The sequence below is a fragment of the Mycolicibacterium vinylchloridicum genome (assembly GCF_013404075.1).
Lineage (GTDB): Bacteria > Actinomycetota > Actinomycetes > Mycobacteriales > Mycobacteriaceae > Mycobacterium > Mycobacterium vinylchloridicum.
Map to the genome: position 1 here is coordinate 1 of NZ_JACBJQ010000033.1, position 57,671 is coordinate 57,671.

The following is a 57,671-nucleotide window of genomic DNA, read 5'->3' on the forward strand; positions in this document are numbered from 1 at the left end:
CTTCGTCTCCGGCTTCCTTCCCACCCCACCTCACAGTGACGCAGTTGCCATCGACTCGGAGTTAAACCACCTTCACCTCCAGAGGACTCACACCTCCAAGCGAATGCCCATGCTGGGCGTACAACGAAAAGCGGCGCCCACCGCAAAGGTGAGCGCCGCTTCCGCGGTACTAGTTCAGATCACTTGATGATCTTGGTAACCCGGCCGGCGCCGACGGTACGGCCGCCTTCGCGGATCGCGAAGCGCAGGCCCTCGTCCATGGCGACGGGCTGGATCAGCTTGACGGAGATGTCGGTGTTGTCACCGGGCATCACCATCTCGGTGCCCTCGGGGAGGGTCACGACGCCGGTCACGTCCGTGGTACGGAAGTAGAACTGCGGACGGTAGTTGTTGAAGAACGGCGTGTGGCGACCGCCCTCGTCCTTGGACAGGATGTAGACGCTGCCCTCGAACTCGGTGTGCGGGGTGGTGGTGCCGGGCTTCACGACGACCTGGCCGCGCTCGACATCCTCACGCTTGACGCCACGAACCAGCAGACCGACGTTGTCACCGGCCTGGCCCTGATCGAGCAGCTTGCGGAACATCTCCACACCGGTGACCGTGGTCTTGGTGGTGGTGGGGCGGATGCCGACGATCTCGACTTCCTCGTTCACGTTGATGATGCCGCGCTCGACACGACCGGTCACCACGGTGCCGCGGCCGGTGATCGTGAAGACGTCCTCGACGGGCATCAGGAACGGCTTGTCGGTCTCGCGGACCGGATCCGGGATCGACTCGTCGACGGCGTCCATCAGGTCCTCGACGGACTTGACCCAGGTCGGGTCACCCTCGAGTGCCTTCAGCGCGGACACCTTGATGACCGGGGCTTCCTCGTCGAACTCCTGGGCGGCCAGCAGTTCGCGGACCTCCATCTCGACGAGCTCGAGGAGCTCCTCGTCGTCGACCATGTCGGCCTTGTTCAGCGCCACCAAGATGTAGGGGACGCCGACCTGGCGGGCCAGCAGCACGTGCTCGCGGGTCTGCGGCATCGGACCGTCCGTGGCGGCGACCACCAGGATCGCGCCGTCCATCTGGGCGGCACCGGTGATCATGTTCTTGATGTAGTCAGCGTGGCCGGGGGCGTCGACGTGTGCGTAGTGACGCTTCTCGGTCTGGTACTCCACGTGGGAGATGTTGATGGTGATACCGCGCTGACGCTCCTCGGGCGCATTGTCGATCTGGTCGAATGCGCGCGATTCGTTCAGCGTCGGGTACTTGTCGTGCAGAACCTTGGTGATTGCTGCAGTCAGCGTGGTCTTGCCGTGGTCAACGTGACCGATGGTCCCGATGTTGACGTGCGGCTTCGTCCGCTCGAACTTCGCCTTCGCCACTTCTGTGTCCTCCTGGACTTGTTGGTGCTTGCTAAGCAGTGTTGATGTGTTCAGTTGTGTTGCGAGAGCGACGGATTACTGGCCCGTCGCCTTCGCGATGATCTCCTTCGACACGTTCGCCGGAACTTCGGCGTACGAGTCGAACACCATGGAGTAGTTAGCCCGGCCCTGCGTCTTCGACCGAAGGTCGCCGACATAGCCGAACATCTCCGACAGCGGAACCTGCGCCTTGACGACGCGCGCACCGCTGCGCTCCTCCATGGCCTGGATCTGACCACGGCGGGAGTTCAGGTCGCCGATCACGTCACCCATGTAGTCCTCGGGTGTGGTGACCTCGACGGCCATGATCGGTTCCAGGATGACGGGCTGCGCCATCGCGGCAGCCTTCTTCAGCACCTGGGAGCCGGCGATCTTGAAGGCCATTTCCGACGAGTCGACGTCGTGGTAGGCGCCGTCGAGGAGGACGACCTTCACGTTCACCAGCGGGTAGCCGGCCAGCACGCCGTACTGCATGGCGTCTTGGGCACCGGCGTCCACCGACGGGATGTACTCGCGCGGGATGCGGCCACCGGTGACCTTGTTCTCGAACTCGTAGGTCGCACCGTCCTCGCCGACGAACGGCTCGAGGTTGATGAGGACCTTCGCGAACTGGCCCGAACCGCCGGTCTGCTTCTTGTGCGTGAACTCGACGTTGGTGGCGGCCCGCTTGATGGTCTCCTTGTAGGCGACCTGCGGCTTACCGACGTTGGCCTCGACCTTGAACTCGCGGCGCATGCGGTCCACCAGGATGTCCAGATGCAGCTCGCCCATACCGCCGATGACGGTCTGGCCGGTCTCCTGGTCCAAGTGCACCTTGAAGGTGGGATCCTCTTCGGCGAGCTTCTGGATCGAGAGGCTCAGCTTCTCCTGGTCACTCTTGGTCTTGGGCTCGATGGCGACCTCGATAACCGGATCGGGGAACGTCATCGACTCGAGAACGATCTGGTGGTTCGGATCGCTCAAGGTGTCGCCGGTGGTGGTGTCCTTGAGGCCGATCACCGCGTAGATGTGGCCTGCGGACGCCGACTCGACCGGGTTCTCCTTGTTGGAGTGCATCTGGAACAGCTTGCCCAGCCGCTCCTTCTTGCCCTTGGTCGAGTTGATGACCTGCGCACCGGAGTCGACCTTGCCCGAGTACACCCGGACGTAGGTCAGCTTGCCGAAGAACGGGTGCGTGGCGACCTTGAAGGCCAGTCCCGCGAACGGCTCGTCGGCCGACGGCTTGCGCGAGATGATCTCGTCTTCCTTGCCCGGGACGTGACCTTCGGCGGCCGCGACGTCCAGCGGGGTGGGGAGGTAGTCGATGACCGCGTCGAGCATGGGCTGCACGCCCTTGTTCTTGAACGCCGAACCGCACAACACCGGGTAGCCGGCGCTGGTGACGGTCAACTTGCGCAGGCCGGCCTTGATCTCCTCGACGGTGAGCTCTTCGCCGCCCAGGTACTTCTCCATGAGGTCGTCATCGGCTTCGGCGACGGCCTCGATCATCGCGGTGCGATACTCCTCGGCCTTCTCCTGCAGCTCGGCCGGGATGTCAACGACGTCGTACTTCTCGCCGAGCTTCGTCTCGCCGCGCCACACCTTGGCCTTCATCTCGACCAGGTCGACGACGCCCTCGAAGTCACCTTCGGAGCCGATCGGCAACTGGATCGGGACCACGTTCGCACCGAGGCGGTCCTTCATGGTCTGCACCGAGAAGTAGAAGTCGGCACCCAGCTTGTCCATCTTGTTGACGAAGCAGATGCGCGGTACGTCGTACTTGTCGGCCTGACGCCAGACCTGCTCGGACTGCGGCTCGACACCTTCCTTGCCGTCGAAGACGGCTACGGCACCGTCGAGCACGCGCAGCGAACGCTCCACCTCGACGGTGAAGTCGACGTGGCCCGGGGTGTCGATGATGTTGATCTGGTTGTCGTTCCAGAAGCAGGTGGTAGCGGCCGAGGTGATGGTGATACCCCGCTCCTGCTCCTGCTCCATCCAGTCCATCGTGGCGGCACCGTCGTGCACCTCACCGATCTTGTACGAGATACCGGTGTAGAAGAGGATGCGCTCGGTCGTCGTCGTCTTGCCGGCATCGATGTGCGCCATGATGCCGATGTTGCGGACCTTGTTCAGGTCGGTCAGCACGTCCTGTGCCACGGCTAAATTCCCACTCTTTCGGTTCTCAGTTCGGTGTATTCGGTGCGCCGAGCATCCGCAACACTGCGGACGCCGGCGGCGTGATCACCAGCGGTAGTGCGCGAAGGCCCGGTTCGCCTCGGCCATCTTGTGGGTGTCTTCACGTCGCTTGACGGCGGCACCCAGGCCATTGCTGGCGTCGAGGATCTCGTTGGCCAGGCGCTCGATCATGGTCTTCTCGCGGCGCGCCTTGGAGAAGCTGACCAGCCAGCGCAGGGCCAGCGTGGTCGAGCGATCGGGGCGCACCTCGACGGGCACCTGATAGGTGGCGCCACCGACACGACGGCTGCGCACCTCCAGGGCGGGCTTGACGTTGTCGAGAGCGCGCTTCAGGGTGACGACCGGATCAGTGCCGGTCTTGTCGCGAGCCTGTTCGAGCGCACCGTAAACAATGCGTTCCGCCAGCGATTTCTTCCCGTCCAGCAGCACTTTGTTGACCAGTTGGGTGACCAGCTGCGACCCGTAGACCGGGTCGTTGACGAGAGGACGCTTGGGAGCGGGACCCTTGCGCGGCATCAGCTCTTCTCCTTCTTCGCGCCGTAACGGCTGCGGGCCTGCTTGCGGTTCTTGACGCCCTGGGTGTCCAGCGAGCCACGGATGATCTTGTAGCGCACACCCGGGAGGTCCTTCACACGACCACCGCGCACCAGCACCATCGAGTGCTCCTGCAGGTTGTGACCCTCACCGGGGATGTAGGCGGTGACTTCCACGCCGGATGTCAGCTTCACGCGCGCGACCTTGCGAAGTGCCGAGTTCGGCTTCTTCGGGGTGGTCGTGTACACGCGGGTGCACACGCCTCGGCGCTGCGGGCTCCCCTTGAGGGCCGCGGTCTTCACCTTCGCGACCTTGTCGGTGCGACCCTTGCGGACCAGCTGCTGAATGGTTGGCATTACCGGCTTTCTTCTCTCGTTCGTCTTTCGGCGGTTCTCAAGTCTCTGTACTGCTGTTTTAGCCCCGCCGCGTACCCCGCTGCCGGGCGTGTCGCACACACTGCGCACCGGCAAAATCCGATGCATACTGGACATGCGAATTGGCCCGGCGTGCGCGCATGCGTTCCTGCTTGCGCCCCTATTGGCCAGGCACGAGCTTCTACGATACCAGGCGCGGCACGCCCCTCCAAACTCGGTGTCCGGCGCCTTACTGCAGGTCAACGCGTGAATGTCGGCGTCGGTTCCGCGCAGCCCGGTTCTTAGGTGCTCGGCAGCAGGCTCAGCCGCGTGGATCGCTGCGTCGCGCCATACCGGCGGCCAGCCGCAGCACCATGTCGGAGAACACAGCGTCGGTGTCGACCATATCCATGACGCCGGTCATCTCCAGAAGCACGAACCCGTGTATCGCCGCCCAGAACTCCAGCGAGGCATAGAACGCGTCGTCACCGTCCAGGCCGTAAGAGGCCAGCACCTCGATGACCGGCGCCGCAGCGGCGTGCGAGGCGGCGGTGAACTCGGGATCGTCACCACCCAAGGGCATCCGGGTGAAGGCCGAATAGCGGCCGGGATGGTGATGGGCGTAGCTGCGGTACGCGCTGGCCATCGCCGTCACCGCGTCGTCGCGGGTGCGGCCCTGCCCGGCGGCGGACAGCATCCGCAGGATGTCATCGATGACGTGCATGCGGACGGTCCTGCGCAGGTCTTCCAAGCTGTGCACGTGGTTGTAGAGCGACGGCCCCTTGGTGCCCAGCTGGGTGGCCAGGGCATTGATCGTCAGTCCGTCCCACCCCTCCCGGTCCAGGAAGGTCAGCGCCGCATTGACGATGACCTCACGGCTGAGTTTCGCGGACCTCGCCGACGACCGGTTGCCGGAGCGCGGCCGACCGCCCGCGGAGTCCGATTCCGGCGAAGATGTCATGACAAGGCCCTTCAATGGTGGATCGACGAGGAACTCTAGTTGACCGACCGGCACGGACGTAGGCTCCAGCTCGGGTTGGGGTGGAATAGAGCGCCCGTCGGTGAGCTGGGACCACCTAAGGGTCGTCGAACACGGTGATCGCGGATAACGTCGTCAACGAACCGGATCGATCGCGTTCCGGTGCAGGACCTCGAAGGATGTATCTGATGCACTCCCCCACCCTGATCGCCGGCATCGGCGTGCTCGCCGTCATCGCCCTGGCTGGCTGCGGATCCACCAGTAAGGACACCGAGTCCCCGACGGCCACGGCCGGAAAATCGGGTGCTCAGGTGGAAGTGGGCAACACCATCAACTACGGCTCATTCGGCACCACCGCCGAGATCGACTGCGCCGACGGCAAGTCACTCAACGTCGGCGGCTCGAACAACACCTTGACGGTGAAGGGCTCCTGCGCGTCGGTGAACATCGGCGGTGCGGACAACAAGATCACCTTCGACAAGATCGACAAGGAACTCTCCGTCGTCGGCCTCAACAACACCGTCACCTACAAGGGCGAGCCCAAGGTCAACAACCTCGGCTCGGGGAACACCCTCAACAAGGCCTAAGCCTTCTCCCCGTGCCTGCCGGCACCCTGCGCGAATCGCTGTGCCCCGGCCAGTGATTCGGCGGCCACCCGGGACAAGCTGCCGAACTCGAAGCCCATGGCCTCGGCTTCGGACTGCCCCCATTGGTTGAGCGCGGACATTCGATCCGAACGCAGACAGAGTTGCGGCAGTAGAGCCAGTTCGGCAGCGAGTTCCTCGGCGGCCTGACGCGCCTGCCCCTTGGGTACGACCCGGTTGGCCAGGCCGATGGCCAACGCCTCCGGTGCGTCGACGGCCCGGCCGGTCAGGATCAGATCCATCGCGCGGCTGTGCCCGATCAGCCGGGGCAGTCGCACCGTGCCGCCGTCGATCAGGGGAACGCCCCAGCGCCGGCAGAACACCCCGAACACGGCGTCCTCTTCGGCGACCCGCAGATCGCACCACAGCGCCAGCTCGATGCCGCCGGCGACGGCGTACCCGCTGACCGCGGCGATCACCGGCTTGGACAACACCATGCGGCTGGACCCCATCGGCCCGGGGCCATCCCTGTGCAACGGGTTCGTGTCGGGCGTGCCGATCGCCTTGAGATCAGCTCCGGCACAGAAGGTTCCGTTGTCGCCCCAGAGCACGGCCACCGAGGCCGACTCGTCGTTGTCGAACTCCTCGAAGGCGTTGAACAAGGCCATCGCCGTCGGGCCGTCGACAGCGTTGCGCGCGTGTGGGCGGTCGAGGATCACCGTCGTGACAGGCCCGTTCTTCTCGACGCGCACTGATTCCCTCTCCCGGGTCGCTCCGCTCCTGCCCTCCGGATCGCTCATTTCGCCTCCACCAGTCGTCCCTCGTCTCGCCGCGCACCCAGTTCGGCGGCGAAGTCTGTATAGGTCGTGCGAAGTTCGACACCCGGCCAGTGCGCGGGCAGCATCTCCTTCGGCAGGACCGGGTCGGTGAGCAGATGCCGCACAATGCCTGCGGCCGCACGGAATCGGCCCGGCACGTCACGTGCGGCGGCCATGTCAGCCAGCAGCCGATGGCCGACGTCCGCCCAGCCGGGCAGGTCCCACAACCGCCGGGTCAACTCGACCGGGTCGTCGTCGCGGGAGTGCAGCACTCGGACCCGCTCGACGATTTCGGCGGGCAGTTCATCGTCGAAATTGTCCGGGCGCAGCCAGACGCCTTCCCTGAGTTCACCGAAACGCTTGGACTGCAGGGTATTTCGTAGCGCCGCCCGCGCGCGCGCATCCATGCCGACCGCGGTGATGACCAAGGTGATCCAATTGCGGTCCCAGTCGCGGGTTCGCGGGTAGAGCGCATCGTCCTGGCGGCGCTGGCGGTGCAGCAGCCGGTCGGACAATCGGTAGCCGTCGTCGGAGCGCACCAGGTCACCGGCCGCGACCATCCTGGTCAGCGCCACTCGCAGGGTCTGCTCGCGGATACCGAAATCCGATGTCAGCCGCAATAATTCCGCCGATGTGGCCCACGCCGGATGGGCACCGAGCAGGACGCTGAGCACCACCGACCGGGCGGTCATCTTCGACAGTGATTGCGGCACGTTCACACTCCCGACGCGCGACGCCCGTGGTCACCGAACGGTTCGTCGCGGTGGCGCACCGCCTCCCGGAACCCGTGCGCGCGAGCGTCGGCCACGAACGCGTGCCCCTCCGGGGTGTGCCGGGCGATACCGTCGAACACCGTGCTGATCATCCGGCTGGTCGCAACGCCCTGCTGGTACAGCGCGGCGTTCATCGCCAGCTTGACCATGATCAATTGATTCACCGGCACGGCCGCGATGCGCTCGACGAGCCGCTCCGTGCGCTCGTCGAGGTCGGCCGCATCCGGCGCCTCGATCGCCAGGCCCCACTCGGCGGCCTGCGCCCCGGTGATGCAATCCCCGGTCAGCAGAAGGCGTTTGGCGCGCTGATCGCCGAGGCGATGGGCCCACAGCCCGGCGGCGGGCACTCCCCACACCCGCGTCGGCGGATAGCCGATCTTGGCGTCGGCCGCGGCTATCACCTGGTCGGCGTGCAGTGCGATGTCGGTGCCGCCGGCCACGCAGTAGCCGTGGATCTTGACCACGGTCGGCTTGTCGGCGTGCATCAAGCTGGCGAAGCCACGCACGAACCGGCTCATCATCTGGTAATCGATCATCGGATCCCACGGCTGATCCGGTCGATGGTTGACCGCCTGCGTCTTGCCGTCCAGAACGGTTCCCTGGCGGTTGCCGCCGCCGGCGGAGGACGAGCCGTCGGCGTAGGCACCGAGGTCGAAACCGGCGCAGAAGCCCTCGCCTCGACCCGACACCAAGATCACATGGACGTTGGGATCCAGGTCGGCCCGCTCGACCAGCGCCGCCAACTCCAGCGGCGTGTCGGCGACGATGGCGTTGCCCTTCTCGGGGCGGTTGAAGGTGATGCGGGCGACTCGATCGGTGACCTCGTAGGTCATCGTCTTGAGTTCGGTCATCCCTTCACCAGGCAGCGCTCGAGGATCGGCGCCAAGTCGAGTCCGTCGGGCAGCGTGCCGAACGCGCCGCCCCAGTTGCCGCCCATCCGGGTGGCCAGGAACGCCTCGGCGACCGCGGGATGGCCGTAGCGGACCAGCAGCGAGCCCTGCAGCGCCAGCGCGATGTCTTCGGTGATCTTGCGCGCCCGGTATTCGATCGCGTCGAAATTGCCCAACTCGGCCCGCAATTCGGCGACGTGGGTATCCAGCCGGACGTCCTGGCCCGCGCTGGTGGCGAGTTCGTCGAACAATACGTCGACGCATTCGGGACGGGTTGCCATGGCGCGCAACGTGTCCAGCGCGCTGACGTTGCCCGACCCTTCCCAGATTCCCATCAGCGGCGCCTCGCGGTAGAGCCGTGGCATGCCGGATTCCTCGGCATAGCCGTTGCCACCCAGGCATTCCATCGCCTCGCCGGCGTGCGGAGTGGCCCGCTTGCACACCCAGTACTTAGCGGCAGCCAGGCCGATCCGGCGCAGCAGTGTCTCTCGTTCGTCACCGCGGACGGCGGCGTCGGTGGCACCGGCCATCCGCATCGCGATGATGGTGGCGGCTTCGGCTTCGACGGCGAGATCGGCCAGCACGTTGCGCATCAGCGGCTGGTCGATCAGATAGGCGCCGAACGCCTTTCGGTGCTGGGCGTGGTGCACGGCGCGGGTCAGCCCGCTGCGCATACTGGTGGCGCTGCCCAGCGTGCAGTCCAGCCGGGTGAGGTTGACCATCTCGATGATGGTCGGCACCCCGCGGCCTTCCTCGCCGACCAGCCACGCGACCGCACCGTCGTACTCGACCTCGGACGAGGCATTGGCGTGATTGCCCAGCTTGTCCTTCAAGCGCTGCAAGAACATTCGGTTGCGGGTGCCGTCGGGCAGTACACGCGGCAGCATGAAACAGCTCAGGCCGCCGGGCGCCTGTGCCAGCACCAGAAAGATGTCGCTCATCGCCGCGGAGGTGAACCACTTGTGCCCGGTGAGGGTGTAGCTGCCGTCACCGTTGGGCACGGCCTGGGTGGTACCGGCCCGCACGTCGGAGCCGCCCTGCTTCTCGGTCATCGACATGCCCGCGGTGATGCCGACCTTGGTGGCGGGCACCTTCAGTTCGGGGTCGTATTCGCGGCTGGTCAGCAGCGGCTCGTACACCGCTGCGAGGTCGGGGTTGTGGCGCAGTGCGGGCACGACGGCGTACGTCATCGAGATCGGACAGATGTGACCCGGCTCGGGAGTCCACACCCCCATCTTGGCCGCGCGCACCACGTGCGCACCCGGGCGGTCGTCGGCCCACGGTGCGGCATGCATGCCGTGGGCAATGGCCGTGCGCATCAGCTCGTGGTAGGCGGGGTCGTACTCGATCTCGTCGACGCGATGGCCGTACCGGTCGTGGGTGTGCAGGATCGGCTGGTTGCGGTCGGCCAGCTCTCCCCAGCGCTGGGCCTGTGCGCTGCCGGAGAGCGCACCGAGCTCGGTGACCTCTTCGACACCCCATCGGCCGCCCTCCCGGATCAGGGCCTCGATCAGGACCGGTGAGTCCGCCGGGTTGTGATCCAGCAGCGGGGGAACCTGGTTGGTGACGACATGCGTATCCGACATCCCACCACTGTTACATTTTTCCGACGGTCGCACAAGATGCGTAATATGGCACGCTGGAGTGGTGAAGCCGAACTCTGTCGTCCACGCCGCAACCCAGTGGCTCGAACACGAAGCGGTGCCTGCCGACCAGTCCCTTGGCGGCGAGCCCCACACCGGGACAGCCGAACTCGGACAGTTCGGCGGGCTCGAAATCGGGGTGTGGGAGATGACGCCCGGCGTGATGCGCGACGTCGAGGCCGAGGAAGTATTCGTGGTGCTCTCCGGCGCGGCCACCGTCGGCTTCGAGGACGGGGGTCCGCCGCTCACACTCAGCGCCGGCGACGTGGTGCGCCTGACGAAGGGCACCAGGACGGTGTGGACGGTGACCGAGACGCTGCGGAAGGTCTATCTGACCTAAACCGGCGGGCAGGGGCGAAGCGGCCCGGGGAAGCTAACCGGGGTGGGCGGCGAAGAAGTCCCACATCCTCTGCGTGGCGAACGACGGCCAGTCGTGCCCGCCGCCGGCCACGGTGATCAACTCGACGCTGCGCCCGCTCGGACAGTTCGCCACGGAGGTCGTCAGATCCCCGTCGACCGTGGTCGCCGGCGGCTGGCATTGATCGACGTTGCGCCAAAACGCGTTGACCTCAGGCGGAGTAGGCGTCTTGACATGGACGGCGGTCCCCGGCTCGCCGTCGTAGCGAATCAGCCGGTCGTCGGTGCCGTGGATGTGCAGCACCGACGTCGGCCGCGGCGACGTACATGCCTCCAGTTGGGTCGCCGCATCCGGCCCGATAGCGGCGAAAACCGCACTGTTGCAAGCTAATTTATAGGCCATCATGCCGCCGTTGCTGATTCCGGCGGCGTAGATGCGGGCGGGGTCGATGCCCACGTTGTCGGCGATGTCGCGGACCGCGGCGGTGATGAAGCCGACGTCGTCGACACCCTCGTCACCCGCGCGACCGCAGCAGCCACCGGAATTCCACGACTCGCCCACTCCATCGGGGTAGGCGACCACAAACTTGGCGGAGTCGGCGAGATCGTTCCAGCCGTACTGTCGTTCGGCCTGCGCGGCACTACCGGTCCAGCCGTGCAGCATCACGACCAGCGATGCCGCCGGCGACAAGCCCTTGGGGAGGTAGAGCCGATACACACGGTCGATGCCCCCGACCGTGATCGCATGCACACTGGCGCCGGCGGTGAACTGGGACGTCACCGCAGCCGACGGCGCGCAGGCCGACACCAACAGCAGTGCCATCAGCAGCGCGACACGGCGGACCCACATGACTAGCTCACGTGTTCGCGGAGGAAGGCGATGTCGTCCTTGCGGCCTTCGTCGGCGGTCTCGCAGATCACCGGCGCATCAGCGGCCTCCACGACCGCGACCAGAAGCTGCGGATCGATCTGTCCGGTACCGAAATTCGCGTGCCGGTCGGCGCCGGAACCCTTGGCGTCCCGCGAGTCGTTGCAGTGCACCAGGTCGATGCGTCCGGTGATCCCCTTGATCCGCTCGACCGCGTCGATCAGCTCTTCGCCGGCCGCCCACGCGTGGCAGGTGTCCAGGCAGAACCCGATGCCGGTGTCGGCGATACGCTCCCAGAGCCGGGCGATGGTGTCGAAATGACGCGCCATGGCGTGGTCACCGCCCGCGGTGTTCTCCAGATAGACCGGCATATCCGTCTCGAGCGCCGCCAGGGCCTTCACCCAGCGTTCGAAACCGGCCTCCATATCGTTGTCGTCGGCGTGACCCCCATGCACGATCACCGCGGTGGCGTCGATCTCGGCGGCGGCGTCGCAGGTGTCCTGCAGGATCTTGCGCGACGGGATGCGCACGCGGTTGTTGGCCGAGGCCACGTTGATCAGGTACGGCGCGTGTACATACAGCGGGATGGCCGACGCCTTCAGGCTCGCGGCGTCCTCGCGGGGCTTGGGCTTCTTCCAGCTCTGCGGGTTACCGAGGAAGAACTGCGCCACCTCGGCGCCGTCGGCAGCCGCGGCTGCCAGCGGGTCGTCGCCATGCACATGGGAACCGATCAGCACGGATCGAGTCTATGCGCGGCCACCGACCACGCGCACGGCCGTCATCGCCGCCAGAACAGATGGTGAGTGACGCCGCTCGGACTGGGCACCACCTCGTGATGGAACCGGTCGTCGAGTTCGTCGGGTGACTCCCACAGCCGCGAACCCGCACCGATCTCCACGTCGGCGACCGCCACATGCAAAGTGTCGACGAGGCCCGCGTCGAGGAACTCCCGGACGGTACTCGCACCGCCGCCGAGCCGGACATCCTTGCCGTCCGCGGCCGCCTTCGCCTGGTTCAGGACATCCGCCGGCTCACCGGACACGAAGTGAAACGTCGTGTCCGACAGCGTCAGCGACGGGCGCTCATGGTGCGTCATGACGAACACCGGAGTGTGGAAAGGCGGCTGCTCACCCCACCAGCCCTGCCACTCGGGATGGTCCTGCCAGGGGCCGCGGTACGGGCTGAACTTGTTGCGGCCCATGATTTCCGCGCCGATGTTGTTGGTGAAGTCCCGGGTGAAATAGTCGTCAAGGCCGCGCGTTCCGCCCGGCTCCCTGCGGCCCACCCAACTCGCCGTCGCGCCGACCCAGGCGAACAGCGCCGGTTGGTCGGCGTCGCCGAACGGCCGCTCGAAGCACTGGTTGAGCCCCGCGCCGAATCCGTCCCGCGACAGCATGAAGTTGTGGACTCTGAGCAGTTGTGCCATGTCAGTTAGACCCCGATGGCCCACGAAACTCATCGCTCCTTCCGCGAGCAGACGTGAAACCCCCCATATTCCGAACGAAATGGGGGGTTTCACGTCTGCTCGGCCAGTGAGAAGAGTCGATCCGCCCGCCGATCCGGTCGACCAGGTCTGCGGGGTACCGGCGCACATCGTCGACCACGAAGCGCACCAGATCCCATCCGCACTCGTGCAGCCGGCTGGACTTGATGCGGTCGCGCTTCCACGCTGTCGGATTGGCATGCCACTCCATGCTGTCGTACTCGGCCGCAACCCGCGCCTCCGGCCAAGCGAAGTCGACCCGCCACACATCGGCGCAACGGTCGACGATCTCATGCTGCAGCACGAGCGGCGCGAGTCCTCCGTCGATGAACACCAGCCGCGCTTCGCTCTCCATCGGCGACTCGGCCCGTCCGTCAGCGAGTGCCATGAGTTCCCGGACCGTGACGATTCCGCGTCGACCCTTTTGCTCGATGATCGCGGCCTGTAGGTCGGCCGCCGTGCACGCTCCGGTATGGAGTGCGGCGTCGAGTACTGCGAGCGCACGGGGTCGGCGCAGCGTCCTGGCGATCTCGATGGCGGTCCAGGCCGGCGCGGTGAACAAGCGGCCGGCTACGACCGTCAACGGGGCACCGAGCCGTTGGTGCACCATGACGTTCCCCGACGGCCGGATACGTATGCCGGGATCAAGAACGTGTAGTCGCTCATCGGGCTCGATGTCGAACCCGTACACCTGGGCAGCGGTGTTCATGCAAGCTACGATGCGCGTGCCGGAGGTCGCGTCCAGCGCGGCGAGCTGACTGGCAACATCGGGCAGACCCGCCGCGTACACACCCCGACGGATGCGAACCAGCCTGCCGCGTTGCACAGCAACTTCGAGAGCTTTCGCAGACATGACCTCGAGGAGCTGCGGCGTGGTCGCGACTCCGCCGTTGGCGGCTACGAGCGCCTGGAAGTCGGCCGAGGACATGCGCCGTATGCTCGCCGCGATTGGCGTACGGCGGTAGTCACGCCGGGGCTTGCTGTGGGCAGCCCCGGCGAAGAGACGCGAAACCCCCCAAAACCTGGCGGTTTTGGGGGGTTTCGCGTCTGCTCGCGCAGAGAAGGTTACCGGTAGTCGCTGTAGCCGTAATCGTCCAGCGGCACCGCGGCACCGGTGGCCTGGCCGAAGTCCGGGCTGTAGTACTGATCCTCGTAGGACGGGATCGTGTACGCCGCGGCCCGAGCCTCTTCGGTCGGCTGCACCTGGATGTTGCGGTAGCGGTTGATACCGGTACCGGCCGGGATCAGCTTGCCGATGATCACGTTCTCCTTGAGACCCTGCAGCTTGTCGCTGCGGCAGTTGATCGCCGCATCGGTCAGCACGCGAGTGGTCTCCTGGAACGACGCCGCCGACAGCCACGAATCGGTGGCCAGCGACGCCTTGGTGATACCCATCAGCACCGGACGGCCGGCCGCGGGCTCGCCACCCTCGGCAACGACCCGACGGTTCTCGTTCTCGAACTCCGCACGCTCGGTCAGCGAGCCGGGCAGGAACTCCGTCGAGCCCGAGTCGATGATCGTGACGCGACGCAGCATCTGCCGAACGATGACCTCGATGTGCTTGTCGTGGATCGACACACCCTGCGCGCGGTACACCTCCTGCACCTCTTTGACGAGGTGGATCTGCACCTTGCGCGGGCCCTCGACACGGAGCACCTCGTGCGGGTCGGCCGAGCCCTCCATGAGCTGCTGGCCCACTTCGACGTGGTCACCGTTGACAAGCAACCGCTCGCTGCCGTCGTCGTGCTTGAACACCTTCAAGCGCTGACGCTTGGAGAGCTTGTCGTACACGACCTCCTCGCTCCCGTCGTCGGGAACGATGGTGATCTTGTAGAACTTCTCGGTCTCCTCCAACTGCACCCGTCCGGCGACATCGGCGATCGGGGCCCGGTTCCGCGGAACGCGCGCCTCGAACAGCTCCTGAACCCGGGGCAGACCACCGACGATGTCGGCGCCACCGGTAACACCACCCTGGTGGAAGGTACGCATGGTCAGCTGCGTGCCGGGCTCACCGATGGACTGCGCGGCCACGATGCCGACGGCCTCACCGATGTCCACCAGCTTGCCGGTGGCCATCGAGCGGCCGTAGCACATCGCGCACACGCCCGAGACGCTGGTGCAGGTGAGCACCGAGCGGACCTTGACCGAGGTGATGCCGGCCTCGAGCAGAGCGTCGATCGCCGGATCGCCGAGGTCGTGTCCGGCCACGACGATCACATTGCCCTTCTCGTCGACCGCATCGGCGGCCAGCGTGCGGGCATACGCCGAGGTTTCGACGTGCGGATCGCGGATCAGCGCGTCGCCCTGCATCTCGGCGAGATCCACCAGGATGCCGCGCTCGGTGCCGCAGTCGTGCTCGCGGACGATGACGTCCTGGCTGACGTCGACCAGACGGCGGGTCAGGTAACCCGAGTCAGCGGTACGAAGTGCCGTGTCCGCCAGGCCCTTTCGGGCACCGTGGGTGTTGATGAAGTACTCCAGCACCGTCAGGCCCTCACGGAACGAGGACTTGATGGGGCGCGGGATGAACTCACCCTTCGGGTTGGTCACCAGACCCTTCATGCCGGCCAGCGTTCGGGTCTGGGTGAAGTTACCCGTCGCACCGGAGTCCACGATCGTGATGATCGGGTTGTCCTCCGGGTAGTGCGCCCGCAGCGCCTTACCGACCTCTTCGGTGGCTTCCTTCCAGAGCTCGACGAGGGCGTCGTTGCGCTCCTGCTTGTTCAACGCACCGCGCTGGTACTTCTTCTCGACCCCGTCGGCTTCGGCCTCGTAACGCTCGAGGATCTCCTGCTTCTCGGGCGGCACGATGACGTCGGCCATCGAGACGGTCACACCCGAGCGGGTGGCCCAGTGGAAACCAGCGTCCTTGAGCTTGTCGACGGTCTGCGCGACGACGATCATCGGGTAGCGCTCGGCCAGATCGTTGATGATCCGGGCCTGGACCTTCTTGTGCATCTGCTCATTGACGAACGGATACCCCTGCGGCAGAAGCTCGTTGAAGAGCACCCGGCCCAGCGTGGTCTCGGCGGTCCAGGCATTGCCCGGGCGCCAGCCGTTCTCGCCGAACAGTTCGTTCTCGACCTCGTGCGGCGGACGCAGCTGCGTCAGGCGCACCTTGATCTGAGCCCGAACGCTCAGCGCACCGCGATCCATCGCCATGATGGCCTCGGCCGGCGAGCTGTACACACCGGTCTCGGCGACATCCTTGGCCGCAGCGGTGTGCTCACCCTTCTCGCCGGGAACCAGCGTGGTCAGGAAGAACAGACCGGTGACCATGTCCAGACGCGGCATGGCCAGCGGCTTGCCCGACGCCGGCGACAGGATGTTGTTGCTCGACAGCATGAGGATGCGGGCCTCGGCCTGCGCCTCGGCGCTCAGCGGCAGATGGACCGCCATCTGGTCACCGTCGAAGTCGGCGTTGAACGCCTCACAGACCAGCGGGTGCAGCTGGATGGCCTTGCCCTCCACCAGCTGCGGCTCGAAGGCCTGGATGCCGAGGCGGTGCAGCGTAGGTGCACGGTTCAGCAGCACCGGGTGCTCGGCGATGACCTCTTCGAGGACATCCCACACCTGGGGACGCTGACGCTCCACCATTCGCTTGGCGCTCTTGATGTTCTGCGCGTGGTTCAGGTCGACCAGACGCTTCATCACGAACGGCTTGAACAGCTCGAGTGCCATCAGCTTCGGCAGACCGCACTGGTGCAGCTTGAGCTGCGGACCGACGACGATGACCGAACGGCCCGAGTAGTCGACGCGCTTGCCGAGCAGGTTCTGACGGAACCGGCCCTGCTTGCCCTTGAGTAGATCGGACAGCGACTTGAGCGGACGGTTGCCCGGCCCGGTGACCGGACGGCCGCGACGGCCGTTGTCGAACAGCGCGTCCACCGACTCCTGAAGCATGCGCTTCTCGTTGTTGACGATGATCTCGGGGGCACCGAGGTCGATCAGTCGCTTCAACCGGTTGTTGCGGTTGATCACGCGGCGGTAGAGGTCGTTCAGGTCGGAGGTCGCGAAGCGGCCACCGTCGAGCTGCACCATCGGACGCAGTTCCGGCGGGATCACCGGCACCGCGTCGAGCACCATGCCCATCGGCGAGTTGCCCGACTGCTGGAACGCGGCGACGACCTTCAGACGCTTGAGTGCGCGAAGCTTCTTCTGCCCCTTGCCGTTCCGGATGGTGTCGCGCAGGCTCTCGGCCTCGGCGTCGATGTCGAAGGTCTCGATGAGCTTCTGGATCGACTCCGCGCCCATCGAACCCTGGAAGTACTCGCCGTAGCGGTCGACCAGTTCGCGGTAGAGGTTCTCGTCGACGATCAGCTGCTTGACGGCCAGCTTGGTGAACGTCGTCCAGATCTCGTCGAGCCGGTCCAGCTCACGCTGGGCCCGGTCGCGCAGCTGACGCATCTCGCGCTCGCCACCGTCGCGCACCTTGCGGCGCACGTCGGACTTGGCACCCTCGGCTTCGAGCTCGGCCAGGTCGGCCTCGAGCTTCTGCGCGCGGGCCTCCAGGTCGGCGTCACGCTGATCGGCGACGGCCTTCTTCTCGACCTCCATCTCGGCTTCGAGAGTGGAGAGCTCGTTGTGGCGCATCTCGTCGTCGACCGCGGTGATGACGTAGGCGGCGAAGTAGATGATCTTCTCGAGATCCTTCGGCGCCAGGTCAAGCAGGTAGCCCAAGCGCGACGGGACGCCCTTGAAGTACCAGATGTGCGTGACGGGCGCGGCCAGCTCGATATGGCCCATCCGCTCGCGGCGCACCTTGGCGCGAGTGACCTCGACGCCGCAGCGCTCGCAGATGATGCCCTTGAAGCGGACGCGCTTGTACTTGCCGCAGTAGCACTCCCAGTCGCGAGTCGGTCCGAAGATCTTCTCGCAGAACAGGCCGTCCTTCTCCGGCTTCAATGTGCGGTAGTTGATGGTCTCCGGCTTCTTGACCTCGCCGTAGGACCACTGACGAATATCCTCAGCGGTGGCAAGGCCGATTCGGAGTTCATCGAAGAAGTTGACGTCTAGCACGTAACTCCCTTTCCCCTTTCGGGACTAGAAAAATTCAATCGGAGCGATCTACGCAAGGTCTTCAACAGAGGCAGATTCGTTGCGCGACAAGTTGATTCCCAGGTTCGCGGCAGCGCGCTCCAGGTCCTCGTCGTCACCATCACGCATCTCGATTGCCGCGCCGTCCGAAGACAGCACCTCAACGTTCAAGCACAGCGACTGCAGCTCCTTGAGCAGCACCTTGAACGACTCCGGAATGCCCGGCTCGGGGATGTTCTCGCCCTTGACGATCGCCTCGTAGACCTTGACCCGGCCGACGGTGTCGTCGGACTTGATGGTCAAGAGCTCCTGCAGCGTGTACGCCGCGCCGTAGGCCTGCATGGCCCAGCACTCCATCTCACCGAATCGCTGACCACCGAACTGCGCCTTACCACCGAGCGGCTGCTGGGTGATCATCGAGTACGGACCGGTCGAGCGGGCGTGGATCTTGTCGTCCACCAGGTGGTGCAGCTTCAGGATGTACATGTAGCCGACCGTCACCGGGTACGGGAACGGTTCGCCGCTGCGGCCGTCGTACAGCACGGCCTTGCCGTCACCGTTGACAAGAACTTCTCCGTCCCGGTTGGGCAGCGTCGAGCTCAGCAGACCCTGCAGCTCCTCCTCGCGGGCACCGTCGAACACCGGCGTGGAGACGATGGAGTTCGATGGTGACTCCAGCATGTCCTGCGGCAGATTGGCCGCCCACTCCGGAGTTCCGTCGACCTTCCAGCCGGTCTTGGCCACCCACCCGAGGTGGGTTTCCAGGATCTGGCCGATGTTCATCCGTCGCGGCACACCGTGGGTGTTCAGGATGATGTCCACCGGGGTGCCGTCCGGAAGGAACGGCATGTCCTCGACGGGCAGGATCTTGCCGATGACGCCCTTGTTGCCGTGGCGTCCGGCGAGCTTGTCGCCGTCGGAGATCTTGCGCTTCTGGGCCACGTAGACGCGGACCAGTTCGTTGACACCGGCGGGCAGCTCGTCGTCGTCCTCGCGCGAGAACACGCGAATGCCGATGACCTTGCCGGACTCACCGTGCGGCACCTTGAGCGACGTGTCGCGAACCTCGCGAGCCTTCTCACCGAAGATGGCGCGCAGCAGGCGCTCCTCGGGGGTCAGCTCGGTCTCGCCCTTCGGGGTGACCTTGCCGACCAGGATGTCGCCGTCACGGACCTCGGCGCCGATGCGGATGATGCCGCGCTCGTCGAGATCGGCCAGCACCTCATCGGAGACGTTCGGGATGTCCCGGGTGATCTCCTCGGCGCCCAGCTTGGTGTCGCGGGCATCGATCTCGTGCTCTTCGATGTGGATCGAGGTGAGCACGTCCTCCTCAACCAGACGGTTGGAGAGGATGATCGCGTCCTCGTAGTTGTGGCCTTCCCACGGCATGACGGCCACGAGCAGGTTCTTGCCCAGCGCCATCTCACCGTTTTCGGTGCACGGCCCGTCGGCGAGTACCTGACCTGACTCGACCCGCTGCCCGGCATCCACGATCGGACGCTGGTTGGCGCACGTGCCGTGGTTGGAGCGGGCGAACTTGCGCATCCGGTAGGTGTGCCGGGTGCCGTCGTCGGCCATCACGGTGATGTAGTCGGCCGAGACCTCCTCGACGACGCCCGCCTTGTCCGTGACGATGACGTCACCGGCGTCGATCGCGGCACGCAGCTCCATGCCCGTGCCCACCAGCGGTGCCTCGCTGCGCACCAGCGGAACCGCCTGGCGCTGCATGTTGGCACCCATCAGGGCGCGGTTGGCGTCGTCGTGCTCGAGGAACGGGATCATCGCCGTCGCGACCGACACCATCTGGCGCGGCGAGACGTCCATGTAGTCCACCTCGGTCGCCGAGACGAACTCGACCTCGCCACCCTTACGGCGAACCAGGACGCGCTCTTCGCTGAAGCGGCCATTGTCGTCGGTCGGCGAGTTGGCCTGCGCCACGACGTGGCGGTCCTCCTCGTCGGCGGTCAGGTAGTGGATGTCGTCGGTGACAACACCGCCCTCGACCTTCCGGTAGGGCGTCTCGATGAAGCCGAACGGGTTGACCCGTGCGTACACCGAGAGCGAACCGATCAGGCCGATGTTCGGACCTTCCGGGGTCTCGATCGGGCACATCCGGCCGTAGTGGCTGGAGTGCACGTCGCGGACCTCGAGGCCGGCGCGCTCGCGGGACAGACCGCCGGGGCCCAGCGCCGACAGGCGGCGCTTGTGGGTCAGACCCGACAGCGGGTTGTTCTGGTCCATGAACTGCGACAGCTGGCTGGTGCCGAAGAACTCCTTGATCGCCGCCACGACGGGACGGATGTTGATCAGGGTCTGCGGCGTGATCGCCTCGACGTCCTGGGTGGTCATCCGCTCGCGGACGACGCGCTCCATCCGGGACAGACCGACCCGGATCTGGTTCTGGATCAGCTCGCCGACGGTACGCAGACGACGGTTGCCGAAGTGATCGATATCGTCGACCTCGACCGGAACCTCGACGCCACCCGGGGCGGTCATCGTGGTCTGGCCCTCGTGCAGGCGCACCAGGTACTCGATGGTCGCGACGATGTCCTCTTCGGTCAGCGTCGAGCTGGTGATCGGCTGGCCGGCGTTGAGGCCCAGCTTCTTGTTGACCTTGTAGCGGCCCACCCGGGCCAGGTCGTAGCGCTTGTCCTTGAAGAACAGGTTCTCCAGCAGGGTCTGCGCGGACTCCTTGGTCGGCGGCTCGCCCGGACGCAGCTTGCGGTAGATGTCCAGCAACGCCTCGTCGGTGCCGGCGGTGTTGTCCTTCTCCAGCGTCGACATCATGATCTCGGAGAAGCCGAAGCGTTCCCGGATCTGCTCGTTGGTCCAGCCGAGCGCCTTCAGCAGCACGGTGACCGGCTGGCGGCGCTTGCGGTCGATGCGCACACCGACGGTGTCGCGCTTGTCGACGTCGAACTCCAGCCACGCACCGCGGCCGGGGATCACCTTGACGCTGTGCAGCGTCTTCTCGGTGGACTTGTCGATGCTCTCGTCGAAATACACACCCGGCGAGCGGACCAGCTGGCTCACCACGACACGCTCGGTGCCGTTGATGATGAAGGTGCCCTTCTCGGTCATCATCGGGAAGTCACCCATGAAGACCGTCTGGCTCTTGATCTCGCCGGTGTTGTTGTTGATGAACTCGGCCGTGACGAACAGCGGGGCCGCGTACGTCATGTCCTTGTCTTTGCACTCGTCGACCGGAGCCTTGACCTCGTCGAAACGCGGGTCGGAGAAGCTCAGCGACATCGAGCCCGAGAAATCCTCGATCGGCGACAGTTCGGTGAGGACCTCTTCGAGGCCACCCACCGGGTTGACGTCGCCACGCGCCTCAGCGATCGCGCGCCAGCGCGGCGACCCGATCAGCCACTCGAACGACTCCGTTTGGACGTCGAGCAGGCCGGGTACCTCTAGCGGCTCGCGCAGCTTGGCGAAGGAAATTCGTTTTGGTGCTCCGGGGACGGAGTTAGAAGTAGTAGTCGTTTTGCTCTGGCTAGAGACTGCCAAGATGCATCCTTCCAGCACCTAATGCGACGGCCGGAGGTGATCCGAGAAGTCGCGATATCTGCGTCGGTTCGGCTGGCCTACTCGAGGCCGCCTCGTCCAGACGCACACAACAGCAAACAGGTCTCTGAGCTGGAATGTCTGAGGTCAGACTTAGGGACCGGCGGTGTCAGGTGCAGGTTGAGGTGGGCAGGATGCAGCCAGCGCAACGTCCAACAATAGCGGAAGACGGCGCATTCCTCAACAAGCTGATGCCGGGCGGGCTGACGCTGGCTGGCGATCTGACTACCCATGCACACATGCTGGAGAACAGACTGACCCGTTTGCGCCTTTCCGTCAAGGGATAACGCGGCGTTTGGTGTGGAAAATTGCCGGTTGGACCACCTCAGACGGTCACCGTCGACGGGTACTGCCGGGTCCTGGTGATCGGCCCCCACACCCCGAGTTGGCGGGCCCGGGTCACCAGCGCGCTGTACTCGTCACCGGGGATCGACTGGTCCCGGGTGAGGATGTAGCCGGAGAACCCGGTCGGATCGCTGACGATCACCCATTGATAGGCGGGGTCGTAGTCGAGGATCCAGTAGTTACCCGGCTCGGCGGCGTTCGGCGTCTGGTTGAAGAACGCGACGTCCAGGCGCGTGTTGACGCCGGCGTTGACCGATACGGCGGTTCCGGTGATCTGACTCGCCGGGCCATTGGGCCCGATGTAGTTGCCGGAGTTCTGGACGCGGACCGAGCCGTCGGTGTTCAGGGTGTACACCGCTTTGGTGTTGACCAGCCCCCACGCGAACGGCAGCTTCACACTGCCCTGCTCGTACCAGGGCTGGCCGTCGGCGTACTGGGCGACGTCGACCGGCGGCGGCGCCGGCAGCGTTGCGGCCCCGGCCTGACCCATGACGATCGGCTGGTTCGGGACGTACGTGCCGTCGTTGGGGCTGCCGTAGATGCCGTAGACCGGATCGGTGGGCCCCTTGCCCGCGTAGATGTCGTTGATCCAGCCCGAGGCGAACGTCCGCACCGCCGTCTTGCCCCCGGGCGGCGACGGCTTGACGATGATCGTGCTGAGCAGCTCCCCCAGCAGACCGAAGGGGTTGTCGCCGGCGATGACGTCGGTGTGCGAGCCGTTGTCGATCTGCACGCCGTAGAACTGGTTGCCGTAGAAGGCCTGCATCAGCTCGGTCGCCACCCCGTAGGCATTCCAGCGCTGCGGCGGCGCGGCGATCTGGTAGTCCGGGATACCGGCCGCCTGCAGCGCGGTCAGCGAGTCGGTGAACAGCGGGTCGCGCGAGACACCGTCGAACATCACCACGCCGAGCAGATTGTCGACCTGATCGGTCTGGGTGATCAGCGCACCGACCGCGGTGGCGAAGTTGCCGCCGGCCGAATGCCCGGTGAGCAGGAACTTCTCCGGCAGCGTGCCGCTGAGACCGGCAGCGTTGGCGCTGATGTTCAGTGCCGAACGGCTGCCCTCGAACATCCCGGCGACCGCTTCGCGCATCTCTTCGCCGCCCAGGTAGCAGCCCGGGCACAGCGGGGTGTCGAACCAGAAGATGTCCGGCACCACCACGATGCTGTTGGTCTCCTGGGCCAACTGCTGAGCCGCGGTTCCGTACCAGTCGTTGAAGCCGAGGAACCCGTGCTGCAACCAGATCACACCGTTGGCCGCGACGGTGCCGTCGGCCTGGGTCGGGAAGTACCAGTTGGCAGGGGCGGCGTAGCCGTTCGGGCCGCAGGGGATGTTCAGAACGGACGACCCGAACCGGACTCCGGTGACACCGTTGCCGACCGAGACGACGGGATTGTCGGGATCCAGCCCGTTGTCACCGCTGTTGACCGGCGCCGGCAGCGGGGTGCCGAAGAACCCGGCGACCACGTCGACCAGCCCTTTGACGAGCTTGTCGACCAATCCCAATTGGTTGGCTTCCGCCGCGGGTAAGCCGACCGCGGCGGTCGGTCCCATGATGATCTGCTGATTGGCGGCCGGATAGAAGCCGTACTGCGGAGCCTCGGGTGTCGCACCGGCGTACATGTCGTTGATCCAGCCGTTGCTCAGCGTGTAGACCGCCGCGGTGTTTCCGGCGGGTACCCGCTTGGTCACCAACTGCAGTACCAGGTCGAACAGCGGGTTGACCCCCAGCATCGAGTCGACGTGCGAGCCGTTCTGCAGGACGACGCCGATGAACGTGCCGGGCAGCGTCGCGGCCAACACGTTGGTCGTCGCGCCGAACAGATTCCAGCTCTGCGCAGGCGCGGCGATCTGGTAAACCGGCTTGTTCGCGGCGGCCAGGTCGGCGACCTGGCCGGCGAACGATCCGGTCAGGGCGCCGTTGGACACCCCGTCGAACATCAGCACACCCACCAGATCGGACGGGTCGTACTGGGCGTCGGCACCGTCCAGGTAGTCGTCGGCGACGGCGATGGCAAAGCCCCCGCCTGCCGAATGGCCGGCCAGCACGAAACGCTCTGGGAGTGCCATCCCGGTGAAGCCGGCCGCGGTGGCGCTGCTCAGCAGCGTGGCGCGGTCCGGTCCGAGCAGGGCTGCCGCGTCCTGCTGGGTCAGCTCGCAGGTGAGGCAGCCGCCCGAGAACGTGATCGGAATAGAGGACAGGGTCGGCGCCACCACGATGCTGTTGGTCTGCTGCGCCAAGTCCTTGGCCAGCGCCGAGTAGAAGGTGTTGGTTGCCCCGAATCCGTGCTGGAGCCAGATGACGCCCTGGGCGTCGACGCTGCCGTCGGCCTGGGTGGGGAAGTACCAGTCGGCGGCGACGGTCTTACCGATGAACGCCCCGGGAAGATCGAGTCGGGAATGGCCCACCAACACACCGGTCACCCCGTTGGTCGGCGCCCCGGGCAACGTGGTCGATGCGGTCACCGGCGCGCTCGCCGTGGTGGTGGCGGCAGGGATGGCTGCCCCCAGGTTGGCGAGCACGCTGAGCGCCGCGCTGGCCAGCAGATCGGATGCCGGTGCCGACGGCGGCGTGGCCAGCGACCGCATCCCGGCCCGACGGGAGGTGGCGACACCGGCGGTGACGATCTTCGGCGTGGACGTCGCGACAGCCGCGGGGCTCGATTTCTGTCCAGCGAGGGGCGAGCGCGTCGACCGCGTGGCAGCCCGGCGGCTCGCGCCGGTGGACTTGCCCGCAGTCGACGACGACGCGTTCGACGACGCCTTCGCACCGCCACTGTCGTTGTTGTCGGCATGGGCCACAGCGGATCCGGACAGCAGTGCCGCACCCAACCCCACCACCATCGCGCCGGTGCTGAACAAGACTTGACGTTGCGTCATCGCTGACCTGCCTCTCCCAAATTGACGACTGGAAAGTATTCGGCGCCGACGCCCTTCCGGATCGAAATCCCATCCGCGGGTCGGGACGTCATCGAATCGTCAGGCGGCGATCGAGCGGGCCGCAGCGGTGGCCGGCTGCGTCGGCAAGACGATGGCGGCGGTGGGCCCCATGATGATCGGCTCCCCGGCCGATCCGTAGAGCCCGAACCGCGGGGCGGCCGGCCCGGCACCGACGGAGAAATCGTTGATCCAGCCCGCCGCCAGCGTGTGCACCGCGGACGCGTTACCGGGCGCCGACGGCCGGACGAAGATGGCGGCGAAGAAGTCGAAGAACGGGTCCGAACCGATCACCGAGTCGGTGTGTGAGCCATTGACCAGTTCGACACCGACGAACTGGTCCGGGCGCTCGGCGACCAGCTGCGTGGTGGTCGTACCGAAGGCATTCCACGGCTGCGCAGGCGCGGCGATCTGATAGACGGGAATGCCGTCGAGAGTGGCCAGTGCATCGGCGAACCCGGTGCCGTTGGCAACACCGTCGAACATCACCACACCGAGTAGGTGGTTGTCGTCGCCGGGGGCCAGGGAATTGATGTAGTCGCTGCCGGCGGCCACGGCCAGTCCTCCACCCGCGGAATGGCCGGAGAGCGTGAAGTCTTCGGGGAGCGTCCCCTGATATCCGGCGTTGGCGGCGCTGATGATGAGCGCGGCGCGCCCACCGAGGAACAGGTCGGCGACGCCCTGCTGCATGGCCGGGTTGTTGATGGTGCAGGTCGGGCAGGTCAGCGGTGCGAACGACGGCAGTGTCGTCGCGACCACGATGCTGTTGGTCTGCTGCGCCAGCGACCTCGCCAACACGGTGTAGAAGGACTTGTTGGCCAGGAATCCGTGCTGCAGGTAGATGATGCCGTTGGCCTGCACCGAGCCGTCGGCCTGAGTCGGGAAGTACCAGTCGGCGGGGGCGTTGTAGATCCTGGATCCGACCTGGATCGTCAGCGTGGTGTTGCCGGTCTTCACGCCGGTCACACCGTTGGCGGTCGGTGACGCGACCGCCGTGGGGTTCGGTGCGGCCGGTGTGACGGTGGCCGTGCTCGGCGCGCCGCCGAAGATCAGCGGCATGACGAAAGCGGTCCACTTCTTCATCAGGTTCTCGATCGGTCCGAGCTGGCTGGCCAGCGGTGTCGGCAGCACGACCGCGGAGGCGTCGCCCATGATGATCGGCTGGCCTGCGGTGCCGTAGAGGCCGTACTGCGGGGCTCCGGGGCCGGCGCCGACGTAGAAGTCGTTGATCCAGCCGGTGCTGAGGGTGTCGACGGCGGCGGTGTTGCCCGGCGGCGAGCGCTTGGTGACCAACTGGGCGAAGAAGTCGATGACCGGGTTGCTGCCGAGCATCGCGTCCACGTGCGAGCCGTTGGTCAACACGACGCCGACGAACTGATCGGGCCGCAACTGCACGAGTTCGTCGGTGGTGGTGCCGAACGTGTTCCAGGTCTGTGCGGGGGCGGCGATCTGATAGAGGGGAATGTCGAGGGTGTCCAGGCTGGCGATCGCCTGCGGCAGTGTGCCGTTCATATTGACGCCGTCGTACATCACAACGCCGAGCAGATGGTTCTCGCCGCTCTGGCCCAAGTCGTCGACGTAGTAGCCGCCCACCGACGACGACCACCCGCCGCCGGCGGAGTGCCCGGCCAGGATGAAGTCCTCCGGCAGCGCGCCCAGATATCCGGCCTGACTGGCGCTGATCGTCAACGCCGAGCGGTCGCCGAGGAACATCGTGGCCGCGGCCTTCTGCATCGGCACCCCGTAGAGGGTGCAACCGCCACACCTGAGCTGCGGGAACGACGGCAGCGTCGGAGCCACCACGATGGAGTTGGTGTCCTGCGCGAGCTGGGTGGCCAGCGCCGAATAGAAGGATTTGTCGGCGAGGAATCCGTGCTGCAGCCAGATGACGCCGTTGGCCTGCACCGAACCGTCGGCCTGGGTCGGGAAGTACCAGTCGGCCGGCGCGTTGAAGCCGCCGTTGACCGGGATCGTCAGCGTCGAATGCCCGACCTTCACTCCGGTGACGCCGTTGGTGGCCGGCGGGGTGACAACCGACTGCGCCGACGGGGACGCCGCGGCGGGACGGGCGCTGGTGCCGGTCGCGGGCGGGGCCGTCGGATCCGCGCCGAAGACGGACAGCACGGAGGCCAGAACCTTCGCCGGGGCGATCGAGGCGCGTCGAGCGCTCGCCTGCCGACCGGCGGCGGGCGCCGACTCGGCGGCCGCTTTCGGAATGCGCATCCCGGAGACGACGGCTACTGGCGCCGACCGGTGCCGACCGGTCGCGGCCGCGGCCGGCGAGGAATGGGTCGACGACTGCGAGGTGGACGGGCCCGAACGGTCGGCGCTGGCGCCGGTGTCGGCCGCCGCGGTGCCGCTGCCTGCCAGCAGGGCCGCGCCGATGCCGGCGAAGACGGCTACCGTCCCCCACCAGATCCGCCGGTCGCGTAGCACCCAGCCTCCTCAACCTCGCGGCAAACGCTAGCCGAGTCAGGGGGCGGGCAAGCCAGTTTTTCCTCGAATGGCCCGAAAAGCAGCTAACACCCGCGCAATTGGATGCACGGGTGTCAGCTGGACAGGCGCCGGAAGCGGGTTAGTTCCCGTCCTCGCCAGCGAAGGTGTGGCTTGGCAGTTTGTGGGTGCCGTCGAGGTCGTCGCGGATGGCTTCCTGGGCGGCCGGGGGCAGGGTGTGCAGGATCTGTCGCACCCGCTCCTGGCGGCGGCGCACCGCGTCCCGCTCGGGCATGCCGGGGGTGACGGTCAGCTGCGGGGGCACGCCTTCGATTTCCTCGACTCCACCGTCGTGGTGGCCGGCGTCGACCAGGGCCTGCTCTTCGGCCATCTGCGCCTCGTCCTTCTCCTCCGACATGCCGATCGGACCGATCCGGCGGCCGTTGAGGAACTGGCGCACCACCGGCTCATCGGAGGTCAGCAGCACCTCGCGGGGACCGAACATCACCAAGTGCTTGCGGAACAGCATGCCGATGTTGTCGGGCACCGTGCGCGCGATGTTGATGTTGTGCGTCACGATCAGGATCGTCGCGTCGATCTGGGCGTTGATATCGATCAGCAGCTGGCTCAGATACGCGGTACGCACCGGGTCCAGACCGGAGTCGGGCTCGTCGCAGAGGATGATCTTGGGGTCGAGCACCAGTGAGCGGGCCAGGCCGGCGCGCTTGCGCATACCGCCGGAGATCTCACCGGGGAACTTGTTCTCATCGCCACCGAGACCGACCATGTCGAGCTTTTCCATCACGATCTGACGGATCTCGGATTCCTTCTTCTTCGTGTGCTCACGAAGCGGGAACGCGGTGTTGTCGAACAGGTTCATCGACCCGAACAGCGCACCGTCCTGGAACATCACCCCGAACAGCGTGCGGATCTCGTAGAGCTCCTTGGCCGAGCACTCGATGATGTTGGTGCCGTCCACGATGATCTTGCCGCGCTCGGGGCGCAGCAGACCGATCAGCGACTTCAAGAACACGGACTTACCGGTACCCGACGGGCCCAGCAGAACGCTGACCTCACCGGCGGGGATATCGAGGGTGACGTCCTCCCAAATTCGCTGGGAACCGAACGACTTCGTCAACCCCTCGACCTGAATAGCAATACCCACGCCAGATCCTTCCGCCCACACCGGTCAGCCACCGCCGCGATGGCCTGTGGTTTGAGTCACTGTAGCGCACGCCGATTGGCGCCACTGAGTTTGTGTACCTAGCCGTTATTGACGACCGCGGCACCCCGGTACGGCTTGGTTGCTCCCATGAGCGGGACAAGAAAATCCCCCGCAGGCAACACTGCCCGCGGGGGATTTCTGTGAAAAGACCTACTTGACGGTGACCGATGCGCCTGCGGCCTCGAGCTTGGCCTTGGCCTCCTCGGCGGCCTCCTTGTTGACCTTCTCGAGCAGCGGCTTGGGAGCGCCGTCGACGAGGTCCTTGGCCTCCTTGAGGCCCAGGCCGGAGACGATCTCGCGGACGACCTTGATGACGCCGATCTTCTTGTCGCCGGCGCCCTCGAGGATGACGTCGAACTCGGACTGCTCCTCGGCGGCCTCGGCCGGGGCACCGCCGGCGGCGGGGCCGGCAGCCGCGACGGCGACCGGAGCGGCGGCGGTGACGTCGAAGGTCTCCTCGAACTGCTTCACGAACTCAGAGAGCTCGAGCAGGGTCATTTCCTTGAACGCGTCGAGCAGTTCGTCGGTGGACAGCTTTGCCATGGTGATTCCTATCTATCTATGGGTGGTGGGTGGTCTCAGGCGGCGGATTCTTCGCCGGCCTTCTTCTCTTGCAGAGCTGCGGCCAGGCGGGCGACCTGGGACGCGGGCGCCACGAACAGCGCCGCGGCCTGGGACTGCTTCGCCTTCATGGCGCCGGCCAGCTTGGACAGCAGCACCTCGCGCGACTCGAGATCAGCGATCTTCTCGACGTCGGAGACGGACAGCGCTTTGCCGTCCATGTAGCCGCCCTTGATGACCAGGGCCTTGTTGTCCTTGGCGAACTTTTTGATCGCCTTGGCGGCGTCGACGGGCTCACCGGAGATGAACGCGATCGCGGTCGGTCCGGCGAACAGATCGTCGAGGCCCTCGACACCGGCCTCGGACGCCGCACGCTTCACCAATGTGTTCTTGGCGACGGTGTACGTCGTCTCTTTGCCCAGTGACCTGCGCAGCTCGGCAAGGTTGGACACCGTCAGGCCGCGGTACTCGGTGACGACGGTGGCCGTCGCCTCCTTGAACTTCTCGGCGATGTCGGCGACCGCGGTGGCCTTGTCAGCCTTGGCCATGCTTGCCTCCTCGTGATGGTTTCACCGCCGGAGGTCCGGAAACGACAAACGCCCCGACACAGGACAGGTCGGGGCGCACAGAAAGTACTGGTACCTCGTCCTCCTGCGTGGGCCGCCCGGGAATCCGGGACCTTCAACCGATTGCTCGGTGACCGACGGTCTTCGGTGGAACTGAGCAAGGATAGCGTGCGCCGCCGCTCACCTCCTAATCGCGCGAGCTGAACTGCCCGCGCAGCAGGGCGGCCGCCCCCACCAGGCCGGCGTCGCCGCCCAGCTCCGCGGGCACCACCCGCAGCCCGGAGATGAAGTCCAGTCCCGCGTACGTCTTGAGCTGGGCACGTAGCGGGTCGAACAACAGCGGCCCGACCTGGGCCACCCCGCCGCCGACGACCACGAGGTCCAGGTCGCAGACCGCGCCCACCGAGGCGATCATCGCGGCGATCGCCCGGGCGCCCCGGTGAAAGGCCCGCAGCGCAATGTCATCCCCGGACCCGGCCGCCTCGGCCAGCTCCTTGGCGTCGGCGCCGGCCCAACCTTGGGTACGCGCCCAGGCGGCCAGGTGCGGCCCGCTGGCGATCGCCTCCACACAACCCCGCGCCCCGCAGACGCACGGCGGCCCGTCGGGGTCGACGATGACGTGCCCGACGTGGCCCGCGTTGCCGGTGCGGCCGTGATAGGGCGCGCCGTCGAGGACGAGTCCGCCGCCGATGCCGGTGGACACCACCATGCCGAGGAGGAACGCCGCGCCCTGCCCGGCTCCGCGCCAGTGCTCCCCCAGCGCCATGCACAGCCCGTCGCCGCCGAGCCGGACGGGCACGCCGGGGACGGCGGCGGCGACCCGGTCACGGATCGGGAAGTCGCGCCAGGCGGGAATGTTGATGGGGCCGGTCGTTCCATCCGGCACGTGGATGGGTCCGGCCGAGGAGATCCCGACGCCGTCGACGGATCCGCCGGCCTCGGTGAGTGCGTCGGTGATCGCCCGGCGCGCAGCGGCCCACACCTGTTCGGGGTCGTCGCTGTGCGGGGTGGGCTGACGGGTCTTGTAGAGCAGCCGCCCGTCGGCGTCGACGAGACCCGCGGCGATCTTGGTGCCGCCGATGTCCAAGGTGAGTGTGCTCATGCTCATCAGTGCTTGTGGGTGTTGTCGGGCTGACGCGGATCGCCGGGGTGTTCGTAGCCCGGCGCCAGCCACACCAGGTCGGCGCGGCGCTGATCGAGCCACATCCGGAACCGGCGCCGCCGGGCGGCACCACGCAGGTGCTCGACGATCAGCGGCCGCACCTCGGACAGCTCCGGTTCGGACGCCACTAGCCAGCCCGCACTCCCGGTGAACCGCAAAAACCTTCGGGGGTTTCGGGTGTGGAAATCGGCGACGGTGTCGTCGTCGACGTCGACGTCCTCGGTGAGGCAGGCGAACACCGCGCGGGCAATTGGGTCGGCCAGCACTGCCGCGGCAATGCTGCCGATCTCCAGCCGCGCAGTCTCGTCGGGCAGCAGATCGTCCTCGCCGGGGGTGGCCGCGGTGACGGTGACGCCGAGGGTTTCGGCCTCGCGGGCGACCAGCCGCTCGGCCACCACGAGCTGGGTGAGCCAGCGCCGCAATTGCCGCCCCTCGGTGGTGTGCGGGCGGGGCAGCGCGGCGACTTGCGGCGCGGCCCGCAGCGCCGCTTCGCGGGCGTCGACCTCGCCGACGTCCACGCCCACCCCGGCGACGGTGGCCGCGATGGTCACCGGACCGTCACCCCCACGGCAGGCGTGTACAGCAACCGGCCCGCGCAGCCGATCCGGATCAGCGCCCACCAGGTTCCCGGCGTCACCCCCGGCGGCGGCGCGACGTCGAAGGCCACCTCAACCGTCGACCGGGCGCCGATAACGGCGCCGCGGGCAGCCGGGCCGATCCACTCCCAGGTCCCCCACGGGCTGACGAGGTGGGCCTCCAGCGGCAGGTCGGTGTGGGCCGCGCTGGCGACGGTGACCGCAAGCCGGGCCCGCTCGCCGGCGGCGACGACGACCTCGGCCGGCTCGGTGACCAGTCGCACCAGCTCTTCGTCGGGTGCGCCGACCGAGACGACGCAGATGTCTTCGACGGGCTGGCGCCATGCCGCGGGCACGTCCCCGCCCAGGGTGAGCTGCGCGCGAATCGGATAGTGGCCGGGCGCGACATCGGGCGGCACGCTGATGAGAACCTCGGCTTCGCGGTGGTGGCCGGTGGGCAGCTCGAAGGACAGCGCGCGCGGTTCCACGGTCCAGCCGCGGGGCCCACGCAGCCGCACCTCCCCGGCCAGGGTCGCGTCGCTGCAGTCGCTGGCCGCGGTCAACCGGAGACGCAGCTGCTCACCGGGTCCGGCGCTGACGGCTTCGGGATGCAGATGCGCCACCGCAGGCAGGCCGCCCAGCGGAGCGGGGCCGCGATTGTGCAGCCAGTACCGGGCGTACAGCGGCTGGGCGTGTTCGGCCTCGGGGGCCAGGGCCGCACCGTCGGCATCGAGGACGGCATGGACGTCGAGCCGGGCCAGCAGGGTTGCAATCTGGTAGCCGTGTAGCCGCTGCGGCCGCTCACCGTCACCGCGCGCGCTCTCCAGCAGATCGGCCGACACCACCGCCGACACGCCGCCCACACCCGAGGAAATGCCGACTTCGGTTGCGGTTCCCCGGGTTTCGACCAAACGGATGGTGACATCCTCGGGGTCCACCGCGGCGGAACTTCCCGTGGCGGTGGGATTCCCGCCGATCTTGAGCGCCGCCAGGCTCACCGCGCCGGCCGGTTCGACGCGCAGCAGCGACCCGTCCGCGGCCAGGGCGCCGGTCCCGTCGGCAGACAAGGCTCCGGCCCCTTCGGCGGCCACGACGCAGACCATCGGGTGGTTGAATTCGGCGCTACGGGAGGGCATGTCAACCTCACGCCAATCACCTCGCCCGGACACCAGTGCGAAGTCGAAAGTGTGGGTCCAGTGTTGCAGCGCAAAGTTGGACCCGTCGGGCATCTTTCGCTGCGGCGGGTCGATCCACACTCCCGACGGCCAGCCCGTGCACGACCGCATCAGCGAGCTGTGCAGGGTGTGATCGGGCTCGACCGCGAAGCCGGGCACGCCGCGGTTGAGCAGTGCGACCGTGCGCGATTCGGACTCGTCCAGCCCTGATGGCGCGTGTTGGGTGACGTCGATCTGCGCATCGCCGAGATCGTCGATGAGGTCCGCGAGGCCACCGTCGACGATGAGGACCGGAAGATCACGCACACCGCGCAGGTCGGCGTCGGGTTGCCATACCTCGGCCAGCGGCCGGGTGGCGGGCACCCACACCCGCGCTTGCCCGCCCGCCGAGAGCTGGCGGTGCAGTTCCGCGGTGTAGGCGTGGTCGGCGGCGGCCAGCACCGCGGCCGTGAAGGCGTTGACGTCGGGGCCGCCCAACGCGATGCGCGCGTCCGGCAGATTGGAGTCGACGTCGAGGTGGCCATAGCGCGGACGCTCCGCACTGCTGCAGGTGGCGGTGACCCCGGCGCGCACGAGCGCCACCATCAGTTCCCGCGCGCTGGGGGTGTCCTCGGCAGGTACCACCACCTCGGCCACCGATACCGCGCGAGCGCCGGGCCCGACCCGGATCCGGGCCGCCGACGACAGGCCGAACCAGCCGTGCGCCGGATTGTCCAGTGTCCAAGGGTGTTCGGCGGAGTCCAGTGCTCGGTCCTCGCCGGAGGCATGGTCGTGCATCAGCCCGAACCCACGCCCGATCACGGCGTCGCCGACCTCGCTGACCGGCAGCGCGCCGGGCACCGGGCAAGGCCAACGCAGCCGCACCAACCGGTCGGCGCCGGTGAACTCGTCGATGGTGGTGCTGATGTCCACCCGGTCGATTCCGTCCCACAACGTCAGCACCTGGGTGTAGCGCAGTAACTCGTCGATGTGGCCTGTCACCACGATCCGCTCACCGAGCGGACAGCGGTACGCCTGGACCGAATCTGCAACCGCCGCACTAGAACACGTCACCGGTCCGGTCGGGAGCAGATGCCACGGGCCCTCTCCCGCCTTCGGGTGGGCCGGATATTCGTCGTAGACGGCCAGCTCGTTGCCGACCCGGCCGGGCGCGATCAGCTCATGATCGGAGGACAGCTCGACCAGCGAATCCACCCCACCGCCGCGCGCAGGATCGACCCGCAACCGGTGAAAGTCGTTGGCGATCTCGGTCCCATCGGCCGGCAGCCAGCCGGTGGGGTGATCGGCGGTCACCAGCCGGTAGCTGCGCCATCCCAGCGAGTCGACGCTCGCCGCACGCCAGCTCACCAGGTGACCGTCGCCGGAGACGACGGCGGGGCTCGTCACTCCCGCCGAGTCCACCACCGACGCACCCAGGCCGACGGGTTCGTCCAGTCGAACGGTCACGATATCGGTTCTGTTGTGCGCCAACGGGTTCCACACCAGAACCGATCCTGTCTCGGTCGCCGCAGCCTGCGTCAGCAGTTTCAGCGCCCCTGACCGCGCCGCGGAGCCGAGTTCCCAGGCGTCGCGCCAGCTGGTCAGCAGGTCGAGGTACACCTGATCGGACTCCGAGCCGGTGATCCCGTCGTGGTGGGCGCCGTAGGCCAGCTGCACCCATGCCTTGGCCAGCGCAGCCTCCGGGTAATGCGCACCGGAGAGCAGTGCGGCGAACACCGCGAACCGTTCGGCACCGAGCACCGCATCCTCGGCGGCTCGGTTGGCCTGCTTGGTGTCGATGTAGGAGACGTCCTTGCCGGTGTAGATCGGGTTCATATCGCGGGTTTGCGGCGACGGAGTCACGCCCGCGGCGCGCACGGCCGCGAAGAATTCGGACGGCAGCGCGCACACGAACCTCGGCCACGTGTAGCGGGCGTTCCAGTCGCGGTGGATCTCGGTGACCCAGGTGTTGGGCGGGGTGTAGTCGGTGCCGACGGGCAACAGCACATTGCGGGTCAGCGCCACCGATTTCAGCTCCGAAAACAGCTGATAGGTGGCCTGTTCGGCCTCGGCCAGCGATGCCGCGGAATCCATCCACCAGCCCGCCGAGTAGTGCGCCGGCATGTAGTGGGTCAGCAGGCCCAGACCCGACGGCGCGATCCACTCGAACTCACTGCGGAATTGCATGCGCCTGGGATCGCCGTCGTGTCCGTTTTCGGCGGCCATCGGCCCCCACTGGTGATGCGGCCCGCGGGCCCACGAGCTCGACGTCAGGCCCGCGTCGGCGGCCATCCCCGGGAACTGCGGGTCGTGGCCGAAGACGTCGAGCTGCCAGGCAGTGGCCGGCGAGGCACCGAGAATGTCGCGCTGGTAGCCCATTCCGTGCACGAAGTTGCGGATCGCCGTCTCGGCACCGACCAGGTTGGTATTGGGCTCGTTGTATGTTCCGCCCATCACCTCCACCCGCCCGTCGGCGATGAAGCGGCGCAGATCGGCGCGGTCCTCGGGGTGGGTGTCGAAATATGGCTTGAGGTAATCGACTTCGGCGAGCACGAACTTGTAATCCGGGTCGCGGCGGGCCATGTCGAGGTGGGCGGCCACCAACGCGAACCCGTTGTTCTGCCGGGCCCGGCCGGGCGGGTGCTCGGTCCACAGGCTGGTGTAGGCGCCCTGGGTGTTCCACCACACCGGGTCGTAGTGGAAGTGGCTGATCATGTACATCGTCCAGCCCGGCTCGGCGACGACGAACTCGAACGGGAAGTCCGCGCCGACCCGAGCCGGCCGCCGTCCGCCGACGACCGGCCCCGAGACCGCAACCGGTACCTCGACGAGCCCGTCCCCCGGCGTCAGCGCGACAGCGTCGGATCTCAGGCCGTCGCCGGAGACCCGCGCGGTGTCCGATTCGCCGGCCCCGCGGTAGCCGATCCGGACCACCTGCAACGGCGCATCGGGCGGGCCGACGAACAACTCCGTCGACTCCGCGGAGGTAATCCGCACGCCAGCAAATCTACGGCCCCAACACCTCTCAGCGGAGCGACACGTCGATCACCAGCGGGCGATGATCCGAGATCGGTAACACCGGGGTGCACGCCTCGCCGGCCACGAGGTCGTCATGGTCGGTGAGGATGTGGTCGAGCTGGCGGTCCGGACAGTGCAGCGGGAACGTCGGGGCCACGCCCAGCGGGCGCAGCCCCGTTCGGCGGCGCTGCGCGGGCGCCCCCATGTTGAGATCGCCCATCAACACCCGCGGCCCCGGCAGTCCGCGCAGGTCCCGGATCAGGTGATTGAGCTGGAGGCGGTTCCAGCCGGGCACAAAGGACAAGTGGGTGTTGGCCACCGTGAGAACCCCGAGCGGGGTGTCGAATTGGGCCGCCATCGCCGCGCGGGGCTCCTCGTGGACGATCTGTACCCGGTTGGGGCCGGGCAGATACATCGGGAATCGCACCGGGATTCGGGGCAACCGCAGCACCTGCCACGAAATCGCCGGGTACCGCGAGAGCAGCGCGATGCCGTAGCCGGCGGTGCCCGGTTGTTCGCTGCCGGTCGCGGCCATCCACGTCGCCCCCGGCGTGCCGGCGATGGCGGCGACGAATCGGTGCGAGGCAGCGCCCATCGCCGCGGCGGCAACCGCAGTGAGATCGGCCAGCGACGAGCGTGGCTGCTCGCGGTCGACCTCCTGCAGAGCCAGCACATCAGGGTTCAGCCGGCGAATGCACGACGACAGCCGCTCCAGGCTGACCTGGCCGTCATCGAGACTGCGACCGTGCAGGATGTTGAAGGTAGCCAGCCGCATGGGTACCTGATACCCAGGCCGGCCCGAAATATTGCTCGCGTCTCGGCATCACCGGCTGCCGGCAGCGGCCAGCAGCGCCGACATCGCCAGCGCGCCGGCGGCGACGGCGGCGGGTTCGAGTACCTCGAAAGCGACGCCGGGCATCGCCAGATACAGCACCAGCGTCTGCGGGTCGTCGGCTCCGGCGACGACGACGCAGGTGTCGGGGCCGTCCTCCTCGATGGTCACCGATGTCGGCGAGAAGTGCTGGTCCATAACACTTTTAGGCGCTTGGTAGCGCACCCTGGCGACGTGGCGGTAAGGCGAGGTGGTGATGGCGCGCCGTACGTAGGCGGCGGCGTCTGGCGCATCGCGGGCGGTGAAGGTGGTACCCCTGGCACGCACCTGCGCCATCCGGTCCAGCCGCAGGCTGCGCCAGTCCTGCCGGTCGCGGTCGTAGGCGAACAGATACCAGCGCCGGCCCGTGGTGACGAGCTGATAGGGCTCGAGGCGGCGGCTGCTCGGGGCACCGGCGCGGTCGACGTAGTCAGTGTCGACATGTTCGCGGTCGCGGCAGGCCCGCGCCAGCGTCATCAGGATCTCCGGGTCAACCGGGGACTCGGCCTCGAGGGTCAGGGTGACGGTGGCGTCGTGTACCGCGGCGACCTGCGAACGCAGCCGCGCGGGCATCACCTGGTCCAGTTTGGTCAACGCCCGCAGGGCGGCCTCACCGACGCCGGTGACGCTCCCCCCGGCGGCCAGCCGCAGGCATACGGCCATCGCGACGGCCTCGTCGGAGTCGAGCAGCAGCGGCGGCAGCGCGGCACCGGCGCCGAGCTGATAACCGCCGCCGTGGCCGGTGCTGGCGTGGACGGGATATCCGAGGTCACGGAGTCGCTCGACGTCGCGGCGGACACTGCGCGGGGTCACGCCGAGCCGTTCGGACAGCTCCTCGCCCGACCACACCCGCCTCGATTGCAACAGGCCGAGCAGCTGCAGTACCCGGCTCGTCGTCCGCGACATCGCTCCAGTCTGACTCAGTCTGCGGACAGAAACTGTCCGCAATGCATGAAAGTCTACGGCTATGACCTGGACCACCCAGCTTGCCGACCAAATCGACTGGCATTGGCACAACGCGTTGCGCCCCCGACTGGAGGGCCTGAGCGACGACGAGTACTTCTGGGAGCCGGTGGCGGGGTGCTGGACGGTGCACGGGGACGGTTCCGGCGGGCAAGAGCGAAGCGACCCGGGGAAGGTCACCGTCGATTTCGCCTACCCGCCACCTACGCCCGAGCCGTTCACCACGATCGCCTGGCGGCTGGCGCATGTCATCGTCGGCGTGCTGGCCATGCGCAACCACTCCCATTTCGGCGGTCCGCCCGCCGACTATCAGAGCTGGCCGTATGCCACCGATGCCGACACCGCACTGGCCCAACTCGACGACGTCTACGCGCACTGGATCACCGGCGTGCGAGGCATGTCCGAGGACGACCTCGCGCGTGCGTGCGGGCCGGCAGAAGGGCCCTATGCCGACTACGCGCTGTCCGAACTGATCCTGCACATCAACCGGGAGATCATCCACCACGGCGCCGAAATCGCTTGTCTCCGAGACCTATACATCCACAGGCCGCTGAGTAGCTGAAAGGACCATCATGCCCACCCTCGCACCACCCGTCCACGACGAGCGGCACGCCCTGCGCGAGTTCCTCGCCTACCAGCAGAGCGCCTTCGTCGCCGTCGCCCACGGGTTGACCGACGAGCAGGCCCGCTGCACCCCGACGGCCAGCGCGCTGTCGATCGGCGGACTGATCAAACATGCGACCGGCGTGCAGCGCGGCTGGATGCAACGGGTCGCCGCAGCACCGCACGAACCGCGCGCCGACAACCGCCCCTTCGAGGAACGGGCCGCGGAATACCAGGACGAGCACGTGATGCGGCCCGACGAGACGTTGGCGCAGCTCGTGGCCGCCTTCGTCGCACAGAACGCCGATTCGTTGCGGCTGGTGGAGACGGCCGATCTGGACGCCGCGGTGCCGGTGCCACGCGATGCTCCGTGGTTTCCCAACGACGTCGAATCCTGGTCAGTGCGATGGGTGTTCTCTCATCTGATCACCGAGCTCGCCAGGCACGCCGGCCACGCCGACATCATCCGCGAAACCCTGGACGGCGCAACGATGTACGAGCTCGTCGCCGCCGCGGAGGGTATGGAGCCACAGCCGTGGCTGACGCCATGGCAACCGAAGTCGTGAGGTGAACACGCCGCCGTGACCGGCGTCGCTGCGCGACTGTGAAATTGGTGGTATTGATCGCCGATTTGGCACACTTCAAGGATGAGTTCGACCAAACACCGCGAAGTAGCCAAGCTCGATCGCGTTCCGTTGCCGGTCGAGGCCGCCCGCATGGGAACCACTGGCTGGCAGCTCACCCGCACCGGCGCCCGCGTGCTCGGCACGCTGCCCGGGCGGGGGCGCTGGCAGGACAAGGTCATCAAGCAGATCCCACAGACCTTCGCCGACCTCGGTCCCACCTACGTCAAGTTCGGTCAGATCATTGCGTCCAGCCCGGGCGCATTCGGCGAAGGGCTGAGCCGCGAGTTCCGCGGGCTGCTCGACTCGGTGCCGCCGGCCGATACCGCCGAGGTACACAAGCTGCTCAAGCAAGAGCTCGGCGGCGACCCCGCCCAGTTGTTCGCCACGTTCGACGAGGAACCGTTCGCGTCGGCCTCGATCGCTCAGGTGCACTTCGCCACCCTGCACAGCGGCCAAGACGTCGTCGTCAAGATCCAGCGGCCCGGCATCCGCCGCCGGGTGGCCGCCGATCTGCAGATCCTGAAGCGGTTCGCCCAGCTCGTCGAGCTGGCCAAGCTGGGCCGTCGGCTGTCCGCCCAGGACGTCGTCGCCGACTTCTCCGACAACCTGGCCGAAGAGCTCGACTTCCGCATCGAGGCACAGTCGATGGAGGCCTGGGTGTCAGGCCTGCACGGTTCACCGCTGGGCCGCAATATCCGGGTGCCTGCGGTGCACTGGGAGTTCACCAGCGAGCGGGTGCTGACGATGGAGCGGGTGCACGGCGTGCGGATCGACGACGTCAAGGAGATCCGCAAGCAGGGTTTCGACGGCACCGAGCTGGTCAAAGCGCTGCTGTTCTCCACCTTCGAGGGCGGGCTGCGGCACGGCCTGTTCCACGGTGACCTGCACGCCGGCAACCTGCTGGTCGACGCCAACGGCCGCATCGTGTTCCTCGACTTCGGGATCATGGGCCGCATCGACCCGCGCACCCGCTGGCTGCTGCGCGAGCTCGTCTACGCATTGCTGGTCAAGAAGGACCACGCGGCCGCCGGCAAGATCGTGGTCCTGCTGGGCGCGGTGGGCACCACCAAGCCCGAGAAGGAGGCCGCCAAGGACCTCGAGGCGTTCGCGGCCCCACTGAGCCTCAAGACGCTCGGGGACATGTCCTACGCCGACATCGGCAAGCAACTGTCCACATTGGCCGACGCCTACGACGTGAAGCTGCCGCGCGAGCTGGTGCTGATCGGCAAACAGTTTCTCTATGTCGAGCGGTACATGAAGCTGCTCGCACCCAAGTGGCAGATGATGAACGACCCCCAGTTCTCCGGCTACTTCGCCAACTTCATGGTCGAGGTCAGCCGCGAACACCAGAGCGACGTCGAGGTCTGATGGAAATCCGTTCCGGCACAGCCACAGTAAGCGACGAGGTAGAAATCTACTTCGAGGACATGGGTAATCCCGGCGACCCACCGGTCCTGCTCGTGATGGGACTGGGCGCTCAGCTTCTACTGTGGCGCAACGGCTTCTGCGAGAAGCTGGTCAGCCAAGGCTATCGGGTCATCCGCTATGACAACCGCGACGTCGGGCTGTCGTCCAAACTGCACGGCCAGCGGGCCGGCGGCCGGTTCGTGCCGAACCTGTTGCGCTCCTACATCGGTCGCCCCAGCCCATCGGTCTACACGCTGGAAGACATGGCGGACGACGCGGCAGCGCTGCTCGATCATCTGGGGCTGGACCGGACCCATGTGGTGGGGGCGTCGATGGGCGGGATGATCGCGCAGATCTTCGCCGCGCGGTACAGCCACAAAACGAATGCTCTGGGAATCATCTTCTCGTCCAACAACTCTGCACTTCTGCCTCCCCCGGCACCGCGCGCGCTGCTGTCGCTGATCACCGGGCCGCCGCCGAACTCGCCACGAGAGGTGATCGTGGAAAATGCGGTCCGGGTCGGCAAGATCCTCGGCAGTCCCGGCTATCCGTTGCCCGACGAGCAGGCTCGCGCGAATGCGATCGAGGCGTACGAGCGCGCGCACTACCCCCAGGGCATCGCCCGGCACTTCAGCGCGATCCTCGGCAGCGGCAGCCTCAAGCGCTATGACCGGCAGATCACCGCGCCGACCGTGGTCATGCACGGTCGCGCCGACAAACTGATGCGCCCGTCGGGCGGTCGCTCGATCGCGTCGGCGATTCCGAACGCGCGGCTGGTCCTGTTCGACGGCATGGCCCACGACCTGCCCGAGCCGCTGTGGGACGACATCGTCGGTGAGCTCAAGACCACATTTGCCGAGGTCAACTAGCTAATAATGGTGCGCTTGGGACTCGTCTAGTGCCAGCCTCACCGGCTAGCATCAGTTCTGCACAAGCGGTAACCGCACAATCCCAACGGGGGGGATTCGTCGTTGCTGCCTGAAGCAGTCAATGCGAAAGGCACACCAGCATGGCCAAACGGCTCCAACCTCATTTTGAGGACGTACAGGCCCACTACGACCTGTCTGACGACTTTTTCCGGCTTTTCCTCGACCCGACCCAGACCTACAGCTGCGCCTACTTCGAACGCGACGACATGACGTTGGAGCAGGCCCAGATCGCCAAGATCGACCTGGCGCTGGGCAAGCTCGGCTTGCAGCCGGGGATGACCCTGCTCGACGTCGGCTGCGGGTGGGGCGCCACCATGTTGCGCGCCCTGGAGAAATACGACGTCAACGTCATCGGCCTGACGTTGTCGAAGAACCAGCGTGACCACGTCGAGCAGGTTTTCGCCGACTCCGAGAGCCCACGCGACAAGCGGATCGAACTTCGGGGCTGGGAACAGTTCGACGAACCCGTCGACCGGATCGTGTCGATCGGCGCCTTCGAGCACTTCGGCTTCGACCGCTACGACGACTTCTTCGCCATGGCCCATAAGGTCCTGCCCGACGACGGCGTGATGCTGCTGCACACCATCACGTCGTTCACGTTTGAAGACATGGCGCAGCGAAAGGTCCCGCTGACCTTCGAGGCGGCGCGGTTCGCGAAGTTCATGCTCACCGAGATCTTCCCGGGCGGCCGCCTGCCGACGGTCGAGAAGGTGGAGGACCACTCCACCAGGGCCGGTTTCATACTTACTCGGGTTCAGTCACTCCAGCCGCACTATGCGCGCACACTGGATTGCTGGGCAGAGGCGCTGCAGGCCAACCGGGACAAGGCCATCGAGGTGCAGTCCGAGGAGGTCTATGAGCGCTACATGAAGTACCTCACCGGATGCGCGCGCGGATTCCGGGTAGGGTACATCGACGTCGATCAGTTCACGCTTGAGAAGCAGGCGAACGAAACGCCCGGTTCACCTACCGTTTGATCGCCGTTCCGGTGGGTCGAGACGGTATGGTCCAGATCACATCGTGCATACTGGCGCGCAGAACCACTCGCGGGGGCAGTCACGCAGTGAGACAAGAAAAATCAGGAAGGCTTAACACTCATGCCCGAGGCAACTGAAACCAAGGACATGCGGCCCCATTTCGAAGAAATTCAGGCGCATTACGACCTCTCGGACGACTTCTTCGGTGTCTTCCAAGACCCCACCCGCAAGTACAGCTGCGCATACTTCACCGGTCCGAATGCCACCCTCTCCGAAGCCCAGATCGCCAACGTCGACCAGCACCTCGACGCGCTTGACCTCAAGCCCGGCATGACCCTGCTCGAGGTGGGCTGCGGTTGGGGCCTGACGTTGCGGCGCGCGATGGAGAAGTACGACGTCAACGTCATCGGCCTGACGCTGTCGAAGAACCAGAAGGCCTACTGCGAACAGCTGTTGAGCAAGGTCGACTCCGGACGCACGTTCGATGTTCGACTCGAAGGCTGGGAGCAGTTCCACAGCCCCGTCGACCGGATCGTGTCGATCGAGGCCATCGAGCACTTCGGCTTCGAGCGTTACGACGACTTCTTCAAGAACTCGTTCGACATCATGCCCGACGACGGCCGGATGACCATCCAGAGCAGCTGCGGCTACCACCCCGACGATCTGGCGGCTCGCGGCAAGAAGCTGACGTTCGAGCTGGCCCGCTTCGCCAAGTTCATGGTCGACGTCATCTTCCCCGGCGGTCGCATCCCGAGCACCAAGATGCTGGTCGAGCACGGCGAGAAGGCGGGCTTCGTTGTGCCCGAGCCACTGTCGCTGCGCAACCACTACATCAAGACCCTCGGTATCTGGGCGGCCCGCCTGGAGCAGCACCGGGACGAGGCGATCGCGGCTGCCGGTGAAGAGAGCTACAACAACTACATGCGGTACCTGACGGGCTGCCAGTACTACTACGTCGACGAAGCGATCGACGTCAGCCTGGTGACCTACCTCAAGCCAGGCGCCGCCTAGGTCTCCTACGCCCAGACCGACAAACGGCAGCGGAAGTTCGAGTAATTCGCGCCAAAGCGTCGATCTCGGCGACGCGTGTCGGATTGAGCGGGCGTCGTTCGTCAGACAGGTAGAGAGTGAAACCAGCCGGGTTCCACTCCCCCAACCTGGGAGGACATCGCCATGTACTACTTCGCACTGCTCCACGGAAAACAACGCGATCTGACCCCCGACGAGGCCGGCCGCGAGATGGCTGCCTATCTCGATTTCCACGCCCGCGAGGCGGCGGCGATCCGCGAGGGCGACGCGCTCGGTGCGGCAGCCGAGGCCGTGCAGATCACCGGCGGGCCGAATGCACCGGTCATCACCGACGGCCCATACGCCGAAGGCGCCGAGGTCGCGGGGGGCTATTACGTCTTCGAAGCCGAGAACCTCGACGACGCCTTGCAACTGGCCCGGCAGGTCCCGGCCGCCGAGTACGGCGCGGTCGAGGTGTGGCCGATCGTGCACTGGAACCCCGTCGGCCGCCCCACCACCGCGTCGGACTGGCTGGCGCTGCTACTCGAACCGGCCGAGAGCGTGAACGTTCCCGGTAGTCCGGAGTGGGACCAGGGGTTGGCCGACCATGCCGAATTCGGCGCGGCGGCAGGCGCACACATCCTGGGCGGGGCGCCGCTGCACCCGCCGTCGACGGCGACGACGGTGCGTGTCCGTGACGGCGAGGTGGTACTGACCGACGGCCCGTACGCGGAGGGCGCCGAGGTGGCCAACGGCTACTACCTGTTGTCGGCGGCCGATCGCGACGAGGCGACAAAGATCGCCTCGATGATCCCGGCGTCGGTGGTTCAGCTGCGCCGGCTGGCGGGTGTGTCCGGGCTGTAGATGCGTTCTCTGGACGGCGTCTTCCGGCGAGAGTGGGGTCCCGCGGTGGCCGCGCTCGCACGCTGGTCGGGTGACCTGGACATCGCCGAAGACGCCGTCCAGGAAGCCTGCGCGGAGGCGATACGCAGCTGGCCTCGAGATGGCATGCCCGACAACCCGGGCGGATGGTTGGCGACGGTTGCCCGCAATCGGGCCAGAGATCGGCTGCGCCGCGAATCCGTCCGTCCCGGAAAGGAATTGGCGGCCATGCCGGATGACCGATCAGCCGACACACCGGTGGTGCACCGGGTCCGCGACGACGAGTTGCGGATGATGTTCACCTGCGCGCACCCGGCACTGGAGCGTCTTTCCCAGCTCGCGTTGACGCTGCGTCTGGTATCGGGATTGACTGTGCCGGAGATCGCGCGGGCGCTGTTGGTCAGCGAAGCGGCGGTGGGCCAGCGGATCACGCGGGCCAAACACAAGATCCGACATGCCAACATTCCGCTTCGGGTGCCACCGCAGGAGCTGCTCGGCGAACGCACACCGCACGTGCTGTCGTGTATCTATTCGGTGTTCACCGAGGGGTACTGGTCGACGGCCGGACCATCGGCGATCCGCGACGAGCTGTGCGACGAGGGGGTGCGTCTGGCCGGCGAGTTGCGCGCGCTGATGCCCGCCGAGCCGGAATCTCACGCACTGCATGCCCTTGTGCTGCTGCATGATTCACGACGATCGACCCGTACCGATGCCGCCGGCGCGTTGGTCCCGCTGGAGGAACAGGACCGGCGGCAATGGGATCGGGGCAGGGTTGCGCGCGGGCTCGACGCGCTGCGCCGCGCGGACGGGTCGACCGGGCCCTACCTGCCGCAAGCGGTGATCGCGGCCGCGCATGCACTTGCCCCGAGCTGGGAGCAGACGGACTGGGTCACGATCTGCCGGGCGTACGACCTCCTGGTGCGATTGACCGATTCGCCGGTGGTGCGGGCGAATCGAGCTCTGGCAGTTGGCTTTCGCGACGGCGCGGAAGCAGGCCTTGCGGCGCTGGACGGCGTTGCTCACGACCCGCGCCTGGTTCGCTCCAATCTGGTGCCCGCGGTTCGCGCCGATCTGTTGCGCCGGGCGGGACGGCACGGCGAGGCGATCTCGGAGTATCGGAAGGCAATGGAACTCAACGGCTCTGAACCCGGAAGGGAATTTCTCCGTCGGCGAATCACCGAATGCGGCGGCTGACCGGGGGTTACTGTCGAGAGCATGCTTGTTGGCCGCCTTGCCGATCCGAATTGCACGCTCGGCACCGACCCTCGATCCGATCCGCGAATGGTTGCGGCCTTCGCCCCGATCGGCCTGGCCGACGTCCTTCCCGACGCACCGCTGAGCCTCGACTCGCCGTTGCCGGACCGGATGGCATACGCCGCGGCCGCCGAGGCGGCCGTCGGCGGAGTGCTCGACGCGTTCGCCCACTCCGCCCCGACGCCGGCGGGCGTGTCGACCTCGACGGTGACGATTCCCGGCGTCGACGGCAACGAGGTGGCGCTGTTCGTCAGCCGCCCGGATGACGCCGATGGCCCGCTGCCGGCAGTCGTGCATTTTCACGGCGGGGCGATGGCCATCGCCAGCGCCGATGATGCCAGCTACCGCTACTTGCGGGAGCGCCTCGCGGCCACCGGCCTGGTGGCTGTCGGGGTGGAGTTCCGAAACTCAGGCGGCCGGCTCGGCGCGCACCCGTATCCGGCAGGGCTGAACGACTGCGCGGCCGCCACTCGGTGGGTATACGCCAACGCCGCCGATCTCGGGGTGAGCCACCTGATCGTCGTGGGCGAGTCCGGCGGCGGGAACCTGACGTTGACCGTCACCCACAAGGCCAAACGTGAGGGCTGGCTCCATGAGATCGCCGGGGCGTACGCGCAATGCCCGTACATCTCGAACCGCTGGCTGGACTATCCGGACGAGCTGCCGTCGCTGCGGGAGAACGACGGCTACTTCATCAGTGCCCAGCAGGCGGCACTGTTGGGTTCGATCTATGACCCGGACAAAACATACGTCGACGATCCCACCTGCTGGGCCGGCGTCGCCGGCCACGAAGACCTGGTCGGCCTGCCGCCGCACGTGATCTCGATGAACGAGCTCGATCCGCTGCGCGACGAGGGACTCCTCTATTACCGCAGGCTGCTCGCCGCGGGCGTGCCCGCCGCCGGGCGCATCGTGGTCGGGACCTGCCACGGCGGCGACTTGCTGTTCCCGGCGCTGATGCCGGAGGTGTTCGCGGCGTCGGTGAACGACATCAGTGGCTTCGCGCACGCAGTGGGCCGTTAAAGGCCCTGGGTAAAGGCCCTGCTCCGGGGCACCGAGCAACTCAGCGCAGACCGGGCCTTGTCGATCGCAAATTTCTTAACACAACGGAAAAGAAAATGTCCATCGATCTGCGCCATTCCGGTTGACACGTCCTAGGACCTCTGAGACTATTTAGCCAATCCGTTATGGGATCTAGACCACACACATTGGGGGGTTGTTATGTCGGTTCTCACCACGAAACTTCAGGTCGGCACGGCCGTGGCTGCTGTTGCCGCAGCTGCTGCGTTCACGCCTACGGTCGCTCACGCAGCACCGAGCCTGGCGCCGTTCACGCTAGGAGTAGGCAATTCCGCCGAACTGCTCGTCGACCCGGTGGTCATCGTTGACACCCCTGGCACTCCGGGTAGCAACAAGTCTGCGGCAGCCAATGCCTCCTCGCCCTCGCAGGTCATCCAGACCTTCATCTCCGGGTTCGTTCTCTCGGCACAGAACGGCCTCCAGTCCGTCGTCCAGTTCTTCGGGACATTCGTCTACGGTGGTCTCGCGTTCACCGGCCTTGTGGCTGGCGCCTTTGGGTTGACGAGTATTGCGAACGGCTTCGACAACGCCGCCAACAACGTGGCCAAGGCCATCAAGATCGGTCCGTACTCCACCTCGGCCTAAGTAATCTGCGAAAACGACTCGTCAGTTGTTGTCAATCGGCAGCTGGCGGGTCGTTTTTTGTTGGCCACTGTTGCGGCTGCGCCACGGATGCCTGTCTGCACTGGAGTATGGGAACTAACTGAGTGAGATTCTTTTCGCGACGACGGTTCAATGATGACCCGGCCGATGACGATGCGATTCTGACAGACGAGGGCGATGACGACGAGCGGCGCTGGTTCCAGCGTCGCGAGGTCGTATGGGGCGCGCTCGCCGCGCTCCTCATCGTCGTCGCGTTCGGCTGCTGGCTAGGATTGCGAGCGCAACAGGCGAAGTCCGCCCTCGAACAAGCGCGCCACAGTGCGCAACAAACCAAAGACGCACTGCTGCAAGGGAATACCAAGGACGCCTCTCGCTTCGCCGCCGACGCGCAATCGCATGCACAGGCGGCCCGCGACGCAACACACTCCGTGCCGTGGAGCATCGTTTCCGTTGTGCCTTGGTTGGGCAGCCCATTCAAGACCGGCCAGCAGATATCAGATGTCGTGCTGGGGCTTGCGGCCGACGTGCTGAAACCTGTCGCCGATGCCGGCACGACGATTGCGCCGGACCAGTTACTCGCGAATGGTCGACTGGACGTGCAGGCGCTGCGTAAAGAAGAACCCGCATTGAGGGAGATCGCGGCCAACGCGGCCCGGCTCGATGCGGCTGCACAGGCGATTGCGGTTCCGAGCTACCTCTCCGCTGTCGATGGCGCTCGAACACAGCTCCAAGCGCAGGCGACCGACATCTCACGGCTGCTGGGCGACACCGCGCTCGCAGCGCAGCTGGCGCCGTCGATGCTGGGCGCCGACGGCCCGCGCAGCTACTTCATGGGTTTCCAGACCAATGCCGAGGCCCGCGGTACCGGAGGGCTGCTCGGAGGGTTCGGGATTCTGCGTTTCGACGACGGCAAGCCGAGCGTAGACAGTTTGGGCCCGAACACCGAGCTCGACAAGAAGTTCACCCCATTCTCGATCAACCCGGAGTTCGACGAACAGTACGGGTTCACCAACCCCACTACCGACTCCCGAAATAGCAACCAAAGCTCGCATTTTCCGTATGCGGCACAAATCTGGAAGTCGCTGTGGTCTCAGCAGACCGGGATGAATGTCGACGGGGTGATCGCCATTGATCCGGTTGCGCTGAGCTACATCCTCGGCGCTACCGGCCCTGTGACGCTGCCGGGCGGCGAGACAGTCACCAAAGACAACGTCGTCGAGCTCACCGAGTCGACTGTCTATGCACGCTTTCCCGACCCCGCTGATCAGAGTGGACGAAAGCAATACCTACAGGACATCGCGACCGAGGTGGTCAAGAAAATCACCAAGCCGGTGGAGTCACCGCGCAAGCTGCTCAACGCGCTGGGGCGAGCGGTCAGTGAACGCCGAATCGCGGTATGGAGCTCGAACCCAGCCGATCAGAAGCTCTTGGAAGAAACGCCACTGGCCCACGTGATTCCGGACGATCCGGCGCCATACGCGGATGTTGTCATCAACAATCTCGGCGGCAACAAGATGGACTATTACCTCGATCGACAGATCGAGTACGTTGCCGACGGATGTGATGGCGATAAACGTAATTCAACCGTCACAGTCCGGCTAACTAACACCCTCAAGGACACGGCCGGGCTACCGGACTATGTTGCCGGGCGGCTGGGCTTTTTTCCCGAGTTCGCAGGGGATATCCCCAGGGGGACGATGCTCACTTCTGTCCGTCTTCTCGCGACCCAGGGTGCGGAAGTGAATGGCGTCCTCGTCAACGGGAAGCGGACGCGTGTCTTCGGATCAACAGAACGTGGACATCCGAGCTTTGAGTCTCAGGTGGCCATACCGCCGGGGCAGACGGTCGAATTGACCTTCCGCCTGACAGAGCCGAACTCGCCGGGCGCAGCCCGGGTGCCGGTTCAGCCGCTCGCGGATCACCCCACGCCCAAGGTTTCGGTGCCAGTGTGTTCGAAGTGAGATCGATTGACCTCGATGACTTCGCCGCTTCTTCGGGACTCACCAAATCGTCCACCATCCATGTGTTTCGGCGCGACAGCATCGGGAGTGAGACAATACGCATTATGCGGGAGCAGCCGAACCACCCGGGGGGCTGGGCATCGTCGGGCTCGGGGAGTTGCGCCGCGGGGCTGGGCCTTCAACCGACAGTCGACGACGATATGTCGGCCTGATAGAAGGTCAGCGAGGGAGGGATAAGCGTGAATCTTCAGGACTTCACAAAGCTGCTGCGGACGAGATGGATCACAGTCGTGGTCACCGCACTCTTGGCGGTATTGGCTGCGATTACCTATTCGCTCCTCACCACCCCGCTGTACCAAGCGTCGACCAGGCTCTATGTTTCGACCTCAGCCGGCTCGTCAGCGGCGGAGCTGTACCAGGGTAATCGGCTCTCGCAGGAACGTGTCCTCTCCTACACCCAGCTGATCACCGGCGAGACGTTGGCTCAGCGAACTCTCGACAAACTGGGCGTCGACATGGATGCGGCCACGCTGGAGGGCCGAGTCAAGGCAACGGCGAAGCTCGACACCGTTCTGATCGACGTCTCAGTCCTGGATGAGTCACCCGTCCGCGCCCGTGATATCGCCAACGCCATGTCCGATGAGTTCGTGAACATGGTCCGTGAACTCGAGACGCCCAAGCCTGGCGCCGAACCGGACGCCCGAGTGGTGGTGGAACAACGTGCTTCGGTTCCGAGCGAACCGGTTGTCCCCAAGACAGCTCGAAATCTCGCCGTAGGCCTGGGACTGGGCTTGCTGGCCGGCATCGGACTTGCCGCCCTTCGGGACGTGCTCGATAACACCGTCAAGAGCCACGACTCCCTCGAAGAGATCACCGGCGTCGGCATCGTGGGGACTGTACCGCTCGACAAAGGGCGGCGAAACCAACCAGCGATCTTGTTCGACAACGACAATTCGGCAATCGCCGAGGCTTTCCGCAAACTACGGACCAACCTGCAATTCTTGGCCGTGGACAATCCGCCTCGAGTCATTGTCGTCACCAGCTCAGCGCCGAATGAAGGCAAGTCCACCACCGCAATCAACATCGCGTTAGCCCTCGCTGAGGCAGAACACGATGTCGTTCTTGTTGACGGGGATATGCGACTTCCCTCGCTCAACAAATATCTCAATCTCGTGGGGCAAGCTGGGTTCAGCACCGTGCTCAGTGGCGGGGCATCGCTTTCCGAGGTGCTCCAAGAGACCAAGTTTCCCCGACTGACAGTGCTCACCTCGGGCGCGACTCCACCAAACCCCAGTGAACTATTGGGGTCGAAGGCCGCCAAGAGTGTGTTGAGCGAATTACGCGAGAAGTACGACTACGTCATCGTCGACTCGTCTCCCCTGCTCGCGGTGACCGACGGCGCTCTTCTCGCCGCCAACGCCGACGGCGCACTGATCATGGCGCGCTTCGGTCACACCAAGAGGGATCAGATCGCGCACGCCGTACGCAATTTGGAGGATGTCGGCGCGACTCTGCTGGGTGCAGTCGTGACAATGATGCCCACGCGCGGTGGCGGTGCCTATCATTACAGCTACAGCTACTACGGCGACAGCAAGAAGCCTGAGCCTGAACCGTCCCCCGCGCCTGTAGAGAAGGCGAGTCCCGAACTACCGGCGGAATGAGACTCCTCGAAATACCCGGGGATCTCTGAGAACCGAAGCAAGTCAACGAGATTGGACCTGCGTCAGGTAGGCTCCGTCACGCGCCTCGAATGTGTTCACCAGAGACGAACCACTCGTACATCTTCCGCAGACCCGCTTCAATGGTGAATTTGGGACGCCATCCCAATGCCAGCAACTTGCTGTTGTCCATGATTTTGCGGGGTGTGCCGTCCGGACGAGAGGCATCGAATTCTACGTCGCCCTCGAAACCCACGACTGTCTTCATCAACAGCGCCAGCTCACGAATTGAAATCTCTTCACCGGAGCCAACATTGATCATGCCCCCGCCGTCATAGTTTTCCAGGAGGAAGACACAGCCGTCAGCCAAATCGTCGGCATCGATGAGCTCGCGCATCGGCGAACCAGTACCCCACACCACCACCTTGTCGTGTGATTCGACCTTCGCCTCGTGGAAACGTCGCATCATGCCCGCCACCACATGCGAGTGTTCGGGATGAAAGTTGTCACCCACCCCAAACACGTTTGAGGGCATGACGGTGAACGCCTTGAACCCAAACTGTTGTGCGTAGGCGTCGCACATCGTCTTGCCGGCGATCTTGGCGACCGCGTACGGCAGGTTGGTTTCCTCGAGTGGCCCCGTGAGAAGCGCTTCTTCCACGATTGGCTGCTCGGCGAACTTCGGGTAGATACAGCTGGAGCCCAGAAACAACAACCGCTGCGCGCCGCTACGATAGGCCGAGTCAATGACATTCGTCTGAATCTGCAGATTCTCGCGGATGAAGTCGCCGCCCTGAGTCGCGTTCGCGACGATGCCGCCCACTCTCGCGGCGGCCAACACGACACACTCAGGCCGCTCGTCCGCAAAGAAGCGGGCCACCAAGTCCGCATCGTCGAGCGGTAGTTCGCTGTGGGTGCGGGTCAGGATGTCGGTATATCCACCGTCGACGAGTCGGCGGACAATCGCCGATCCGACCATGCCTCGGTGGCCCGCCACATAGATTCGAGCATTCTTGTTCAACGCCGACTCCCCCGCCGCTCACCCGGCATTTTCGTCCGCTCAGAGGAGCTCATTGGTCACGTCCTCACCTCGATGTTCGGAGTACCACGCGACCGTGCGGCGAAGTCCTTCGTCGAGATCGACCTCGGGCTTGTAACCGAGAGCGCGCATTTTGGAGATGTCAGGACACCGCCGGGGGGTTCCGCCTTCAGCGGCGGGGCCAGGCTGAATGTCCAGGTCGGTCCCGAGCGCGGCACCGACACGGGCGGCCAATTCGCGGATCGTCACTTCTTCATCGTTGCCGATGTGATAGATCTCTCGGTGACCACCGTGCTCGTACATGGCGAGGATGCCGGCCACGATGTCGTCGACGAAGCAGAACGCCCGCGTCTCGGCCCCGTCCCCCTGAATCTCGAACGGGACAGTCTTGCCGGGATTCATTTCACTGCCCGATATCGCCCGTGAAATAAATTGCGGTATAACGTGTTTCCACCCCATGTCCGGGCCATACACATTGTGCGGGCGAAATACCTGAACTTTTCGGTAGTGCTCCTGCGCATAATTGAAAGCGATCAACTCGCTGACGATCTTCGAACCACCGTAGGAGTACCTCGGGTTGAGGCTGTTGGGCAGGGTCAGCGGCACAGTCTCCGGGGTCGGCACCACCGGCGGCGTCTGATAGACCTCAGCGGTCGATGCGACGACCAGGTCCGGCACGCCTGCGTTTCGCCCGGCGTTGACCACCGCAAGCGCGCCGCGCAAACCGACGTCCAACACGAGTTCGGGCCTCTTGTAAAAGTTCTCGGTGCCGTTGATGGCGGCGAGGTGCATGACCACCTGGGCCCCGGCAAATGCCGATTCCAGCGCCTCCTGGTCGCGGACGTCGCAGGAGAACAGTTCCACTTGATCAGCGACTTCACTGAAACGACCGGCGTCGCCGCGAATCATCGTGTCGACCACTGCGACGTCCCAGTTGTCATGCACCAAGCGCTTCACCAGGTAGGCGCCGATGAATCCGCCACCGCCGGTCACTACGACGCGAGGCCCCATCATGCGGCCGATTCAGTGTGCCCGACAGCGAAATACGAGTCGCCCAGTTCTGATGTCGGCAGGTGGCTGAAGTGGTTCCAGTAGTCGAAGACGAAACCGTTCGGCCCGATGAACTCACTCATCGTGCGAGGCGAGATGCCACCCAGCGCCGGGTGATTATTGGCGATCACTACCACAGAAGCGCCGCTGACAGCATCGCCGAACCGTGTGAACACCTCCTCGCTCGGGAAGGCGCGCTCAAGCACGTCCGGCGCAATCACCGGGTCGAAGATCCCCACGTCTGCATCCGGATGAGCCTTCTTGAGCGCGTCCAGAACTTTGATCGACATCGAGCCCCGCAGATCGTCGGTAGCCGGTATCCCCTTGAACGCCATGCCGATAACGCGTAATCGCAACGGCGAAGGCAGTTGGCGCCGTGCGATCTCCTCGCTGATGAATCCGACGGTCTCAATGGGCTGACGTTCATTGACGAGGCGAGCTGCCGAGGTGATCTCCAAGTTCAAACCCCGACTCTGAGCGCTTTGGAGCAGGATGTGCGGATCCTTCTCCAGACACGGTCCGCCAACCAAGCCGGGCAGCGCGACTGAGGTGCGCGGATACCCGAGCTTGCCCGACGAGATCACCTCATGTGCGTTGACGCCGAACGCGTCGCACAGCCTGGCAACTTCATTCGCGAACGCGAATTGAATGTCGCGGTAAGTGTTGTCGACGAGTTTGACGATCTCAGCAGCCTCGGCACTCGATACTTTGACGATCGAGCTCGTAAGCCGCTGGAACACGGCGGCGGCACGATCCGACGCGACAGGGTCCGCACCGATGATCTGCGGCAGCTCCCGTAATTCCTGAAGTGCACGGCCCTCGAGAGTTCGCTCGGGGCACATGGCGATGTCGAACTTCTTTCCGGTGGCCGCCAGAATCGGCGCGACAACCTCGGAGGCCGTTCCAATCCGCACGGTCGAACGCAGGATGACCAAGGCACCATCGCGCATGTTCTCAGCCACCTGGCGAGTCGCCGCCTCGATCATGTCGAGGCGGACCGTGCCTTCACCGGATAGCGGGGTGCCGACGGTGATGATGTAGGTATTGCACGTCACGTTCTCGCCGAAATGCTCTGCGGCGACAAGCTTGCCGGAGCTGGTGACGCGGGTGAGCGCGTCCGCCAGCCCCACTTCTGAGAAGTGCGGCACGCCCTGATTGGTCAGTTCGACGACGTCGGCACGCTTCTCGATACCGATAACCGAGTTGCCGGCGTCGGCAAGAACCGTCGCGAGCGTCAAGCCCACGTAGCCCAATCCAAGGACTCCGACGTCGTACACCTTGGCAGCCTGCATTGCATCCCCCTTTTACATAATCTGCTGCTCTAATCTAGGCGGCGAAGAGCGCCTTGTCCGAGCGTGTGCGCTTTCCACTCTTCCGTCCCCGTCTGCACCCGCCCGTTGGATGGACAATACTGCCGCGGGAAACAACATGCAGGGAAGTCTCGCGGTCGGCTGCGATGGTGGTAACGACCCCGGGTACGTGGCTCACAGCGGGGTGCCAACCGATGACCGTGCTGGCCCGCCGGCATGACGTCGCGGTGCTAAATTTGCCCTGGATGCGATATCTACCGGTCAGCTAGGGGTAATGACCGAGGGGGGATCAAACACTTCTTCACCTCATGCTCCGCGCCGCATGTGCGAAGGCTCCCGGACATTCTTGACCACATAGAGGAGGCTCGATTTGCTGCCCCGACTTGCACAGGTTCGAAAAGGGATAAGTTTGCTCCGATACCCCCCGCTGGTTCGGGCGGTATTCAGCCACCGGGTCGCTGCCGCGGCGGAGCACTTCTCCGCAATCCGATTTTGTGCAGCCAATACGCTGGTCGACGCCGGAGCGAACAAGGGACAGTTCAGCCTCGCCTTTCGCACCCTGCGACCCGAGGCCGAGATCATCGCCTTCGAGCCGCTGCCGAGCGAAGCCGACGTTTACGAGCAGGTGCTTCCGCCGGACGGGCGGACCCGCCTGCAACGTGTAGCGCTGGCGAGCGCCGAAGACAAGGCAACGTTCTACGTCGCCGACCGAGCCGACAGCTCCTCGTTACTGCGACCGGGGAAGGGCCAGGAACGAGCGTTCGGAGTCCGCGGCGAATCGACCATCGAGGTCTCGGTCAAACGCCTTGACGACTGTGTCGACTTCGCTGCGCTCGCTCACCCCATTCTGCTCAAGGTCGATGTCCAGGGCGGAGAGCTCGGGGTCTTTCAAGGCTGCGACACGCTCGGCGAAGTGGACTTCATCTACGTCGAGCTGAGTTTCACCGAGCTCTACGAAGGCCAACCGCTCTTCGAGGAAGTCACCGACTACCTGAAGACGCGCGGGTTCACCGTCGCGGGAATCTTCAATCAGGTGATGACGGCCGAATTCGGGCCGACTCAGGTCGACGCGTTGTTCAAGCGCGTCTGACGGAACACCCGGTCGATCCCGCCTGAGAAGACATCCGCAGACGGCGGCTCAGGGTATCCAAGACGGCTCAGCGCCTTCTTTGTACCACTGCGTGGTGCGCTGCATCCCGACGTCGAACGGTACGCAGGGAAGCGCCATCACTCGATGTGTCGCCGCGAGGGGTAGGGCGTAGTCGGTGGACATACGCATGACGCGCTCACTGTCCAGCGGGAAGGGAATCCCCAAGCGACGCAGGAGGGTTCCTGCGTCGCCCGCCCGCTGCAACAGGCTCAGCGGAAAGCGGCGCACCGGCTTGCCACGGAGACCCATGGACATGGCATCGAGGAACTGCGCGGAGTCGATCGCCTCGTCCCCGCCGTAGAAGATGTCGCCGTCGGATGCGCCCTCGGAAAGCGCGACGCTGACGATTTGCGCGGCACAGTTGTCGACATAGCCGTACGTCCGCACAATGGGCTTGCTCGCGACCGGATGCAGGTACCAGCCCTTTTCGAGATAGCGCATGATCGAGCCCGCGTAACTGGGGTGGTGAGGACCCCAGATATTCGTGGGCCGGACGTGAACGACAGCGTATGGCTGGTCAGACGACCGAAGGAACTGCTCGGCCTCTGCCTTCGCAGCTCCGTAGGGGGTGTAGGGGTCATAGGTGGTCAGGTCGGCCGGTTGCGGGCCCGGGCGGATGACCATCTGCGTCGAGATGTTGACAAAGCGTCCCGGTTTGCTGGTGTTCGCGAACGCCTTCGCGGCCACCTGCGTCCCGTTCCAGATACTCGAAAAATCCTCCCGGGATGCTGCGGTCACTGATGCGAATGCAGCGAGATGGATGAAGATCGACGGATCGAAGTCGGTGCAGACCTCGAGCAGCCTTGAAGAATCTTCGATATCGCCGACAACCGTCTTGGGCCCGGGATCGGCACCAGGCCACGGCTTCAGGTCGTAGTTGAGGACGTCAGCTCCGGCCCCCATGAGGTGTCGGCAAACAGCGCGCCCGATGAACCCCGAACCGCCCGTAACGAAGACCCGTGTGCCTGCAACTACGCGGATCTCGTTGCCCCCCTGAGCGCTCACTCATTCTCCCTATTCGATCAAGAGGCCGGCCGACCATTCAGCAAAGACGTACGACGATCAGCCCGTTTTCGATGCCGACGACCGAAGGCATGCTAGCCGAAATGTACTCCGGGCCCCGCTGGTGCGCGCGACCAAGCAGGCGGGAGTGCCCGGCTGCGATCTGCAGGCTCGGTCTGTCATCCACGACTTGTGACTCGGCTGACAAGGACGAGAACCTGGCATATATTTGGCACACCAGATCCAGTGGCTGGGTCAACGGGGGAACGAGATCATGGGGGAATTCAATCCGCTCGCCGGAATGGCGTGCATCAGTGCGATCCACAGCAGCGCACGCCGCACGAGCTCACCAGGCAGGACTACGCGCGGAGGTTCACCGAACACCTCGCGCCCCTGCCGAGTTGCACACTTCGACGCAGGGTTCACACCCTGCGCTGGTCTGATCTAGGAGTAGAAATGGGTGACATTCCCAAGGTTGTAGCCGAGATCGGTTGTAATCACAAAGGCGACTTGGATATCGCCATGGAGTTGATCTCCACTGCGGCGATCTTTTGCAAAGCCGACTACGTCAAGTTCCAGAAGCGGAACAACCGCGAGCTCTTGTCTGAAGCGCAATACAACGCGCCGCATCCCAACCCAGCCAACAGCTATGGCGCAACCTACGGCGAGCACCGAGAGTTCCTTGAATTCTCGGTAGACCAACACCGCGAGTTGAAGAACTACTGCGACCAGATGGGCATCGGCTATTCCACGTCGGTGTGGGACGTCACTTCGGCGCGGGAAATGGCCTCGCTCCAGCCCGACTTCCTGAAGGTCCCCTCGGCATCCAATCTGCACTGGGACATGCTGGCGGTACTGTGTGACGAGTTCGGTGGCGGCATCCAACTCTCCTTGGGCATGACCACCCACGCCGAAGAGGAAGAGATCGTTTCGTTCTTCGAGCGCAAGGGTCGCGCTGGAGATTTGCTTCTCTACGCGTGCACGTCCGGCTATCCGGTCGAGTTCGATGACATTTGCCTAGCCGAAATCACACGCCTGCGAGCGACTTTCGGCTCGCGGGTACAGGCGATTGGCTTCTCTGGACATCACCTCGGCATTGCCGCTGACGTTGCCGCGATCACCCTCGGTGCGACCTGGGTCGAGCGGCATTTCACCCTCGACCGCACCTGGAAGGGCACGGATCACGCTGCGTCGCTCGAGCCCGACGGCATGCGTCGACTGGTCCGCGACGTGCGCAACGTCGCTCGCGCGCTCAAGCCCAAGGAAACCGAAATCCTGCCAGTCGAGGCTGAAACTCGCCGCAAGCTCAAGTGGGAACCGGCTACGCCGGTAAAGGCCGTCTGAGATGGCCGGCCTGCGCGAGTTCGACTGCGCGGAAGTCCTTGAAAGCGCGCCAGCAATGCGTCAAGCGCTCGATGAGGATGGCATTTTCGTCGTCCGCAACGTTCTGTCAGCCGAGGAAGTCGGCCAGCTGCGCGGCATTCTGCGCCAGCACCTCACCGGCAGCGGTGTGCGGCTCAGCCTCGGCAGGACACAGCCTAACGCGGCCGCGAAGGTGCCGGCGCTGAGCTTCATCTTCGCTCATCCGCAGATCGTGCAGGTCATCACGCAGGTCCTTGGCGAATCGAACGTCGTATTCACCGGGCACTGCGACATTCACATGAACATGTTGTCCGGTTGGCACAAAGACAGCGGGGAGACCGTGCCCGGCGGCTATTTCACCGGCCCATACATGACCTCGCCAGATTGCCGCGTCTACAAGGTGGCGATTTACCTGCAGGACACCGGCCCTCGCGACGGCTTCACCGCCCGCCTCGGCTCACACCGCTATACCGACCTCACCACCGG

The 57,671-nt window shown here is 65.7% G+C and carries 47 protein-coding genes (1 of these 47 running past the window's edge); 18 read left to right on the forward strand and 29 right to left on the reverse strand.

Annotated features, from left to right (window positions below; genetic code table 11):
* Nucleotides 1–179 precede the first annotated feature (179 nt).
* The 5 genes from tuf to HPC46_RS23495 all read right to left on the reverse strand — a co-directional run bounded on the left by tuf (nt 180) and on the right by HPC46_RS23495 (nt 5,435).
* Nucleotides 180–1,370 carry an elongation factor Tu gene (tuf, locus tag HPC46_RS23475; RefSeq protein WP_133694210.1) on the reverse strand — a complete coding sequence of 397 codons (1,191 nt, stop codon included), beginning with the start codon at nt 1,368–1,370 and terminating at the stop codon, nt 180–182.
* A gap of 75 nt (nt 1,371–1,445) precedes the next feature.
* Nucleotides 1,446–3,548, reverse strand: coding sequence for an elongation factor G (gene fusA / locus HPC46_RS23480; protein WP_179474409.1), 2,103 nt, complete (start codon nt 3,546–3,548; stop codon nt 1,446–1,448).
* An 84-nt stretch (nt 3,549–3,632) separates the two neighbouring features.
* Entirely contained in the window at nt 3,633–4,103 is a 471-nt protein-coding gene (gene rpsG, locus HPC46_RS23485; protein WP_003881868.1) for a 30S ribosomal protein S7, read from the reverse strand.
* Nucleotides 4,103–4,477, reverse strand: coding sequence for a 30S ribosomal protein S12 (gene rpsL, locus HPC46_RS23490; protein ID WP_005143826.1), 375 nt, complete (start codon nt 4,475–4,477; stop codon nt 4,103–4,105). The genes rpsG and rpsL overlap by 1 nt, the downstream gene beginning before the upstream one ends.
* A gap of 319 nt (nt 4,478–4,796) precedes the next feature.
* Nucleotides 4,797–5,435, reverse strand: coding sequence for a TetR/AcrR family transcriptional regulator (locus HPC46_RS23495; RefSeq protein ID WP_179474411.1), 639 nt, complete (start codon nt 5,433–5,435; stop codon nt 4,797–4,799).
* Between the two features lie 206 nt (nt 5,436–5,641).
* Between HPC46_RS23495 and HPC46_RS23500 the strand changes: the two genes are divergently transcribed.
* Nucleotides 5,642–6,040, forward strand: a complete 399-nt coding sequence (locus tag HPC46_RS23500; RefSeq protein ID WP_179474413.1) for a DUF3060 domain-containing protein — start codon at nt 5,642–5,644, stop codon at nt 6,038–6,040.
* On the opposite strand, the gene HPC46_RS23505 is transcribed toward HPC46_RS23500, so the two are convergent.
* From HPC46_RS23505 to HPC46_RS23520, 4 genes are read right to left on the reverse strand one after another with little or no spacing between them, the layout of a single operon-like run.
* Entirely contained in the window at nt 6,037–6,837 is an 801-nt protein-coding gene (locus tag HPC46_RS23505; RefSeq protein WP_179474415.1) for a crotonase/enoyl-CoA hydratase family protein, read from the reverse strand. The genes HPC46_RS23500 and HPC46_RS23505 overlap by 4 nt on opposite strands.
* Entirely contained in the window at nt 6,834–7,547 is a 714-nt protein-coding gene (locus HPC46_RS23510) for a PaaX family transcriptional regulator C-terminal domain-containing protein (RefSeq protein WP_179474491.1), read from the reverse strand. Before HPC46_RS23510 ends, HPC46_RS23505 begins: the two co-directional genes overlap by 4 nt.
* Nucleotides 7,548–7,570: 23 nt before the next feature.
* A complete protein-coding gene (locus HPC46_RS23515; RefSeq protein ID WP_179474417.1) occupies nt 7,571–8,479 on the reverse strand; it encodes a crotonase/enoyl-CoA hydratase family protein in 909 nt (302 codons plus the stop codon).
* Complete coding sequence (locus HPC46_RS23520; protein ID WP_179474419.1) at nt 8,476–10,104, reverse strand: acyl-CoA dehydrogenase family protein; 1,629 nt, start codon at nt 10,102–10,104, stop codon at nt 8,476–8,478. The genes HPC46_RS23515 and HPC46_RS23520 overlap by 4 nt, the downstream gene beginning before the upstream one ends.
* Nucleotides 10,105–10,162: 58 nt before the next feature.
* Between HPC46_RS23520 and HPC46_RS23525 the strand changes: the two genes are divergently transcribed.
* A complete protein-coding gene (locus HPC46_RS23525) occupies nt 10,163–10,501 on the forward strand; it encodes a cupin domain-containing protein (RefSeq protein WP_179474421.1) in 339 nt (112 codons plus the stop codon).
* Between the two features lie 33 nt (nt 10,502–10,534).
* On the opposite strand, the gene HPC46_RS23530 is transcribed toward HPC46_RS23525, so the two are convergent.
* The 6 genes from HPC46_RS23530 to rpoB all read right to left on the reverse strand — a co-directional run bounded on the left by HPC46_RS23530 (nt 10,535) and on the right by rpoB (nt 21,434).
* Complete coding sequence (locus tag HPC46_RS23530; protein ID WP_179474423.1) at nt 10,535–11,368, reverse strand: extracellular catalytic domain type 1 short-chain-length polyhydroxyalkanoate depolymerase; 834 nt, start codon at nt 11,366–11,368, stop codon at nt 10,535–10,537.
* 2 nt (nt 11,369–11,370) lie between these two features.
* Nucleotides 11,371–12,123 (reverse strand): deoxyribonuclease IV, encoded by a 753-nt coding sequence (locus HPC46_RS23535; protein WP_179474425.1) that lies wholly within the window; start codon nt 12,121–12,123, stop codon nt 11,371–11,373.
* 41 nt (nt 12,124–12,164) lie between these two features.
* On the reverse strand, nt 12,165–12,812 hold the full coding sequence (locus HPC46_RS23540) for a dihydrofolate reductase family protein (protein WP_179474427.1): 648 nt from the start codon (nt 12,810–12,812) through the stop codon (nt 12,165–12,167).
* Between the two features lies 1 nt (nt 12,813).
* The gene (locus HPC46_RS23545; RefSeq protein WP_233716603.1) at nt 12,814–13,797 is read right to left on the reverse strand and encodes a type IV toxin-antitoxin system AbiEi family antitoxin domain-containing protein; all 984 of its coding nucleotides are present in this window, start codon (nt 13,795–13,797) and stop codon (nt 12,814–12,816) included.
* Between the two features lie 137 nt (nt 13,798–13,934).
* Nucleotides 13,935–17,888: a DNA-directed RNA polymerase subunit beta' gene (locus HPC46_RS23550; protein ID WP_179474429.1), complete on the reverse strand. Its 3,954-nt coding sequence runs from the start codon at nt 17,886–17,888 to the stop codon at nt 13,935–13,937.
* Between the two features lie 48 nt (nt 17,889–17,936).
* The gene (gene rpoB, locus HPC46_RS23555) at nt 17,937–21,434 is read right to left on the reverse strand and encodes a DNA-directed RNA polymerase subunit beta (protein WP_179474431.1); all 3,498 of its coding nucleotides are present in this window, start codon (nt 21,432–21,434) and stop codon (nt 17,937–17,939) included.
* Nucleotides 21,435–21,607: 173 nt separating this feature from the next.
* Between rpoB and HPC46_RS23560 the strand changes: the two genes are divergently transcribed.
* Nucleotides 21,608–21,760, forward strand: a complete 153-nt coding sequence (locus HPC46_RS23560) for a hypothetical protein (RefSeq protein WP_005143804.1) — start codon at nt 21,608–21,610, stop codon at nt 21,758–21,760.
* 38 nt (nt 21,761–21,798) lie between these two features.
* Here the strand turns inward: HPC46_RS23560 and HPC46_RS23565 are convergent, their stop codons facing one another.
* The 10 genes from HPC46_RS23565 to HPC46_RS23610 form a co-directional block, all read right to left on the reverse strand.
* On the reverse strand, nt 21,799–24,699 hold the full coding sequence (locus tag HPC46_RS23565; RefSeq protein ID WP_179474433.1) for a lipocalin family protein: 2,901 nt from the start codon (nt 24,697–24,699) through the stop codon (nt 21,799–21,801).
* A 99-nt stretch (nt 24,700–24,798) separates the two neighbouring features.
* Nucleotides 24,799–27,192 carry a hypothetical protein gene (locus tag HPC46_RS23570; RefSeq protein ID WP_179474435.1) on the reverse strand — a complete coding sequence of 798 codons (2,394 nt, stop codon included), beginning with the start codon at nt 27,190–27,192 and terminating at the stop codon, nt 24,799–24,801.
* 139 nt (nt 27,193–27,331) lie between these two features.
* Nucleotides 27,332–28,354 carry an ABC transporter ATP-binding protein gene (locus HPC46_RS23575; protein WP_179474437.1) on the reverse strand — a complete coding sequence of 341 codons (1,023 nt, stop codon included), beginning with the start codon at nt 28,352–28,354 and terminating at the stop codon, nt 27,332–27,334.
* 210 nt (nt 28,355–28,564) lie between these two features.
* A complete protein-coding gene (gene rplL / locus HPC46_RS23580; protein WP_179474439.1) occupies nt 28,565–28,957 on the reverse strand; it encodes a 50S ribosomal protein L7/L12 in 393 nt (130 codons plus the stop codon).
* A gap of 35 nt (nt 28,958–28,992) precedes the next feature.
* On the reverse strand, nt 28,993–29,523 hold the full coding sequence (rplJ, locus tag HPC46_RS23585; protein ID WP_179474441.1) for a 50S ribosomal protein L10: 531 nt from the start codon (nt 29,521–29,523) through the stop codon (nt 28,993–28,995).
* Nucleotides 29,524–29,728: 205 nt separating this feature from the next.
* The gene (locus tag HPC46_RS23590; RefSeq protein WP_179474443.1) at nt 29,729–30,643 is read right to left on the reverse strand and encodes an ROK family protein; all 915 of its coding nucleotides are present in this window, start codon (nt 30,641–30,643) and stop codon (nt 29,729–29,731) included.
* Between the two features lie 5 nt (nt 30,644–30,648).
* Entirely contained in the window at nt 30,649–31,254 is a 606-nt protein-coding gene (locus HPC46_RS23595) for a DUF7158 domain-containing protein (protein ID WP_179474445.1), read from the reverse strand.
* The gene (locus tag HPC46_RS23600) at nt 31,251–35,429 is read right to left on the reverse strand and encodes a glycoside hydrolase family 38 N-terminal domain-containing protein (RefSeq protein ID WP_179474447.1); all 4,179 of its coding nucleotides are present in this window, start codon (nt 35,427–35,429) and stop codon (nt 31,251–31,253) included. The genes HPC46_RS23595 and HPC46_RS23600 overlap by 4 nt, the downstream gene beginning before the upstream one ends.
* A gap of 28 nt (nt 35,430–35,457) precedes the next feature.
* On the reverse strand, nt 35,458–36,225 hold the full coding sequence (locus tag HPC46_RS23605) for an endonuclease/exonuclease/phosphatase family protein (protein WP_179474449.1): 768 nt from the start codon (nt 36,223–36,225) through the stop codon (nt 35,458–35,460).
* A 48-nt stretch (nt 36,226–36,273) separates the two neighbouring features.
* On the reverse strand, nt 36,274–37,227 hold the full coding sequence (locus HPC46_RS23610) for a helix-turn-helix transcriptional regulator (protein WP_179474451.1): 954 nt from the start codon (nt 37,225–37,227) through the stop codon (nt 36,274–36,276).
* A 61-nt stretch (nt 37,228–37,288) separates the two neighbouring features.
* Between HPC46_RS23610 and HPC46_RS23615 the strand changes: the two genes are divergently transcribed.
* From HPC46_RS23615 to HPC46_RS23670, 12 genes are all read left to right on the forward strand, one after another.
* Nucleotides 37,289–37,846 carry a DinB family protein gene (locus HPC46_RS23615; RefSeq protein WP_179474453.1) on the forward strand — a complete coding sequence of 186 codons (558 nt, stop codon included), beginning with the start codon at nt 37,289–37,291 and terminating at the stop codon, nt 37,844–37,846.
* 10 nt (nt 37,847–37,856) lie between these two features.
* Complete coding sequence (locus HPC46_RS23620) at nt 37,857–38,453, forward strand: DinB family protein (protein ID WP_179474455.1); 597 nt, start codon at nt 37,857–37,859, stop codon at nt 38,451–38,453.
* Nucleotides 38,454–38,534: 81 nt separating this feature from the next.
* Nucleotides 38,535–39,881 carry an ABC1 kinase family protein gene (locus HPC46_RS23625; protein WP_179474457.1) on the forward strand — a complete coding sequence of 449 codons (1,347 nt, stop codon included), beginning with the start codon at nt 38,535–38,537 and terminating at the stop codon, nt 39,879–39,881.
* Entirely contained in the window at nt 39,881–40,789 is a 909-nt protein-coding gene (locus tag HPC46_RS23630) for an alpha/beta fold hydrolase (RefSeq protein WP_179474459.1), read from the forward strand. Before HPC46_RS23625 ends, HPC46_RS23630 begins: the two co-directional genes overlap by 1 nt.
* Before the next feature lie 140 nt (nt 40,790–40,929).
* The gene (locus HPC46_RS23635) at nt 40,930–41,826 is read left to right on the forward strand and encodes a cyclopropane mycolic acid synthase family methyltransferase (RefSeq protein WP_179474461.1); all 897 of its coding nucleotides are present in this window, start codon (nt 40,930–40,932) and stop codon (nt 41,824–41,826) included.
* Between the two features lie 120 nt (nt 41,827–41,946).
* Nucleotides 41,947–42,837, forward strand: coding sequence for a cyclopropane mycolic acid synthase family methyltransferase (locus tag HPC46_RS23640; RefSeq protein WP_179474463.1), 891 nt, complete (start codon nt 41,947–41,949; stop codon nt 42,835–42,837).
* Between the two features lie 162 nt (nt 42,838–42,999).
* Nucleotides 43,000–43,698, forward strand: coding sequence for a YciI family protein (locus HPC46_RS23645; protein WP_179474465.1), 699 nt, complete (start codon nt 43,000–43,002; stop codon nt 43,696–43,698).
* Entirely contained in the window at nt 43,699–44,910 is a 1,212-nt protein-coding gene (locus HPC46_RS23650) for an RNA polymerase sigma factor (protein WP_179474467.1), read from the forward strand.
* A 21-nt stretch (nt 44,911–44,931) separates the two neighbouring features.
* A complete protein-coding gene (locus HPC46_RS23655; RefSeq protein WP_179474469.1) occupies nt 44,932–45,993 on the forward strand; it encodes an alpha/beta hydrolase fold domain-containing protein in 1,062 nt (353 codons plus the stop codon).
* A gap of 198 nt (nt 45,994–46,191) precedes the next feature.
* Nucleotides 46,192–46,635: a hypothetical protein gene (locus HPC46_RS23660; protein ID WP_179474471.1), complete on the forward strand. Its 444-nt coding sequence runs from the start codon at nt 46,192–46,194 to the stop codon at nt 46,633–46,635.
* Between the two features lie 122 nt (nt 46,636–46,757).
* Entirely contained in the window at nt 46,758–48,614 is a 1,857-nt protein-coding gene (locus tag HPC46_RS23665) for a DUF4012 domain-containing protein (protein WP_179474473.1), read from the forward strand.
* Nucleotides 48,615–48,853: 239 nt separating this feature from the next.
* Entirely contained in the window at nt 48,854–50,275 is a 1,422-nt protein-coding gene (locus tag HPC46_RS23670; protein WP_179474475.1) for a tyrosine-protein kinase domain-containing protein, read from the forward strand.
* Between the two features lie 76 nt (nt 50,276–50,351).
* Here the strand turns inward: HPC46_RS23670 and HPC46_RS23675 are convergent, their stop codons facing one another.
* Genes HPC46_RS23675 through HPC46_RS23685 form a run of 3 tightly spaced genes read right to left on the reverse strand, consistent with a single transcriptional unit; the run spans nt 50,352 to nt 53,653 of the window.
* The gene (locus HPC46_RS23675; RefSeq protein ID WP_179474477.1) at nt 50,352–51,293 is read right to left on the reverse strand and encodes a GDP-L-fucose synthase family protein; all 942 of its coding nucleotides are present in this window, start codon (nt 51,291–51,293) and stop codon (nt 50,352–50,354) included.
* Between the two features lie 39 nt (nt 51,294–51,332).
* Entirely contained in the window at nt 51,333–52,304 is a 972-nt protein-coding gene (locus HPC46_RS23680; RefSeq protein ID WP_325096746.1) for an NAD-dependent epimerase/dehydratase family protein, read from the reverse strand.
* A 17-nt stretch (nt 52,305–52,321) separates the two neighbouring features.
* On the reverse strand, nt 52,322–53,653 hold the full coding sequence (locus HPC46_RS23685; protein ID WP_179474479.1) for a nucleotide sugar dehydrogenase: 1,332 nt from the start codon (nt 53,651–53,653) through the stop codon (nt 52,322–52,324).
* 427 nt (nt 53,654–54,080) lie between these two features.
* Here HPC46_RS23685 and HPC46_RS23690 point away from each other — a divergent pair, with 427 nt between their 5' ends.
* Nucleotides 54,081–54,761, forward strand: coding sequence for an FkbM family methyltransferase (locus tag HPC46_RS23690; protein ID WP_233716605.1), 681 nt, complete (start codon nt 54,081–54,083; stop codon nt 54,759–54,761).
* Nucleotides 54,762–54,809: 48 nt separating this feature from the next.
* On the opposite strand, the gene HPC46_RS23695 is transcribed toward HPC46_RS23690, so the two are convergent.
* Nucleotides 54,810–55,826: an NAD-dependent epimerase/dehydratase family protein gene (locus HPC46_RS23695; protein WP_179474481.1), complete on the reverse strand. Its 1,017-nt coding sequence runs from the start codon at nt 55,824–55,826 to the stop codon at nt 54,810–54,812.
* A 453-nt stretch (nt 55,827–56,279) separates the two neighbouring features.
* Between HPC46_RS23695 and HPC46_RS23700 the strand changes: the two genes are divergently transcribed.
* A complete protein-coding gene (locus tag HPC46_RS23700) occupies nt 56,280–57,167 on the forward strand; it encodes an N-acetylneuraminate synthase family protein (RefSeq protein WP_179474483.1) in 888 nt (295 codons plus the stop codon).
* A gap of 1 nt (nt 57,168) precedes the next feature.
* Nucleotides 57,169–57,671 carry the 5' portion of a phytanoyl-CoA dioxygenase family protein gene (locus HPC46_RS23705; RefSeq protein ID WP_179474485.1) on the forward strand. 385 nt of this gene lie beyond the right edge of the window, so only the first 503 of its 888 coding nucleotides appear in the window; it begins with the start codon at nt 57,169–57,171; the stop codon falls past the right edge of the window.

What these genes read in the sequence shown, in the direction of transcription:
- rpsG (WP_003881868.1), bottom strand. Translation starts at nt 4,103, where the DNA reads ATGCCGCGCAAGGGTCCCGCTCCCAAGCGTCCTCTCGTCAACGACCCG.
- rpsL (WP_005143826.1), bottom strand. Translation starts at nt 4,477, where the DNA reads ATGCCAACCATTCAGCAGCTGGTCCGCAAGGGTCGCACCGACAAGGTC.
- HPC46_RS23495 (WP_179474411.1), bottom strand. Translation starts at nt 5,435, where the DNA reads ATGACATCTTCGCCGGAATCGGACTCCGCGGGCGGTCGGCCGCGCTCC.
- HPC46_RS23500 (WP_179474413.1), top strand. Translation starts at nt 5,642, where the DNA reads ATGCACTCCCCCACCCTGATCGCCGGCATCGGCGTGCTCGCCGTCATC.
- HPC46_RS23505 (WP_179474415.1), bottom strand. Translation starts at nt 6,837, where the DNA reads ATGAGCGATCCGGAGGGCAGGAGCGGAGCGACCCGGGAGAGGGAATCA.
- HPC46_RS23510 (WP_179474491.1), bottom strand. Translation starts at nt 7,547, where the DNA reads ATGACCGCCCGGTCGGTGGTGCTCAGCGTCCTGCTCGGTGCCCATCCG.
- HPC46_RS23515 (WP_179474417.1), bottom strand. Translation starts at nt 8,479, where the DNA reads ATGACCGAACTCAAGACGATGACCTACGAGGTCACCGATCGAGTCGCC.
- HPC46_RS23520 (WP_179474419.1), bottom strand. Translation starts at nt 10,104, where the DNA reads ATGTCGGATACGCATGTCGTCACCAACCAGGTTCCCCCGCTGCTGGAT.
- HPC46_RS23530 (WP_179474423.1), bottom strand. Translation starts at nt 11,368, where the DNA reads ATGTGGGTCCGCCGTGTCGCGCTGCTGATGGCACTGCTGTTGGTGTCG.
- HPC46_RS23540 (WP_179474427.1), bottom strand. Translation starts at nt 12,812, where the DNA reads ATGGCACAACTGCTCAGAGTCCACAACTTCATGCTGTCGCGGGACGGA.
- HPC46_RS23545 (WP_233716603.1), bottom strand. Translation starts at nt 13,797, where the DNA reads ATGTCCTCGGCCGACTTCCAGGCGCTCGTAGCCGCCAACGGCGGAGTC.
- HPC46_RS23560 (WP_005143804.1), top strand. Translation starts at nt 21,608, where the DNA reads ATGCAGCCAGCGCAACGTCCAACAATAGCGGAAGACGGCGCATTCCTC.
- HPC46_RS23565 (WP_179474433.1), bottom strand. Translation starts at nt 24,699, where the DNA reads ATGACGCAACGTCAAGTCTTGTTCAGCACCGGCGCGATGGTGGTGGGG.
- rplL (WP_179474439.1), bottom strand. Translation starts at nt 28,957, where the DNA reads ATGGCAAAGCTGTCCACCGACGAACTGCTCGACGCGTTCAAGGAAATG.
- rplJ (WP_179474441.1), bottom strand. Translation starts at nt 29,523, where the DNA reads ATGGCCAAGGCTGACAAGGCCACCGCGGTCGCCGACATCGCCGAGAAG.
- HPC46_RS23590 (WP_179474443.1), bottom strand. Translation starts at nt 30,643, where the DNA reads ATGAGCACACTCACCTTGGACATCGGCGGCACCAAGATCGCCGCGGGT.
- HPC46_RS23605 (WP_179474449.1), bottom strand. Translation starts at nt 36,225, where the DNA reads ATGCGGCTGGCTACCTTCAACATCCTGCACGGTCGCAGTCTCGATGAC.
- HPC46_RS23610 (WP_179474451.1), bottom strand. Translation starts at nt 37,227, where the DNA reads ATGTCGCGGACGACGAGCCGGGTACTGCAGCTGCTCGGCCTGTTGCAA.
- HPC46_RS23615 (WP_179474453.1), top strand. Translation starts at nt 37,289, where the DNA reads ATGACCTGGACCACCCAGCTTGCCGACCAAATCGACTGGCATTGGCAC.
- HPC46_RS23620 (WP_179474455.1), top strand. Translation starts at nt 37,857, where the DNA reads ATGCCCACCCTCGCACCACCCGTCCACGACGAGCGGCACGCCCTGCGC.
- HPC46_RS23625 (WP_179474457.1), top strand. Translation starts at nt 38,535, where the DNA reads ATGAGTTCGACCAAACACCGCGAAGTAGCCAAGCTCGATCGCGTTCCG.
- HPC46_RS23630 (WP_179474459.1), top strand. Translation starts at nt 39,881, where the DNA reads ATGGAAATCCGTTCCGGCACAGCCACAGTAAGCGACGAGGTAGAAATC.
- HPC46_RS23635 (WP_179474461.1), top strand. Translation starts at nt 40,930, where the DNA reads ATGGCCAAACGGCTCCAACCTCATTTTGAGGACGTACAGGCCCACTAC.
- HPC46_RS23640 (WP_179474463.1), top strand. Translation starts at nt 41,947, where the DNA reads ATGCCCGAGGCAACTGAAACCAAGGACATGCGGCCCCATTTCGAAGAA.
- HPC46_RS23645 (WP_179474465.1), top strand. Translation starts at nt 43,000, where the DNA reads ATGTACTACTTCGCACTGCTCCACGGAAAACAACGCGATCTGACCCCC.
- HPC46_RS23650 (WP_179474467.1), top strand. Translation starts at nt 43,699, where the DNA reads ATGCGTTCTCTGGACGGCGTCTTCCGGCGAGAGTGGGGTCCCGCGGTG.
- HPC46_RS23655 (WP_179474469.1), top strand. Translation starts at nt 44,932, where the DNA reads ATGCTTGTTGGCCGCCTTGCCGATCCGAATTGCACGCTCGGCACCGAC.
- HPC46_RS23660 (WP_179474471.1), top strand. Translation starts at nt 46,192, where the DNA reads ATGTCGGTTCTCACCACGAAACTTCAGGTCGGCACGGCCGTGGCTGCT.
- HPC46_RS23685 (WP_179474479.1), bottom strand. Translation starts at nt 53,653, where the DNA reads ATGCAGGCTGCCAAGGTGTACGACGTCGGAGTCCTTGGATTGGGCTAC.
- HPC46_RS23700 (WP_179474483.1), top strand. Translation starts at nt 56,280, where the DNA reads ATGGGTGACATTCCCAAGGTTGTAGCCGAGATCGGTTGTAATCACAAA.